Annotated in this window: 46 protein-coding genes (1 of these 46 cut by a window edge); 22 read left to right on the top strand and 24 right to left on the bottom strand. The window is 67.7% G+C overall.

Annotated features, from left to right (window positions below):
- Positions 1–269: the 3' portion of a DedA family protein gene (locus tag ACFVUS_RS23000; protein WP_387769585.1), read on the top strand. Its footprint begins 442 nt before the window's first position; 269 of the gene's 711 nt are visible here — the last part of the coding sequence; the start codon falls outside the window, past its left edge; its stop codon occupies positions 267–269.
- On the opposite strand, the gene ACFVUS_RS22995 is transcribed toward ACFVUS_RS23000, so the two are convergent.
- From ACFVUS_RS22995 to ACFVUS_RS22985, 3 genes are all read right to left on the bottom strand, one after another.
- On the bottom strand, positions 266–1,408 hold the full coding sequence (locus ACFVUS_RS22995; protein WP_387769582.1) for a glycoside hydrolase family 76 protein: 1,143 nt from the start codon (positions 1,406–1,408) through the stop codon (positions 266–268). The genes ACFVUS_RS23000 and ACFVUS_RS22995 overlap by 4 nt on opposite strands.
- Before the next feature lie 77 nt (positions 1,409–1,485).
- A complete protein-coding gene (locus ACFVUS_RS22990) occupies positions 1,486–2,208 on the bottom strand; it encodes a TrmH family RNA methyltransferase (RefSeq protein ID WP_387769579.1) in 723 nt (240 codons plus the stop codon).
- A gap of 49 nt (positions 2,209–2,257) precedes the next feature.
- Positions 2,258–2,581 (bottom strand): DUF4190 domain-containing protein, encoded by a 324-nt coding sequence (locus tag ACFVUS_RS22985; protein ID WP_387769576.1) that lies wholly within the window; start codon positions 2,579–2,581, stop codon positions 2,258–2,260.
- 92 nt (positions 2,582–2,673) lie between these two features.
- On the opposite strand from ACFVUS_RS22985, the gene ACFVUS_RS22980 reads away from it, so the two are divergent.
- From ACFVUS_RS22980 to ACFVUS_RS22955, 6 genes are all read left to right on the top strand, one after another.
- Positions 2,674–4,062, top strand: a complete 1,389-nt coding sequence (locus ACFVUS_RS22980) for a sensor histidine kinase (protein WP_387769573.1) — start codon at positions 2,674–2,676, stop codon at positions 4,060–4,062.
- A 64-nt stretch (positions 4,063–4,126) separates the two neighbouring features.
- Positions 4,127–4,768, top strand: a complete 642-nt coding sequence (locus ACFVUS_RS22975) for a response regulator (protein WP_387770150.1) — start codon at positions 4,127–4,129, stop codon at positions 4,766–4,768.
- 54 nt (positions 4,769–4,822) lie between these two features.
- Complete coding sequence (locus tag ACFVUS_RS22970) at positions 4,823–5,425, top strand: Uma2 family endonuclease (protein ID WP_387769570.1); 603 nt, start codon at positions 4,823–4,825, stop codon at positions 5,423–5,425.
- Between the two features lie 95 nt (positions 5,426–5,520).
- On the top strand, positions 5,521–5,967 hold the full coding sequence (locus tag ACFVUS_RS22965) for a hypothetical protein (RefSeq protein ID WP_375960988.1): 447 nt from the start codon (positions 5,521–5,523) through the stop codon (positions 5,965–5,967).
- A 153-nt stretch (positions 5,968–6,120) separates the two neighbouring features.
- A complete protein-coding gene (locus tag ACFVUS_RS22960; RefSeq protein ID WP_387769566.1) occupies positions 6,121–7,461 on the top strand; it encodes a purine-cytosine permease family protein in 1,341 nt (446 codons plus the stop codon).
- A 4-nt stretch (positions 7,462–7,465) separates the two neighbouring features.
- Complete coding sequence (locus tag ACFVUS_RS22955) at positions 7,466–8,566, top strand: phosphotransferase enzyme family protein (RefSeq protein WP_387769563.1); 1,101 nt, start codon at positions 7,466–7,468, stop codon at positions 8,564–8,566.
- Positions 8,567–8,580: 14 nt separating this feature from the next.
- On the opposite strand, the gene ACFVUS_RS22950 is transcribed toward ACFVUS_RS22955, so the two are convergent.
- The 7 genes from ACFVUS_RS22950 to clpB all read right to left on the bottom strand — a co-directional run bounded on the left by ACFVUS_RS22950 (position 8,581) and on the right by clpB (position 16,733).
- The gene (locus ACFVUS_RS22950; protein WP_387769560.1) at positions 8,581–9,270 is read right to left on the bottom strand and encodes a lysoplasmalogenase family protein; all 690 of its coding nucleotides are present in this window, start codon (positions 9,268–9,270) and stop codon (positions 8,581–8,583) included.
- Positions 9,270–10,328, bottom strand: a complete 1,059-nt coding sequence (locus ACFVUS_RS22945; protein ID WP_387769557.1) for a beta-ketoacyl-ACP synthase III — start codon at positions 10,326–10,328, stop codon at positions 9,270–9,272. Before ACFVUS_RS22945 ends, ACFVUS_RS22950 begins: the two co-directional genes overlap by 1 nt.
- A gap of 85 nt (positions 10,329–10,413) precedes the next feature.
- Positions 10,414–10,959, bottom strand: coding sequence for an orotate phosphoribosyltransferase (pyrE, locus tag ACFVUS_RS22940; RefSeq protein WP_387769553.1), 546 nt, complete (start codon positions 10,957–10,959; stop codon positions 10,414–10,416).
- A gap of 8 nt (positions 10,960–10,967) precedes the next feature.
- Positions 10,968–11,846, bottom strand: coding sequence for an SDR family NAD(P)-dependent oxidoreductase (locus ACFVUS_RS22935; RefSeq protein ID WP_387769550.1), 879 nt, complete (start codon positions 11,844–11,846; stop codon positions 10,968–10,970).
- 154 nt (positions 11,847–12,000) lie between these two features.
- The gene (locus ACFVUS_RS22930; protein WP_387769547.1) at positions 12,001–13,086 is read right to left on the bottom strand and encodes a hypothetical protein; all 1,086 of its coding nucleotides are present in this window, start codon (positions 13,084–13,086) and stop codon (positions 12,001–12,003) included.
- Between the two features lie 50 nt (positions 13,087–13,136).
- Positions 13,137–14,045 (bottom strand): DUF5666 domain-containing protein, encoded by a 909-nt coding sequence (locus ACFVUS_RS22925; RefSeq protein ID WP_387769544.1) that lies wholly within the window; start codon positions 14,043–14,045, stop codon positions 13,137–13,139.
- 132 nt (positions 14,046–14,177) lie between these two features.
- Positions 14,178–16,733 carry an ATP-dependent chaperone ClpB gene (clpB, locus tag ACFVUS_RS22920; RefSeq protein WP_387769541.1) on the bottom strand — a complete coding sequence of 852 codons (2,556 nt, stop codon included), beginning with the start codon at positions 16,731–16,733 and terminating at the stop codon, positions 14,178–14,180.
- A 245-nt stretch (positions 16,734–16,978) separates the two neighbouring features.
- Between clpB and ACFVUS_RS22915 the strand changes: the two genes are divergently transcribed.
- From ACFVUS_RS22915 to ACFVUS_RS22905, 3 genes are all read left to right on the top strand, one after another.
- A complete protein-coding gene (locus ACFVUS_RS22915; protein ID WP_387769538.1) occupies positions 16,979–17,956 on the top strand; it encodes an NADP-dependent oxidoreductase in 978 nt (325 codons plus the stop codon).
- Between the two features lie 134 nt (positions 17,957–18,090).
- A complete protein-coding gene (locus ACFVUS_RS22910) occupies positions 18,091–19,251 on the top strand; it encodes an FAD-binding oxidoreductase (protein ID WP_375961006.1) in 1,161 nt (386 codons plus the stop codon).
- 129 nt (positions 19,252–19,380) lie between these two features.
- A complete protein-coding gene (locus tag ACFVUS_RS22905; RefSeq protein ID WP_387769534.1) occupies positions 19,381–20,166 on the top strand; it encodes an FAD-binding oxidoreductase in 786 nt (261 codons plus the stop codon).
- Between the two features lie 100 nt (positions 20,167–20,266).
- On the opposite strand, the gene ACFVUS_RS22900 is transcribed toward ACFVUS_RS22905, so the two are convergent.
- The 7 genes from ACFVUS_RS22900 to ACFVUS_RS22870 form a co-directional block, all read right to left on the bottom strand.
- Entirely contained in the window at positions 20,267–21,436 is a 1,170-nt protein-coding gene (locus ACFVUS_RS22900) for a globin domain-containing protein (RefSeq protein ID WP_387769531.1), read from the bottom strand.
- A 446-nt stretch (positions 21,437–21,882) separates the two neighbouring features.
- The gene (locus ACFVUS_RS22895; protein ID WP_387769528.1) at positions 21,883–22,275 is read right to left on the bottom strand and encodes a heat shock protein transcriptional repressor HspR; all 393 of its coding nucleotides are present in this window, start codon (positions 22,273–22,275) and stop codon (positions 21,883–21,885) included.
- Positions 22,275–23,450: a molecular chaperone DnaJ gene (gene dnaJ / locus ACFVUS_RS22890; RefSeq protein ID WP_387769525.1), complete on the bottom strand. Its 1,176-nt coding sequence runs from the start codon at positions 23,448–23,450 to the stop codon at positions 22,275–22,277. The genes ACFVUS_RS22895 and dnaJ overlap by 1 nt, the downstream gene beginning before the upstream one ends.
- Before the next feature lie 111 nt (positions 23,451–23,561).
- Entirely contained in the window at positions 23,562–24,158 is a 597-nt protein-coding gene (grpE, locus tag ACFVUS_RS22885; RefSeq protein ID WP_387769522.1) for a nucleotide exchange factor GrpE, read from the bottom strand.
- Positions 24,155–25,993, bottom strand: coding sequence for a molecular chaperone DnaK (dnaK, locus tag ACFVUS_RS22880; RefSeq protein WP_387769519.1), 1,839 nt, complete (start codon positions 25,991–25,993; stop codon positions 24,155–24,157). Before dnaK ends, grpE begins: the two co-directional genes overlap by 4 nt.
- A 230-nt stretch (positions 25,994–26,223) precedes the next feature.
- The gene (locus tag ACFVUS_RS22875) at positions 26,224–26,991 is read right to left on the bottom strand and encodes a DUF1707 domain-containing protein (RefSeq protein ID WP_387769516.1); all 768 of its coding nucleotides are present in this window, start codon (positions 26,989–26,991) and stop codon (positions 26,224–26,226) included.
- Positions 26,992–26,998: 7 nt separating this feature from the next.
- Positions 26,999–28,087: a DUF1707 domain-containing protein gene (locus ACFVUS_RS22870; protein ID WP_387769511.1), complete on the bottom strand. Its 1,089-nt coding sequence runs from the start codon at positions 28,085–28,087 to the stop codon at positions 26,999–27,001.
- 131 nt (positions 28,088–28,218) lie between these two features.
- Between ACFVUS_RS22870 and ACFVUS_RS22865 the strand changes: the two genes are divergently transcribed.
- The gene (locus tag ACFVUS_RS22865) at positions 28,219–29,112 is read left to right on the top strand and encodes an LLM class flavin-dependent oxidoreductase (RefSeq protein ID WP_387769508.1); all 894 of its coding nucleotides are present in this window, start codon (positions 28,219–28,221) and stop codon (positions 29,110–29,112) included.
- A 25-nt stretch (positions 29,113–29,137) separates the two neighbouring features.
- Here the strand turns inward: ACFVUS_RS22865 and ACFVUS_RS22860 are convergent, their stop codons facing one another.
- From ACFVUS_RS22860 to ACFVUS_RS22850, 3 genes are all read right to left on the bottom strand, one after another.
- Entirely contained in the window at positions 29,138–30,190 is a 1,053-nt protein-coding gene (locus tag ACFVUS_RS22860) for an RNA polymerase sigma factor (RefSeq protein ID WP_387769505.1), read from the bottom strand.
- 7 nt (positions 30,191–30,197) lie between these two features.
- Positions 30,198–31,070 carry a haloalkane dehalogenase gene (locus tag ACFVUS_RS22855; protein WP_387769502.1) on the bottom strand — a complete coding sequence of 291 codons (873 nt, stop codon included), beginning with the start codon at positions 31,068–31,070 and terminating at the stop codon, positions 30,198–30,200.
- 63 nt (positions 31,071–31,133) lie between these two features.
- Positions 31,134–31,658: a MarR family winged helix-turn-helix transcriptional regulator gene (locus ACFVUS_RS22850; protein WP_387769499.1), complete on the bottom strand. Its 525-nt coding sequence runs from the start codon at positions 31,656–31,658 to the stop codon at positions 31,134–31,136.
- Positions 31,659–31,767: 109 nt separating this feature from the next.
- Here ACFVUS_RS22850 and ACFVUS_RS22845 point away from each other — a divergent pair, with 109 nt between their 5' ends.
- On the top strand, positions 31,768–33,471 hold the full coding sequence (locus tag ACFVUS_RS22845; RefSeq protein ID WP_387769496.1) for an MFS transporter: 1,704 nt from the start codon (positions 31,768–31,770) through the stop codon (positions 33,469–33,471).
- 123 nt (positions 33,472–33,594) lie between these two features.
- On the top strand, positions 33,595–34,755 hold the full coding sequence (locus tag ACFVUS_RS22840; protein ID WP_387769493.1) for a zinc-binding dehydrogenase: 1,161 nt from the start codon (positions 33,595–33,597) through the stop codon (positions 34,753–34,755).
- A 109-nt stretch (positions 34,756–34,864) separates the two neighbouring features.
- On the opposite strand, the gene ACFVUS_RS22835 is transcribed toward ACFVUS_RS22840, so the two are convergent.
- The 3 genes from ACFVUS_RS22835 to ACFVUS_RS22825 form a co-directional block, all read right to left on the bottom strand.
- On the bottom strand, positions 34,865–36,643 hold the full coding sequence (locus ACFVUS_RS22835; protein ID WP_387770147.1) for a dynamin family protein: 1,779 nt from the start codon (positions 36,641–36,643) through the stop codon (positions 34,865–34,867).
- Positions 36,644–36,839: 196 nt separating this feature from the next.
- Positions 36,840–38,663: a dynamin family protein gene (locus ACFVUS_RS22830; protein WP_387770144.1), complete on the bottom strand. Its 1,824-nt coding sequence runs from the start codon at positions 38,661–38,663 to the stop codon at positions 36,840–36,842.
- 157 nt (positions 38,664–38,820) lie between these two features.
- Positions 38,821–40,872, bottom strand: a complete 2,052-nt coding sequence (locus ACFVUS_RS22825; protein WP_387769490.1) for an IniB N-terminal domain-containing protein — start codon at positions 40,870–40,872, stop codon at positions 38,821–38,823.
- A 318-nt stretch (positions 40,873–41,190) separates the two neighbouring features.
- Between ACFVUS_RS22825 and ACFVUS_RS22820 the strand changes: the two genes are divergently transcribed.
- The 6 genes from ACFVUS_RS22820 to ACFVUS_RS22795 all read left to right on the top strand — a co-directional run bounded on the left by ACFVUS_RS22820 (position 41,191) and on the right by ACFVUS_RS22795 (position 51,044).
- A complete protein-coding gene (locus tag ACFVUS_RS22820; RefSeq protein ID WP_387769487.1) occupies positions 41,191–42,960 on the top strand; it encodes an Hsp70 family protein in 1,770 nt (589 codons plus the stop codon).
- A gap of 23 nt (positions 42,961–42,983) precedes the next feature.
- A complete protein-coding gene (locus ACFVUS_RS22815; RefSeq protein WP_387769484.1) occupies positions 42,984–45,890 on the top strand; it encodes a LuxR C-terminal-related transcriptional regulator in 2,907 nt (968 codons plus the stop codon).
- A gap of 45 nt (positions 45,891–45,935) precedes the next feature.
- On the top strand, positions 45,936–47,066 hold the full coding sequence (locus tag ACFVUS_RS22810) for a hypothetical protein (RefSeq protein WP_387769481.1): 1,131 nt from the start codon (positions 45,936–45,938) through the stop codon (positions 47,064–47,066).
- Positions 47,067–47,170: 104 nt separating this feature from the next.
- Positions 47,171–48,529, top strand: coding sequence for a S1 family peptidase (locus ACFVUS_RS22805; protein WP_387769478.1), 1,359 nt, complete (start codon positions 47,171–47,173; stop codon positions 48,527–48,529).
- A 200-nt stretch (positions 48,530–48,729) separates the two neighbouring features.
- Positions 48,730–50,067 carry a S1 family peptidase gene (locus tag ACFVUS_RS22800; RefSeq protein WP_387769475.1) on the top strand — a complete coding sequence of 446 codons (1,338 nt, stop codon included), beginning with the start codon at positions 48,730–48,732 and terminating at the stop codon, positions 50,065–50,067.
- Between the two features lie 140 nt (positions 50,068–50,207).
- Positions 50,208–51,044, top strand: coding sequence for an NRDE family protein (locus ACFVUS_RS22795; protein WP_387769472.1), 837 nt, complete (start codon positions 50,208–50,210; stop codon positions 51,042–51,044).
- Between the two features lie 97 nt (positions 51,045–51,141).
- On the opposite strand, the gene ACFVUS_RS22790 is transcribed toward ACFVUS_RS22795, so the two are convergent.
- Complete coding sequence (locus tag ACFVUS_RS22790) at positions 51,142–51,948, bottom strand: hypothetical protein (RefSeq protein ID WP_387769469.1); 807 nt, start codon at positions 51,946–51,948, stop codon at positions 51,142–51,144.
- A gap of 378 nt (positions 51,949–52,326) precedes the next feature.
- Here ACFVUS_RS22790 and ACFVUS_RS22785 point away from each other — a divergent pair, with 378 nt between their 5' ends.
- The 3 genes from ACFVUS_RS22785 (at position 52,327) to ACFVUS_RS22775 (ending at position 57,534) form a co-directional block, all read left to right on the top strand.
- A complete protein-coding gene (locus ACFVUS_RS22785; RefSeq protein ID WP_387769466.1) occupies positions 52,327–55,572 on the top strand; it encodes a heterodisulfide reductase-related iron-sulfur binding cluster in 3,246 nt (1,081 codons plus the stop codon).
- Positions 55,573–55,681: 109 nt separating this feature from the next.
- Positions 55,682–56,446, top strand: coding sequence for a copper homeostasis protein CutC (locus tag ACFVUS_RS22780; RefSeq protein ID WP_387769463.1), 765 nt, complete (start codon positions 55,682–55,684; stop codon positions 56,444–56,446).
- A 221-nt stretch (positions 56,447–56,667) separates the two neighbouring features.
- A complete protein-coding gene (locus tag ACFVUS_RS22775; protein ID WP_387769460.1) occupies positions 56,668–57,534 on the top strand; it encodes a lytic polysaccharide monooxygenase in 867 nt (288 codons plus the stop codon).
- Positions 57,535–57,671: the final 137 nt, after the last annotated feature.

Here is a 57,671-nt window from a genome sequence, read left to right as displayed (position 1 = left end):
ATCATCGCAAGTACACGATCGCCTCGACGGTGGGCGCGATCATCTGGGCGCCGGTACTGCTGCTGATCGGGTACTACGCGGGCAGTTTCCTGGAGAACGTGTCCTGGCTGATGCCCGCGGTGATCGGCACGCTGGTGGTCGGATTGATCCTCGGCACGATCGTCGGCGTCCGCCAGTACCGCGCGGAAATGTCACGGCCCGCAGAGGATTTCGAGCTCGACGCGGAGTGCGAGACGGTGCCGATGCATGTGATCAGCCGCAACGACTAGAGGCCCGCGGCGGTGACCGTATGCGCGGCCTCCATCAGTTTCCAGCCCGAAAGCTGAACGGACAGATCGCGTTCCGGAGTGCGCGAGGCCGAGACCGAACCGCCTTCGAAGCGGCCCGCACCCGAAACGCCGGGTAGTCGCGCGGGCAGTCGCCAGTCCGGGCCGAAGAGCGGCTCACCCTCGACTTCCAGACGGTTCTCCCAGGCCGCGGTAGCCGATTCGCGCACGATCGCGGCGGCGGTGCGGCGGGCGTTCACCTGATCGGTCTCGTCGCCGGGCAGCATGACCGCGGCCAGCGCGAGATAGCGGATGAGAATGCCGTTGAACAGGCCGCCGTCCCCGCCACCACCGCCGATGACGACACCGCCGCCGACCATATGCTCCTCGATGGCGGCGATCAGCCGGACCGCGCGATCGACGTGCCGGGGTTCGCCGGTGTGCACGGCCAGTTCGGTTTCCAGGCCGAGTACCACGCCCTGGCAGTAGCTGTAGGTGGGGCGTTCGACCTCACCGGAGGGCAGGTGGATGCCGTCGAAGATGAGCCCGGAGTCCTTGTCACGCAGGTTGTCATCGAGCCAATCGGAGATTTCCTGGGCGCGCGGATAGCGGCCGAGCCGGGCCATCGCAATACCGACCGGACCGTTCGCGGGGGCATTGAAGAAATCCGAGCCCTTACGCCACGGCACCGCGCCGAACTGCGGTTCGAACCCGGTGTACAGCTCATTGCTCAATTGCAGCAGCGCACCGCGCACCTCCTCGACGCCCTGGGTGCGCTCGGCCCGCTCCAAAGAGATTGTCAGCCAGGCCATATCGTCGTAGTAGTTATTGGTCCACCCGGCGATATTGCGTAATCGCATGGCATGCGCGATGGACCAGATCCGCTTCTGCCGCACCGGCGTCGGCGCGCGATTGGCGGCGTCCACCGCGCAATCGATGAGATGCGCCTGCCACCAGTAGTGCCAATTCGCGAACCCGCGCTCCCGCTTGGTCGCGGGCCAGCCGACCACGCCCAGCGCCGTACCCGGCATACCCCACAGCGTCCGCAGGTGCCGAGACACGATCGCGGACTCCGCCAGATCGGCGCGCTCCGCCCAGAGCGCGGCCGTCGGCTCGATATTGCGCCCGGTCCGCGAAGTCATAGGACATATCGTGCCAGGGCCACACCCCACCCCGTGGCTGATTTGTTACCAACCTTGTCCAATTGCCGTGGCGGTTGTCACTTCCAGGCCGTTCCCAGGTCGGCGTGTTGCCGAACCCAGGCGTGCATCGCTATCCCCGCTGCGACTCCCGCATTGATGCTGCGGGTCGAGCCGAATTGCGCGATCGAAACGGTCAGCAGCGCGGCGTCTTTGGCGGCCTCGGTGACGCCCGGACCCTCCTGGCCGAACAGCAGCAGGCAATCGCGCGGCAGGTCGGCGGTCTCCAGCGGAACCGAGCCCGGCACATTGTCCACAGCCACGACCGTCAAGTTGTTGGCGATCGCGAACTTCAGCAGTTCGGCGGTATCGGCGTGATGGTGAATGTGCTGATAGCGGTCGGTGACCATGGCCCCGCGCCGATTCCAGCGCTTACGCCCGACAATGTGCACGGCCGCCGCGCCGAAGGCGTTCGCGGTGCGCACCACCGTGCCGATATTCGCGTCATGCCCGAAGTTCTCGATGGCCACGTGGAAACAATGCCTGCGGCTGTCGATATCGGCGACGATCGCCTCGCGGGTCCAATAGCGGTACGCGTCCACCACATTGCGGCGGTCGCCGTGCGCGAGCAATTCCGGGTCCAGCCGCGGGTCATCCGGCGGTTCGGTGCCGAATTCGTCGCGCCACGGCCCGACGCCGTGCGGGTGCTCACCCCATTCGGTGGGACCGGCCGGATCGCCCTCGGAGCCGGCGGCATCGGGGGCGAGGGGATCGTCGGTACTGGCGGAACTCACCCGCGCCATCGTAATGGCAGGTCAGCACCGGCCTGCCCGCGCTGCCGGGCGGCCGGTCCTAATTCGTCGTACTGCCGACAACACCGATCACGATGCTCAGCACCACGATCACCACGACGAACACCAGCAGACCCGTGGCGATGATGCCGCAGATGTATCCGGCATTGACCATGCCGCGACCGCCGATGGCGCCCCGCGAGGCGTCGATCTCATCGCGGACGCGGCGGCCCATCACCCAGGCCACCGGCCCGATGACCTGGCACAGCACCAGGCTGAGAATGCCGAGCACCAGCACGGTGACGGCCTGTGGATGATCCGGCGGCGGTGCGCCGTAATAGCCGGGCGGGGGCTGATACCCCGGCGGCGGCGGTTGATAGCTCATGCACATGATGCTAGGTCTTCGTGCTGGCCACACCCCGGATTTACGGGCCTGCTCCCTCGTTCCGCAGCGGCCGTCCGACCACGATGAGAGGTATGAACGAGACGGCCGCACTCCCCACTATCGTGCTCGACATGCCCGCCCCCGAACCCGCCCCGCCACCCCGGTCCGATCCCGGCGCGGTGCTGCGCGAGGTGTTACTGGCCCCCTTCCGGGCGCGGGTGTGGAAGGAGTTCGCGTACCTGATCATCGCGTTCGTACTCGGATGTGTCGCGGCCGCATACCTTTTCACCGCGATCGTGGGCGGGGTGTACACGGTCATCGTGCTGATCGGGGTGCCGCTGCTCGGCTGCGCGATTCTCGGCGGGCGGGTGTGGGGTCGCGTCTATCGCGTCCTGAACGCACTGCTGCTGAACAATCCGATGCCCGAACCGCAGCCGTTCACCTACCGGCCTGGGCTGTGGGGCTGGTTGCGCAGCGCCTACACCGATCGGACCTCCTGGCGCGCACTGCTTTTCCTGGTGATCCAGTGCCTGTTCGGCATGATCATCGGCTACGGCGTGCTGATGGTCATCGCGATCGTGGGATTCAGCGCCCTCTCCCCCATTTTCTGGGTGCTGTTCAACCCCACCAATGTGGATGAGAACGGCGTCGAGCATCACTCGCTGTTCCAGTTCAACCAGTATTTCGTCGATACCTGGCCGCGCGTACTGGCTTTCGCCGCGCTGGGCGTGCTCGGCTGCTTCCTGCTGCCGTGGCTGATCCGTTTCGTGTGCTGGCTGCACCGGTTGTTCGCGATCTGGCTGCTCGCGCCGACCGCCGCGGATCAGCGGGTGCTGGAATTGCAGGAGAGCCGCCGGGCGGCCGTCGACGATTCCACCGCGACGCTGCGCCGCCTGGAACGGGATCTGCACGACGGTACGCAGGCACGCCTGGTCAGTATCGCCATGATGCTGGGCCGCGCCGAGGATCGCCTCGCCAATGGCGGTGACGCCGCCGAACTCATCGCGCAGGCGCGCACCGGATCCAAGGAGGCGCTGACCGAATTGCGCGAGTTGGTGCGCGGGATTCACCCGCCCGCTTTGGAATTGGGCCTGGAACCGGCATTGGAGACATTGGCCGCGCGGTGCGCGATTCCGGTGGAGCTGCGGGTGCTGCTGCCGGTCCGGCCCAGCCCGTCCATCGAGGCCATCGCCTATTTCTCGGTCGCGGAACTGCTCACCAATGTGGTGAAACACGCTGGCGCGAACCGCATCTGGGTGGCGGTACTGCCCACCGGCACGGATGCGCTCGCGGTGAGCGTGCGCGACAACGGGCACGGCGGCGCGCTGCAACCGATCGAGGGCCCCGGCGAAACCGCCGTGGCGGGCGGGCTTTCGGGTCTGGCGGCGCGGGCGCGATCGGTCGACGGGTCACTGCTGGTGGACAGCCCGGTGGGCGGACCCACCGTGGTCACCATGGTGCTGCCGGTGGCGGGACCGTAGCCCGCATCGGAAACCGGCTGCCCCGTATGACAATCGAGAGGACACGATGAGCACCCCTGATCGGCTGCGCGTGGTGATCGCGGAGGACAACGCCATTCTGCGGGACGGGCTGACCGCGCTGCTGACCGATCGCGGTTACGCGGTGGTGGCCGCGGTCGGCGAGGCGGACGGCCTGTCCGCCGCGGTGGCCGAGCATCGGCCCGATGTGGCGGTGGTGGATGTGCGCATGCCGCCCAGTTTCACCGACGAGGGGTTGCTGGCGGCGCTGGCATTGCGCCGCAGCCATCCCGAAACCGGGGTGCTGGTGTTCTCGCAGTGGATCGAAACCCGGTATGCCACTGAACTTCTCGCGTCCGGCGCGGGCGGGGTCGGCTATCTGCTCAAGGACCGGGTGGCCGATATCGGGGATTTCGTGGACGCGCTGCAACGGGTCGCGACCGGCGGCACCGCACTCGATCCGGAAGTGGTGAGTCAGCTCATGGGCGCGGCCCGGCAACAGGATTCGCTCGCCCGCCTCACCCCGCGCGAACGCGAGGTACTGGAGTTGATGGCGCAGGGGCTGTCGAATTCGGCGCTGGCGCAGGCGCTCACGGTGACCGAGCGGGCGGTGGAGAAGCACATCGGCAATATCTTCACCAAGCTGGAGTTGCCGCCCTCGGATCTGCATCATCGGCGGGTGCTGGCGGTACTGCGACTCAAGGGTTAGACGGCCCCGGGTGAAACGTCGCTGTACGGTTGCCGACCGTGGAACACTGGTTCCATGGTTCGGTCGAGTTCCGCGGAGACGGTGAAAGTCGTTGCGTCCTGGCCCGATCACCTATTGACGCTGGCGGAGTGGTCGGCGCTACCCAATGAGCGCGGTTCCTGCCGGGAACTGGTGGACGGGGTGCTGCTGATCGCACCGCAGCCGCCGCGGCATCAACTCGCGGTGTGGCGCTTGGCCGCTCAGCTGGAACCGGCGCTGCCGCGGCGGGTGGCGGCGCTGGCCCGGGTGGAATTGGTGATCGAGGAAACCCATCCGTCGACGGTGCGGGTGCCCGATGTGCTGGTGGTGGGCGGTGCGGCGGGGGCGGCGCACGCGACCCGGGTCTTTCCCCCGGATGTGCTGGCGGCCATCGAGATCGTGTCGCCCGGATCGCGGCGCACCGATCGGATCATGAAGTTCACCGAGTACGCCGAGAGCGGTATCGAGCACTACTGGTTGCTGGAGACCGACGGGTCGGTGCGGTTGACCACCTTCGGACTTCGCGAGGGCCGCTACGAAACCACCGGAACGTACACCGGGCAGGTGACCCTCGAATTGGACGGCATGGTGCTGCCGCTCGACCTCGACGCGCTCACCGCGTTGCGCACCACCGCCTGAGTCGGCGCACACCGGCCTGACCTCGCCCGATCCCCCACCCGGACGGAAAATTCGGACTATCCTGGAGTTCCGCAAGCCGTGGTTGGAGGGTCTCGATGGACCACGCGCGTATTTCTCGCACCGTACTCGGCGTCACCGTCGCCTACCTCGTCACGCTCTGCGTCTGGCTGGCCTGGCTGGTACCGCTCACCCCGCCGGGCACCCTGCCACTGCAGATCATCGTGCTGGTCGGCATGTTCGGCACCTTCCTCGGCATCGGAATGCTGCTGGCACAGCGCCCCTCGCACAGCGACCGTCAACTCCGGCGGCACGGCCTCGAGGGCTGGGCCACCATCGAGGGCGTGCACCGGCTCATGCGCACCGATCACTGCACCGAGATCACCGAACTGGATCTGGAATTGGTGGTGCCCGGATCCGAGACGTATCGCGGCAGCATCGTCTTCGACGTGGAACCGGTGATCCGCCCGAGAATCACTGTGGGCGGCATACTTTCGATCCGCGTCGACCCGCGCAACCGCGACCGGATAGTCGTCTGCCTGTAAACGACCCCGTCATCCCGGCATGTTTTTGGCCGGGATCCACCTTCGATATGCGTGGATCCCGGCCAAAAGCGCGCCGGGATGACGGGGGTGGTTCATCTGTCCGCGCAGGCAGCCTGCCCGATTTGCCTGGCCTTCCCCGTAGCATCACCGGTCATGACCACCGCAATACCCGCTGTACCCCCTGACCGCCGTGAAGCGCCGCTGCTGCTCGATACCGAGCCGCCGCGCACGCTGAGCTTCAGTGACCAGGCGGCCTTCTGGCTGAATCTCGGCGTCAGCCTGATCGGGTTCAGCGGTGCGGCCACGGTGCTGCTGCCCAATGGACACCCGCCGCTGTCAATCGCGGGCGCGTTGCTGGCCACCTTCGTCGGCACCGTCGCCGGTATCGCCATGGTCGCCGGAACCGGAGCCGTCGGCACCCGCACGGGCGCGCCCGCCATGGCCGTGCTGCGCGGCCTCTTCGGCACCAAGCTCTCCTATCTGCCCACCGCCGCGAACATCGTGCAGTGCATCGGCTGGGGCGTATTCGAACTGACCGTCATCGCACTCGGTGTCTCCGCACTCACCGATGACCGTGCTCCGCACGCGCTGGTCATCATCGCGGCGGGCATTCTCTGCACCGTCATGGCGATCTGGCCGCTGCGCGTGCTGCACATCCTGCGCAAGTATGTCTCGGTCGCGGTAGGTATCGCCCTGGTGTACTTCACCATTCAGCTACTGCGGCAACCTGTTCCGGAACTTCCGAACACCAGTTGGAGCGGGTTCTTCCCCGCTGTCGACGCGACCCTCGCGGTATCGGTGTCGTTCGTGCCGCTGGCCGCCGACTACACCCGGCATTCGCGTTCGGCGCGCGGTGCGGCGGGCGCGGCGACACTCGGCTATTCCGTCGGGCAGTTCTGGTGCTACCTGCTCGGCATTCTCGCGATCCTCCAGGCGGGCGGCGATGTCGACCACATCTTCGACACCCTGCTGGGCGTGACGGCGGGCTGGGCCTTCTTCGCGGTGTTGGTGCTGCGCGAATCGGATCAATCCTTCGCCAACGTCTACTCCACGGCCATGTCGATCCAGAATCTGCTGCCGCGCGTGGATCGCCGCCTGCTGGCATTGGGTGTCGGCGTGCTGGTCACGCTACTGGCTCTGCCGGTCCGCGATTTCACCGACTATGGCAATTTCCTCTACCTGATCGGCTCGGTGTTCGTGCCGTTGAGTGCCGTGCTGATCATCGACTATTTCTTCGGTAGCAGCAGGCAGGGCTGGAATCTGTCGCAAACCGCGCCCTCTCGCCCATTCATGCTGCTGCCATGGATCATCGGCTTCGTCGTGTACCAGCTGTGCAATCCGGGCTCGGTGCCGTGGTGGGCGAACCTGTGGACAAAGGTGCAGGATGCCATCGGCTTCCACCCGCAATGGTGGTCCTCGGCCTCGCTCTTCTCGTGGCTGGCAGCGGCTTTCGTCACCGCCATCCTGGTGGTCGTGCAGCGCCGGCGGGCCTGACCCGATGACCCGGGACCGCGTCTTCGGCATGGGTTCGGAACAGCTCGTCGCCCCCGACTGGCCGCCCCTGACCCCGCCGGAGATCGCGGCGCTGCTCGGACCCGACGCCGTGATCGAATGGCGCAGTCCCCGGCCGCTTTCCGCGACCGCCCGAGTCCACACCGCGGACGGCACACCGGTAATCGTCAAACGACTCCCCCGCACCCTGCGCGATGCGACGGCCCTCGCCGAAGAGCACGCGTTCATGAATCACTTGCGCGACAGGGGAATTCCCATTCCCGCCATCGTGCTCACCCGCGAAATCGGCGAATTCACCTACGAGGTGCAGGAACTCGGCATCGGCGAGGACCTCTACCGCAGCTCGTTCTCCTGGTCCCCATACCTCTCGACCGACCAGGCCCGCACCTCCGGCCGCATGCTGGCCCGATTGCATCTCGCCGCAAGGGATTACGACGCCCCACCCCGTCCACCCCGCCCTCTACTGGCGAGCTTCTCGATCTTCTCCGCACCCGACCCGATCGCCGCCATCGAGGCCCGCGCCGCCGTTCGCCCGGCCCTGGCTGCCTTCCTCGCCACCAGCGACTGGCGCACCGAGGTGCAACGCCTGCACCTGCCTTTCCACACCCGCCTGTATCGACTGCTCCCCCACCTGGCTCCCCAGTGGACGCACAATGACTGGCACGGCACCAACCTGCTGTGGCAATCCACCGGACCCGGAGTCGAATCCCCTTCCACGGTCATAGATTTCGGTCTCTGCGACCGCACCGTCGCCATCCACGACCTGGCCGTAGCCATCGAACGCTGCGCCGTCGACTGGATCTCCCTGCGCGACGGCGGCCCGGCCCACATCCAATTCGATCAGGTCGAAGCCCTGCTGAACGGTTACCGATCGATCCGCCCGCTCAGTCCCACCGAGACTGCGGCCCTCCCCGAACTGCTCCCGCTGGTGCACGCCGAATACGAGTTGTCCGAGATCGACTACTTCCTCGGCGTAATACCCGGCGGCAACCCCGAGAACGCCGAAATCGCCTACCGCCATTACTTTCTCGGCCACACCGCATGGTGGGCGGCCGCAGGCCGCGCCCTACTGTCCCGGCTCCCCTGACCTCGTACGGTCGATCAGGGGCGGTGGGCGCGGGGGTCTGCCAACAGGTACTGGGCGGCGGCGTAGGTGGTGAGGATGACGCCCTCGGTGATGCGCTGGGAGCGGGTACTGCGGGCGAAGATCTTGCGCAGCACGATGAGTCCGTCGGACACCGTGAACAGCAGTGCGCCCACACCCAGGCGGGTGCGCGGGTCGGAGCCCGGGATATTCAGGCCCGCAATGGCTTTCGCACCCGGAGCGATGCCGGGGTCGGAGGCGAGGGTGGCGGCGGTGCCGAGGGTCGCGCCGTAGGCGGTCAGGGGCAGAGCCACCGCCGGGGCCTTGGCGCGCATCAGGGCGGCCGCACCCAGCCAGGCCACCAGGCGCTGGGCGGCGATCTGGGGTTGCGGACGGCCGCCGCGCCGCCACCAGAGCCGGGAGTAGCCGGTTTGCATAACGGCGAAAGACGATGCGCCCGCGATCAATCGGCGGTCGTCGTCCGGATCGATGAGCAGGATGTCGCCCACCGTGGCGGCCGCGAGCGAGCCGAGCAGCACTGTACGGTCGGAGGATTCGAGACCGTCATCGTTGGTGACGATATCCGCCGCGAGCAGCGGCATGAGCAAAGGCTTTGCGGCCCACTGCAATTTGTGGCGACCGGTGACAGCGCCGAACACTGTCACGGCCGCCGCGCCGACGAAGGCGGCGCGGAACGGCCGGGGCATCAGAAGGAGGGCTCGGCCGGGGCCGGGGGCAGGACCGCGACCTGACCGGCGTAAGACAGGCCCGCGCCGAAACCGAGCAGCAGGGCCAGCTGACCGCCCTTGGCCTTGCCGGTCACCAGCATTTCCTCGATGGCGAGCGGAATCGACGCCGCCGAGGTGTTGCCGGTGTTCTCGATGTCATTGGCCATGGGCAGATCGTCGGCGAGGCCGAGGTTCTTCTTCATGAGCTCGTTGATGCGGGCATTGGCCTGGTGCGGCACGAACACCTCGATGTCCTCCTTGGCCACACCGGAGAGCTCGATCGCGCTGGACAGCGCGCGCGGCAGCGTGACCGCGGCCCAGCGGAAAACCTTGGGGCCCTCCATATGCAGCGACATCCGGCCGACGGGTTCGACCGCCGGATCGGTGCCCTGGAGTTCCTGCGCACGGTTCATGAACGCGAGGAAGTCGATGTCCTGGGCGATGGCTTCGGCGTTCTCGCCGTCGCTGCCCCACACCGTCGGCGAGATGCCGTTCTCCTCGGCGGGTCCGATGACGACCGCGCCCGCGCCGTCACCGAAGATCATGGCGGTGCCGCGATCGGTCGGGTCCAGGCCGACGGTCATCGTTTCCGCGCCGATGACCAGGATGTATTCGGCGGAACCGGCGCGAATCATATCGGTGGCCACACCCAGGCCGTAGCAGAAGCCGCCGCAGCCCGAGACCAGATCGAATGCCGGAATGCCGTTCATGCCGAGGTCCGCGGCAATACTGGGCGCACCGTGCGGGGTGAGCTTGAGCCAGCTGGAGGTGCACAGCACCAGCGCGCCGATCTTGGAGCGATCGATGCCGGTGTTCTTCAGCGCGCGTTCGCCCGCCGCCACCGACATCGATCGGATCGTCTCGTCGCCGCTGATCCAGCGCCGGTTGTGGATACCGGTGCGGTCGAAGATCCACTCGGGGGTGGAGTCGAGTGTCTTGCACACCTCGGCGTTACTGACGATGCGCTCGGGCCGGTAAGCACCGATGCCGAGCATCGCAACATTCTGGGGACCCTTGTTGATTGCAATGCTCACCACAGGTGACTCACACGACCCTTCACAACAGCTGTTCGACAACGTTGTCGGACATAAGACCAACAACAGGCTAACTCAGGGCGACAGTTCAGCCCAGCGCCAGATCCTTCAATCCGAGGATCGAGCGGTACTCCAGACCCTCGGCCGCGATCACACCGTCGGCGCCGGTTTCGCGATCCACCACGGTGGCCACGCCGACCACGATGGCACCGGCGTCACGCAGTGCTCGCACCGCGGTGACCGGCGAGTTTCCGGTCGTGGTGGTGTCTTCCACCACCAGCACGCGCTTGCCCACGATGTCCGGGCCCTCGATCTGCCGCTGCATACCGTGCGTCTTGGCGGCCTTGCGGACCACGAAGGCGTTGATGGGACGGCCGGGCGCGTGCATGACCGCGGCCGCGACCGGGTCCGCGCCCATGGTGAGCCCGCCGACGGAGTCGAAATCCCAGTCCGCGACGAGTTCGCGCAGCAGTTTGCCGATGAGCGGCGCCGCCTCGTGCTGCAGGGTGGCCCGGCGCAGGTCCACGTAGTAGTCGGCTTCCTTGCCCGAGGACAGGGTGACCTTGCCGTGTACGACGGCGAGTTCACGTACCAGTTCGGCCAGTCTGTCCCGGTCGGTCGTCGTTACCTGCATTGCTGTGTCTATGTCCTTCCGCGTGCGTTGAAAAAGGCCCGATTCAGGCGGGTCACCAGGGACCGCGGGATCAGTCCGGCGACCGCGGCGATCGCTTTGTACTGCATGCCGGGCACGCTGAGCACCCGGTTCTTCTCCAGATCCGCCAGTGAGCAGGCGACCACCTGATCCACATCCAGCCAGAGCGGCCGGGGAAACGAATCGGTCGCCAGACCGGCACGTTCGTGGAATTCGGTGTGGACCAATCCCGGGCACAGAGCCTGCACCCGGACGCCGGTCCCGGCCAGCCCGCTCGCCAGCCCTTGCGAGAAGGATACGACGTACGCCTTGGAGGCCGAGTAGGTCGAGCCCCTCGCGGGTATCAACCCGGCCATGCTGGCGACATTCACCACGGTTCCATTGGCCGCGTGCAGCATGGGCGGCACGGCCGCGCGGGTCAGTTCGACCACCGCGCCGACATTCACCTCGAGTTGCGACCGCAGCACGTCCGGTGTGGCTTCCCAGAACTCCCCGGAGAGCCCGAATCCCGCGTTGTTGACCAGGAATTCGACGCCTTCGGCCAGCCGGGCGGCCACCCGGTCCCGGTCGGCGGCCACCGCCAGATCCGCGGGCAGCACCTGCGCCCGCGCCCCGAATCGCACCTCGCAGTCGTGCGCCAGCGCGGCCAGCCGCCGCTCATCGCGCGCCACCAGCACCAGGTCGTAGCCGAGCGCGGCCAGCCGGGTGGCGTACGCCTTACCGATTCCGGAGGTCGGCCCGGTGACCAATGCCACCGGGCGATGCGCGCCGGGCAGCCGCGCGGCGCTCGTCGGCAGCTCAGCGCTCGACGGCCGCTCGGCCGCGGATGCGTGGGCGCTCGGGGACAGCTCGGGAGAACCCTCGGTCATCGGCAACCCATCATTCGCACGACTGGTGAACGGTCGGCGATGACCGGGACGGCGCAACCATTCTGGCCCCTCGCACGCGAGCCCGAGGGCAGTACCCGTGCAATTGGCCGCGTCTCGACGGTTTCGGCGGATCGAACCGATCGACCGCCGCGCATCACCTCGGTGTGGGGCCCTGGTACGGGCGGAAGCCGGGGTGGAAGGGGCCGCCGGGCGGGGCGCTGCGGCCCTGGTCCTTGCGCCAGCCTTCCTCGGGTTCCTCATCGCGGCGCGATTCGGGTTCGTCCTCGGACCAGTCGTCCGCACCGGCGGGGCGGCGCGGGCCGTCCTCGTCGTCGATCCAGTCGTCGCCCTCTTCGGCGGGAGGCCAGTTGCGGCGCGGGCGATTTCGCGGATCCGGCACGACTTTCAGTGCGGGACGCCAGTTTTCGGGCTCGCCCTCACCTTCGCCGCCGGCGATGTCGCCGAGCAGCGGGCTGAGTTCGTCGTCGTCGGCCTCGATCTCGGTGGCGCGGGCCGGGCGACGCCCGGGCTCGAAATCGCCGTCGCGGTCGTAGCCGTCGTAGTCCTCATCCTCCGGAACCGGGTGCGAGCGACCGGGTTCGGGCAGTTCGTCGCGACCGCGTTCGGAGTTGATCACCGGCGGCAGCACGTGCAGCAGCCCGGACAGGCGCAGCACGGCGTCGATCGCCATCTCCCAATCCTTGGCGACCGAACTCACGTGCAGCATGCCGAGGGTCCAGTTGCCCTCACTCCACAGCTGCTGCACGGTGTCGGGCAGCGATTCGATGAACGCCACCATGCGCTGATCCACCGCGTGCCGGGCGATATCGGGATTGGTCGCGAAGACCACCCGATCACCAATGGCGCCAAGCATTTCCAGATCATGGTCCTTGGGCGGGGCGGCGGTCTTCATGCGCAGGTCGATATCGATGTCCGAACCGATCTGGCGGCGCACCGCGACCAGGGTGGCGGCGTCCTCCAGATCGAAGAGTACGAACTTCTCGCCCTTGCGATTTCCGGACACCACATCCACCGCGGACAGGTATCCGAGTTTGGCCAGCGCGCCGCGCCGCCAGGTGGAGGCCAGCGCCGGTTCCACCGAAACATAGGTGTACCCCTGGGATTTCGCCCAGACCTGGCGCACATGCCCGGTGCGCTGCCGTTGCAGCCGATCGAAATAGAGCAGCACGATCGCACCCACCAGCGCGATCGCCGCCAACCCGAACCATATAGCCGTCATCGCCGCCTACCCTATCCAGCCGGGCGGGGGTATGCCCGGTATGCCTGCATTCATCGGGTTCCGCCGGGCAATGACGTGCTGATGATGAGCTTGGCCTGGATCGCTCCGTCGGCGGCCTTATCGCCCTGCACCATCACCATTTCACCCACCGGTATGTCCGCCACCTTCGTACTGCCGAGCGAAATGACCTGCGTCCGTTCGTCGGTGTGCACGGTCACCGTAGTGCCGGACAGTGTGGTCATGGTGAGGGTGGTGCCGTCATTGCTCGCGACGGTGCCCATATTCGCACCGAGCGAGTCGATATCACCGAGGCCCGGAATCTGCGGGATACCACTGGGCAGCGGCTGCGACGAGGTGTTCCCGGGCAGGTTCGGCATCGGGAAACCGCTGGTGCGGGTGGTGGTGGAGGCGGCGGTATCGGATGAATCCTTGTTCGCGAGAAGCGCTCCCAGCAGCACACCGGCGATGGCGACGAGTACGAACGCCGCGATGCCCACACCTATCCACAGGCCGGTCTTGCGCGGCGGTTCCGGCGGCGCGGGCTGCTGCGGGAATCCGGCGGGCTGATAGCCGCCGGGTCCGCCCGGATAACCTCCGGCCTGCCCGTAGCTCAGTCCACCGTCGCCGGGGGGCAGCTGGCCGTATCCGGCCGCGCCGCTCGGGTCGTAACCGGACGGGTTCGGGGTGTAGCCCGGTGGATAGGTGGCCGTCGGCGGGGCGTAGCCCGCGCCGCTGTCGTAACCGCCCCAGCTGGCGTCGTACGGCGGCAGCACCCGGGTGGCTTCCGGTCCCTGTTGCTGCCCGAAGTACTCGGTGGGCGAGATGTGCTCGCCCGCCCCGTGGTGTGCGACTTCCGAGGTGTGCCCGACCTGCTCGGTGGGACGCTCGACCTTTTGGGTCGGTTCCTCCCCCGGGCCAGGTTCAGGCCGCCGCGACCACGGATCGCTCGGAGTTGTCATGGCCTCCAGCCTAAGCTGCCGGACTCCCACGGGGCTTGAACTCGACCGAGCGGTTCCGAATCGGCCATCTACCGGCAAATGAAAATGCCGCACCTTTCCTGTCGAAAGGTGCGGCATTCCCGTTTTTCCGGACTACCGGCCGACGATCAGACTGTCCCCGTCGGGGGTGACATTGACCTTCACCGTGTCGCCGTCCTGCACTTCACCGGCCAACAGCTCTTTGGCGAGAGTGTCGCCGATGGACTGCTGGATCAGCCTGCGCAGCGGACGCGCACCGTAAGCCGGATCGTAGCCACGCACCGCGAGCCAGAACCGGGCCGAATCCGAGACGTCCAGCTTCAGACGACGCTGCGCGAGCCGCTTCTGCAACTGGTTCAGTTGGATGTCGACGATCGACTCCAACTGCTCCTCATCGAGCGGATGGAACATGACCACATCGTCGAGGCGGTTCAGGAACTCGGGCTTGAAGGCCACCCGCACCGCGTTCATGACCATCTCGTTGGAGCCGCCCGCACCCAGATTCGAGGTGAGAATCAGGATGGTGTTGCGGAAGTCGACGGTGCGGCCCTGACTGTCGGTGAGCCGTCCCTCGTCGAGCACCTGCAACAGGATGTCGAACACATCCGGATGCGCCTTCTCGATCTCGTCGAACAGCACCACCGAATACGGCCGCCTGCGCACCGCCTCGGTGAGCTGGCCGCCCTGGTCGTACCCGACGTAGCCCGGGGGCGCACCGACCAGGCGAGCCACCGAATGCTTCTCGCTGTACTCGCTCATATCGATGCGGATCATGGCGCGCTCATCGTCGAACAGGAAGTCCGCCAGCGCTTTCGCGAGTTCGGTCTTACCGACGCCGGTGGGTCCGACGAACATGAAGGAACCGGTCGGCCGATTCGGATCTGCCACGCCCGCGCGAGCCCGGCGCACCGCATCGGAAACCGCTTGGACGGCGGCCTTTTGACCGATGACGCGATTGCCCAGCTCATCCTCCATGCGGAGCAGTTTCTGGGTTTCGCCCTCCATCATGCGGCCGACGGGGACACCGGTCCACGCCGAGACCACCTCGGCGATATCGTCCGGGCCGACCTCCTCCTTGAGCATGACGTCGCCGTCGGACGCGCCCTTGGCCTTGGCCTCGGCTTCGGCGAATTCCTTCTCCAGCTTGGGGATTCGGCCGTACCGGAGTTCGGCGGCCTTACCGAGATCGCCATCGCGCTCGGCGCGCTCGGATTCCCCGCGCAGCGCCTCGAGCTGTTCCTTGAGCGCGCTCACCGAATCGATGGCCTGCTTCTCGTTCTGCCAGCGGGTCATCAATTGATTGAGCTTCTCGCGGTCGTCGGCGAGTTCGGAGCGCAACTTCTCCAGGCGCTGCTTGGACGCGTCGTCGGTCTCCTTGGCGAGCGCGACCTCTTCGATCTCGAGGCGGCGCACGGCGCGTTCGACCTGATCGATTTCCACGGGGCGGGAATCGATTTCCATGCGCAGCCGGGACGAGGCCTCATCGACCAGGTCGATGGCCTTGTCCGGCAGGAACCGCGAGGTGATGTACCGATCGGACAGGGTCGCCGCGGCCACCAGCGCGGAGTCGGTGATGCGCACGTGGTGGTGCACCTCGTACCGCTCCTTGAGCCCGCGCAGGATGCCGACGGTGTCCGCCACCGAGGGCTCGCCGACCAGCACCTGCTGGAAGCGGCGCTCCAGGGCCGGATCCTTCTCGATGTGCTGGCGGTATTCGTCCAGGGTGGTCGCGCCGACCAGGCGCAGTTCACCGCGCGCCAGCATGGGCTTGATCATGTTTCCGGCGTCCATGGCGGATTCGCCGGTCGCGCCCGCGCCGACAATGGTGTGCAGTTCGTCGATGAACGTGATGATCTGTCCCGCACTGGATTTGATCTCCTCGAGCACGGCCTTGAGCCGCTCCTCGAATTCACCGCGGTACTTGGCTCCGGCGACCATCGCGCCCAGATCGAGCGAGACGAGTTTCTTGCCGCGCAACGATTCCGGGACATCGCCCGCGATGATGCGCTGGGCCAGCCCCTCGACGATGGCGGTCTTGCCGACGCCGGGTTCGCCGATGAGGACCGGATTGTTCTTGGTGCGCCGGGACAGCACCTGCACCACGCGCCGAATCTCGGTGTCGCGCCCGATGACCGGGTCCAGTTTGCCGTCGCGGGCGGCGGCGGTCAGATCGGTGGAGTACTTCTCCAGCGCCTGATAGCTGCCCTCGGGATCGGCATTGGTGACGCGGGTATTGCCGCGCACGGCGGTGAACGCCTCGCGCAAGGCGTCCGCGGTCGCGCCGTACTTCAGCAGCAGTTGCGAGACATCGGAATCCCCGGCGGCCAGGCCGACCATGAGGTGTTCGGTGGAGACGTATTCGTCGCCCATCTCGGTGGCCAGTCGCTGCGAGGCGGTGATGGCGGCGAGCGCCTCGCGCCCGAGCTGCGGTTGAGTGGTGGCGCCGCTGGCGCGCGGCAGCCGGTCGACAATGTCCTGCGCTTCGCGCCGGACCGTTGCCGAATCCACGGCGACGGCCTTCAACAGGGGTGCGGCGATGCCGTCGGTCTGATCCAGCAACGCCACCAGCAAGTGCGCCGGACGGATTTCCGGGTTGCCCGCGGCGGAGGCCGCCTGCAGGGCGGCGGTCAGGGCCGCCTGGGTCTTGGTGGTGGGATTGAACGAGTCCACGTTCACCTTCCTACTAGTCGCTTACTCGAACCAACGCGACAGGAGTTGAGTCTGTTCCGCTCAAGTCTGACGAATTTCCGGTGCGACCACCAGTGCCGAAGGTCCTCGTAAGGCTACTCGCCACGAACAAAACCGAATGGCCTGAATCACACCGGTTCCACGGTGTCCCTGCCTACGATGAACCGGGTTCGTTGACGCATCACCCGCTCATCCCAAGCTCGGACATCCGGACGAATGGAGCAGCAATGCGCGCGATCGTGGTTCGTGAATTCGGCGGCCGCCCCGAGACCGCCGATATGCCCGTCCCCGAGGCCGGACCGGGCGAGCTCAAGATCGAAATCGAAGCCGCGGGCGTCAACCCCTTCGATCAGCGCATCATCGACGGCTTCCTGGATGGCAAACTGCCGCACGATTTTCCGCTCATTCCCGGCGTGGACGGCGCGGGCCGGGTGGTCGGCATCGGCGCGGATGTCACCGATGTCGAGATCGGCGAACGCGTGGTCGGCAAATGGCTCAACCCGCCGCTCGGGCACGGCACCTTCGCCGAATACATCGTGGTGCCCTCCACCTCGATCATCGCCCGGATACCGGACGAGGTGACCTCGCTACAGGCCGCGGCCCTGCCCACCGCGGGCATCACCGCACTCGATCTGATCCACGCCGCGAAGGTGGCCGCCGGGCAGAGCGTGCTGATCGTCGGCGCGTCCGGCGGCGTCGGCTCCTATCTGGTGCAGCTCGCGGCGCTGGCGGGCGCGCACGTCATCGCGACCGCGCGGCCGAACGATACCGATCGGATGATCCGGCTGGGCGCGACCGAGGTGGTCAACTACGGGCGGATCACCGTCACCGATTCGCCAACGCACGCCGAGAGCTCACCGCTCTCGGTCGCGGATTCGGTGCGGATCACATTGCCCGCGGGCGTCGATGTGCTCTTCGATCTGGTGAGCCCGCCGCCGCTGTTCGCCGACAACGCGAGCGTGGTGAAGTCCGGCGGTGCGGCGTACACCACCGTCTGGTCCGCCGACGAGGAAGCGCTCAAGGCTCGCGGCATCACCGGTGGAAACTTCGAATCCAGCGGCGGCGCACCGGAATTGCGGGAACTGCTGCGCGATGTCGGCAACGGCGATCTGGTGGTGCCGATCGATAACACCCCGCCGCTGGACGCGGCCCCGGATGTTATCGGCGCCTCCGGCGCGCGTGGCAAGACCGTGCTGGTTATCTGAACGCCGAGTTACGTAAATTCACAACCCTCCGCTATATCCGTGCGACCACCGTTTTTTCAGGGATACTTGACGCGGAGGACCGCCTGGAACCAGGCGCGTCCGGGGTAGTAGCAAGGAAAGGAAAGCTCGACGTCGTGGATGCGCGTTCAGCAGCGCTGGTCCGCGCAAACTTCCGGACAGTCGTCGAAGCCCCGCACGGGCCCGAACGACTGATCAGCGCGTTCTACGGTCACCTATTCGCGGAGATCCCCGCCCTGCGGGAACTCTTCCCCTCCGCCATGGATATGCAGCCCAAGCGGCTGGTGACGGCCGTGCAGTTCGTGCTCGACAATCTGGAGGATTGGGACCGGGCGCAGCGATTCCTGGAGCAGCTCGCGCGCGATCACCGCAAGTACGGTGTGGAGGCGGCGCACTACGACATTGCCGGTCGTGCGCTGCTCGCCGCGTTCCGCTCCTATAACGGGGTCGGAAATTGGAGCAGGCAGCTGGAGTCCGGATGGCGCGATATCACCATCCTGATTTCGGCGTCGATGGCCATCGGCGCGAATTCCGATACGTCACAACCGTATTGGGAGGCGACCGTGGTCGGGCACCGGCGGGTGGTCGACGATCTGGCCATCGTGCGGCTGCAATCGGATACGCCGATCCCCTATCAGGCGGGACAGTATGTGCCGGTGGCGATTCCGCAGCGGCCCAAGATGTGGCGGTATCTCTCGCCCGCGATTCCCGCCAATCAGTACGGCGAGATCGAATTCCATGTCCGCAAGGTGCGCACCGGCTGGGTGAGCCCGGCCATCATCAATGAGACCAAGGTCGGCGACCGCTGGATGATCGCGTCCCCGCTGGGCGGGCTGCACGTGGATCTGCGCAGCCGCCGCGATGTGCTCATGATCAGCTCCGGCACCGGTATCGCGCCGATCCGGGCGCAGCTGATCGAGATGGGGCGGCGCGGTATCAATCCGCGCGTGCACCTGTTCATGGGCGGGCGCTACCCCTGCGATCTGTACGACGTGGAGAACATGTGGCAGCTCTCGCAGAGCAATCCGTGGCTCACGGTGATCCCGGTGTGCGAGAACGAAACCAACCCGTGGTGGCATCCGTATCCGCCCGCCGATCCGCCTTTCGGCATGCACCGGCGGTTGATCGGTAACCTGGGCGCGGTGGTGGCCAGCTTCGGCGCGTGGGCGGATCGGCAGATCCAGATCGCCGGTTCGGCGCGCATGATCGCGGACACCAAACGGGCATTGCTCGCGGTGGGCACGCCCGAGTCGGCGATCAACTCCGACCCGGTGTGAGACAACCCTCGTCATCCCGGCATGCTTTTGGCCGGGATCCACACGGGGACAGGGGATCCCGGCCAAGAAGCGCGCCGGGATGACGAGCAGGCATAGTGTGCAAGGTTTTTCGATGAGCAGGAGTGTGCGGTGACCCTCGACCCCGATCAGACCGGCCCGATTCGGATCGACGGCCCGACCGAGTGGCCCGCCACCGTGGTCGGCGCGCACCGCCTGCGCGAGGACCTCACCGTGGTCCGGCTGATCGGCGAGTTCGTGCCGTTCGCGCCGGGCCAGTCGGTGGAGGTGCGCACCCCGCAGCATCCGAATATGGTGCGGCGCTTGTACCCGGCGCTGCCGCCGTCGCTGGACGGCAAGCTGGAATTCCACATCCGCACCGTGCCCGGCGGCTGGTGCAGCGGTTCCATGGTGGCCGACACCCGCACCGGCGACGAGTGGAAGATCCGCAATCCGGCGGGCTGGCTGGCGGTGGCCGATAACGCCACCGATCTGATCATGATCGCCGACGGTGTCGGCCTGGCCCCGTTCCGCGCGCTGCTGCTGGATATCTCACGCCGCGAACAGCCGCCGCGCACCCACCTGTTCGTCGGCGGCCGCTTCCCGCGCGATCTCTACGCCGCCGATATGCTGGCCCTGCTGGCGAACGAATTGCCCTGGCTGACAATCATTCCCGTGGTCCTGGACGAGCAGGATCCGGACTGGATCGACGACTGGTACGAATCCTGTCGCGTCGACATCGGCTTCCAGCCCGAGGAACTGATCCCCGGCACCCTCGCCGAGGTGGTCCACCGCTTCGGCCCGCTGGACCTGCAGCAGATCCTGGTCTGCGGCGGCGCGGCCATGGTGCAGTCCACGGTGGAGATGCTCATCGCCACCGGCACCCCGCGCGAACTCATTCGCTACGAGGGATTCTGAGCACTATCGCTCCGAAATGCGCTGCCCCGCACCGTACATAGGTGGTGCCCCGCACCGCTGCCGAGCGACAGGCAGCGGCGCGGGGGTCTTTGGGGGCGGGTCAGAAGAGCGGATCGTGGCGGATGTTCTTGGTGGAGGTGCCCGCCGCCATCAGCCGGAACTTGGTGGTCTGCACCATCGAGGGCGAGCCGACGATCTGCACATCGCGATCGTCCCAGGCGCCGAAACTCGCGACCACCTTGCCGATTTGGCCGACGACGCGGGGTTGCAGGCCCGGATGTTCCTTGGGCTCACTGGAATTGGAGAGCTGCCACCACGGATCCTCATCGCTCTCGGTGACCGGGGTGACGGTGAGCCATTTATTGGCCTGCGCGAGCTGGCCGAGGATTTCCAGATCGTAGAGGTCGCACGGGTAGTGCCCGCCGACGAAGAGATCGACCTTGGGGTTGGAGCGGCGCTGGGTCATGGCCATGAGTTGTGCTCGCAGCGGGGCGATTCCGGTGCCGCAGCCGATCATGAGCATCTTGCGCCGGGTATTGCGGGGCACGCCGAGACCGCCGAGCGGTGAGCCGATCAGCCACTTCTCGCCGACCTTGGTGTGCCCGACCATGGCCGGGCTGACCCAGCCGCCGGTGACGCCGCGAATGTGGAATTCGATCTCGCCGCTGGGATTCGCGGGAATCGCCGGCGACAGGTACCGCCACATGCGCGGGCGGGACGGGATCTGCACGCTCATGTACTGACCGGCCGCGTATTGGATGGGCTGATCCAGTTTGAGCCGCACGATCGCGAGATTGCGCAGTACCTCACGATGTTCGATGACGGTGCCGGTCCAGACCGGTGGCGTGGTCTCCCGGTCCGCGGCCTCCATCATGGTGGTCGCGATGACGTTCAGGCCCTCGTCCCACGCCCGCCCGATCTCATCGGTCCACAGTTCGGTCCCGGCGTAGGACTCGAGTGCGGCCTTGAGCGACTTCCCCACGGCCACATAGTGTTCCCCGACCACACCGTATTTGCGGTGGTCGCGCCCGAGCTGGGCGAGGAAGGGCAGCAGCTGCTCGGGTTCCTCCAGCCGGTCCACCACGTACGCGATGGCTTTCACCAGCCGATCGCGCTGGGCGTCCAGCGCGGCGGGGAAGAAGTCCCGCACCTGGGGGTACTCCGTGAAGAGGATGGCGTAGAACGAACGAGCGAGTTTTTCGGGGCCACCATCCTCCGCAGCTACCGCCTTGAACGTCGTTCTTATCAATGCGACGGTCCGCGAATCCATTTGTGTCACAACCCCATTTCGCACTCGAACACAAGCCAGGGCCGGTGAGTGCAGTGCTGCGGGACACTCGACAGCAGCCGTTGCTGAGCAACTATAGGCGAGGTTTGCCAGCAACGGAATGAGTCGTTTCAACAACATGCCTGTAATTCCCCGAAAACGAGCCTGTTGCAACTAAACCTGCACGAAAACAGACTGTTCAACTGGGAAACGCCGGTGGACACCAGCTTTCGGCTACCGATCTTGGGGGATTCGTTTTGCAATCTTCAGTAAGGGAGCGATCCTGCCGCAACCATGACAGGCGATGAATTCCCATGCCACAGCAGGACAAAACATACAATTAGCAAACAATACAACCGGGCGGTCTGTATTAATTTCCGAGCCCGCCTACGCGATAAAAAAGCAGCGCCCCGATATTCGGAGCGCTGCTTCCCGTTTCCGGCTGGCTACTACGTTCTGCGATGCCGCGGCTGCCACACCACGAGCGCCGTACTGCGCTGCGGCGGAGTCAGATCCGGGCGGTACCCCGCACGGAGCCGATCCACCTCACCGCTCAGTTCGGCCACTCGCTGCTGGAGTTCCTCGACCTGATTGGTGAGTTCGATGATCCGTTTGACACCCGCCAGGTTCACGCCCTCGTCCTGGGACAGCCGCTGCACCTCGCGTAGCAGCTGCACATCCCGATCGGAGTAGCGCCGCCCGCCGCCCGAAGTACGTTGCGGCGAAACCAAACCCAGCCGGTCATAGGTGCGCAGCGTCTGGGCGTGCATGCCCGCCAGCTGCGCCGCCACCGAGATCAGGAAGTACTGTGCCTCGGCGGCTTTCTTCGGATCGGAACTCATCACGCACCTGCCCATCCAGCACGCGGATCGAAACCACTGGTCTTCTCCGCCTCCGCATAGCGCCGGAGCGCTTCGGCGGCATTGTCATCCAGCTTCTGCGGGATCGCGACCTTGACGGTGACGAGCAGATCGCCCGCACCACCGTCCCGCTTGGGCACACCCCGCCCGCGTACGCGCAGGGTGCGACCGTCGGCGGTACCCGGGGGCACCTTGACGCCGACGCGTCCCTCCAGTGTGGGCACGGAAACCGTTGTACCCAAAACCAGTTCGCTGTAACTGACCGGCAGCACCAGGGTCAGATCGTCGGCATTGCGGCCGAAGACCTTGTCCTGGCTGACGTGCACGGTGACGAACAGATCGCCGGGCGGTGCGCCCCGCAGACCCGCTTCGCCCTGACCCGCGAGCCGAATCCGCTGACCATCGCGCACCCCCGGGGGAATGCGCACGGTGATGGTGCGGGTCCGATTCTGGATACCGGTGCCGTGGCAGTCGACGCACGGATCATCGATGATCGATCCGGTGCCCCGGCAGTCCTCGCACGGTTCGCTGAATCCGAAGGCGCCCTGATTGCGGCTGACCACACCCGCGCCATTGCAGTGCGGGCACACGCGCGGGCTGGTGCCCGGCTTGGCGCCGCTGCCGTGGCAGGTGGTGCAGGCGGCCGGACTGGTCATACGCAGCGGAACCGTCACGCCCTGGGCGGCCTCGCGGAAGCCCAGTGTCGTCTCGGTTTCCACATCGCTGCCGCGCCGCGGCCGCGACGAGGTGCGGGTGCCGCCCCGGTTGAACAGTCCGCCGAGCAGATCGCCCAGGCCGCCGTCACCGGCGCCCGCCTGCTGCCCGCCGAAGATGTCACCCAGGTTGAAATCCTGCGAGAAGCCGCCGCCGGGCTGGCCGTAGCCCGCTCCGGGGGTGAAGCCGCCGCGGCCGAAACCGCCGCCCGCGAAGAGCTTTCGCGCTTCGTCGTACTCCTTGCGCTTCTCCGGATCGGACAGCACGGCGTGCGCCTCGCTGACCAGCTTGAACCGCTCCTCGGCCTTGGCGTCACCCGGGTTCTTGTCCGGATGCAGGTCGCGGGCGAGTTTGCGGTACGCCTTCTTGATCTCGTCCTGGCTGGCGCCGGAGGCGATACCCAGCTCCTTGTAGAAGTCCTTCTCGAGCCACTCCCGGTTCACCGGGCATCTCCTCCTCTCGAATTCCTCGGCGCCGCGGTCCCGTTCGGGACCACCGGCTTCGCGGTCTCGCGGGAGACCGCCCGAACGGCCCCGGCCGGGGCCATCGGTGTGTTACTCGGTACCAGCGGCATCGGGGCCGGCGTTCGTCGTATCCGATGCGGCCGGGCCGTTCAGATCCTCGGGCGCGTCGGTGACCCCGACCATCGCGTGCCGCAGCACCCGATCGCCGAAGCGGTAACCCTTGCGCATGACCATGCCGATCACCGGCTCATGACCGGAGCCCTCGTGCTGGACGGCCTCGTGCAGGGTCGGGTCGAAAGGATCGCCCGCCGTGCCGAATTCCTCCAGGCCCTGCTTCTGCAGGGCGGTGGCGAGCTTGTCGGCGACCGCCTTGAGCGGTCCCTCCAGATCGCCGTGCGCACGCGCGCGGTCCAGATCGTCCAGCACACCGAGCAATTCGCTGACGACCGTGGCCTTGGCATTGTCGATGGTGGCCTTGCGGTCCCGTTCGACACGGCGGCGGTAGTTGGCGTATTCGGCGGTGAGCCGCTGCAGATCCGAGGTGCGCTCGGCGAGTTCGGCGCTGATGGCGTCGGCGAGGGAATCCTCGCTCAGCGCGTCAGCGGCCGAAGCCGCGGCGAAATCCTCCGCCGCGACATCGCCTACCTCACCCGTGACCGGTTCCTGTTCCGGGTTCGGGTTCGTCACTTCTTCTCCGGCTCCTCGACGACCTCGGCGTCGACGACGGTGTCATCGGCATCGGGCGCGGCCTGACCGTTGCCCGAGGCGGCCTGATCCGCGGCGCTCGCGTCGTAGATGGCCTGACCCAGCGCCTGCGATTCGGTCGCGAGCTTCTCCACCGCGGTCTTGATTACCGCGATATCGGTGCCCTTGAGCGCCTCGTTCGCCTCGGCGATCGCGGCCTCGACCTTTTCCTTGATGTCGCCGGGGACCTTGTCCTCGTTGTCCTTGATGAACTTCTCGGTCTGGTGCACGAGAGATTCGGCCTGGTTACGGGTCTCGGCCTCTTCGCGACGGGCCTTGTCCTCCGAAGCGTGCGCTTCGGCGTCCTTGACCATGCGATCGATCTCCTCCTTGGACAGGCCGGAGCCGTCCTGGATCTTGATCGTGTTCTCCTTGCCGGTGCCCTTGTCCTTCGCGGTCACGTGCACGATGCCGTTGGCGTCGATGTCGAAGGTGACCTCGATCTGCGGCACGCCGCGCGGGGCCGGCGGGATGCCGGTCAGCTCGAAGGAGCCGAGCAGCTTGTTGTGCGAAGCGATTTCGCGCTCACCCTGGAAGACCTGGATCTGCACGGACGGCTGATTGTCATCGGCCGTGGTGAAGGTCTCGGACCGCTTGGTGGGGATGGTGGTGTTGCGCTCGATGAGCTTGGTCATCACGCCGCCCTTGGTCTCGATACCCAGCGACAGCGGGGTGACATCGAGCAGCAGGACGTCCTTGACCTCACCCTTGAGCACACCGGCCTGCAGGGCGGCGCCGACGGCGACGACCTCGTCCGGGTTCACGCCCTTGTTGGGCTCACGGCCACCGGTCAGTTCCTTGACCAGTTCCGAGACGGCGGGCATACGGGTCGAACCACCAACGAGGACAACGTGATCGATGTCGCCGACGGCGATGCCCGCGTCCTTGATGACGGACTGGAAGGGCGTGCGGGTGCGGTCCAGCAGATCGGAGGTGATCTTCTGGAACTCGGCGCGGGTGAGCTGCTCATCGAGGAAGAGCGGGTTCTTGTCCGCGTCGACGGTGATGTAGGGCAGGTTGATCGAGGTCGACTGCGAGGACGACAGTTCGATCTTGGCCTTCTCGGCGGCCTCGCGCAGGCGCTGCAGGGCCATCTTGTCCTTGGTCAGGTCGATGCCCGAGGACGCCTTGAACTTGTCGACCAGCCAGGACACCACGCGCTCGTCCCAGTCGTCGCCACCGAGGTGGTTGTCACCGGAGGTCGCGCGGACCTCGACGACGCCCTCGCCGATCTCCAGCAGGGATACGTCGAAGGTGCCGCCGCCGAGGTCGAAGACCAGGATGGTCTGTTCCTTGTCGCCCTTGTCCAGGCCGTACGCCAGCGCGGCCGCGGTGGGCTCGTTGACGATGCGGAGCACGTTCAGGCCCGCGATCTGCCCGGCCTCCTTGGTGGCCTGGCGCTGCGCGTCCTCGAAGTAGGCGGGGACGGTGATGACCGCGTCGGTGATCTCCTCACCGAGGTACGCCTCGGCGTCGCGCTTCAGCTTCATCAGCGTGCGCGCGGAAATCTCCTGCGGGGTGTACTTCTTGCCGTCGATCTCCACCGACCAGTCCTCGCCCATGTGGCGCTTGACGGACCGAATCGTGCGATCGACGTTGGTGACGGCCTGGTTCTTCGCGGGCTGACCCACGAGTACCTCGCCGTTCTTCGCGAAAGCGACGATGGACGGGGTGGTGCGCGACCCTTCCGAGTTGGCGACGACTACCGGCTCACCGCCTTCGAGAACGGCGATGACCGAGTTGGTGGTCCCGAGGTCGATACCGACCGCACGAGCCATGGTGATTCCTCCTGGTTGACGTACCTATGTGTCTTAGCGGCGAGATCCCTGCCCGTCCGGCGGGCAGGAATCTTCAGCAACACTGAGCGTGGTCGGCTCAATCCTGCACCCGTTATCCGATCGGTGCAAGTTGAACTTGAGTCCGTCGCGCTCAACCTTGTCTGAACAGCACCAACTGGTGACTCACGACATCTATTCCCGGGGAGCGGAGAAATCTCCCGAAAGCGAGGTTACTTCGGGACGTTGACCATGAGCGGCTCGCCCTGCATGGAAACCACCAGGTAGCCGGTGCGCGAACCCTGCGTCGTATAGATGGAGATGGCCGGATCCTCACCGCTCCTGCGCTCGACGCTGATGTGCGAGATCGGAGCGCCGGGCAATCCGGCCGAGGCGGGCCCGCCCGCGATCAGACCGGCCAGCTTCGGGAGATCGATGGTGGACAGATCCAGGGATTCGGCACCGGAAGTGCGCGCGGTATCACTGCTGCTTTGGAAAGTGCCGTCGTAGCGGTAGTAATCCTCACGACCGTCCTTTGCCGAGGGGCGCTGAATCGACACATAGCCGGGGTAGAGCACCACCCGATCGACCGTGGTGTCACCGAAGTGATCCCGGTATGCCGCAACGAAACTCGCGAGACCCGCACCGGTGGTGGCATCCGGCATATCCGGTTTGGAGACGGTATTGCGGGCAATGCAGCCGCCCAGCGCGCCGACCACGGTGGCGACGCAGACCGCGGCTATCGCGATCTTCCAGCGCCGCAGGTCATCTCGGCGCTGCGGCCGAAGCAGTGCGGTACCAACCAGATTCGCCGGAATCTGGAGATCGTCGATGAGCTTGTCGAGGTCGCCGAAGGTGCGCGCTTCCAGTGCGGATGCGGTGCGTGACGCGTGCTCGGCCTCGGTCAATTCGCCTTCGGCCTTGGCGTTGTCGAGTAACGCACAGGCGTCCACACGGTCGGCGTCGCGGACTCGCATGCTCTGATTCCGGTAGTCGGCCATTTCCGCCCTATCCCTTGAACGGCGACGTGCGGGTGACCGCACCCGCCGGGGTGGCTTCCAGGAAGCCGCTCTCACTGGCCTTGTTACCCACGTAGATTCGGATGATCGGGGCCGGTGGCACTCCGCGCGGCGAGGAGATCGAATTGATTTCGAACCCGATATAGCTGATCGTCCCCTGGGCGACATTCAGGTCGGTGAGCGCGCGCGCCGCCAGGTTCCCGATGGCCGTCGTATCGACGGTGCCCAGATCGAAGACCGGGGCATCGGATTTGCGGGTGGTCGGCGTCGAGCGCTGCTGGAAGCCGCCCCGATAGTCGTACTCCGCCTGGCGATTCGACTGCCCCGGCACCATGCGCTTCAGGATCGCGTAGTCGGGATACAGGTTCAGCTCGTCGACGGACAGATCGCCGAACTTGGCTTTGTACAGCGCGAAGAACGCCGCGATCCCTTCTCCCGTATGGAGATTCGGAATCTTCACCACCACCGGCTCGATCACGCCGAGGTTCACCCCGGGCGGCGCGACCGGAATCGGTGCGGGCCGATTCACCGCCGCGAACCCCGCGACGAACAGGGCCGCACAGGTGACGAGCACACCCACCCCGAACAGCTGCCCCCGATACGACCGCGGCGGCTGCGCGACGCCGGGCGCGTCGGCGGACCGTTGCAGATCGGCGGTGAGGTCGGCCAGCTCCCCCAGTGTCCTTGCCTCCCCTGCCAATTCGGTCAGAGCCTGGTGATCCTTCGCGCTCAACTGTCCGTCCGCGAGTCCGGCGTCCAGGATGAGGCAGGTCGCCGCGCGATCGCTGTCGCGCGCCCGGGTGCGCGCCGGATAGCGGCTCGCCTCCGCCGGTTTGGTGGGCGGCGCGGCGACCGGGGTCTCTTTACCGGGTTGCAGATCCGCCGTCAGCCGCGCCAGCTGCTCCAGGGTCTGCGCCGCCTGCGCCCGCTGCGACCGCTGGTCGTACTCGTCCGCGCCCAGCTGCCCTTCCTCATAGGCGGCATCGAGCCGGGCCCGGGCGTTCACCCGGTCGATATCACGCGCCCGCAGTCGCCCGGCGCTGGCGGAACCCGACGCATCGGACGATCTCGCACTCACACGCGGATCGTATCCGCCCCGGCAACGGATAGGGCGGCAACCTGGACACGCGCTATGTCCGAAATACCCGGTTTTCGCAGGTTGGCGGGCAAGATCTAGACGTTTGGACCGCTGCGACCGGAGGAGGCCCGATGGATGTGCGTTTCGGCATTTCGATCCCGCCCACCGCGGCGGCCCTGGAAGACGTGCTGGATATGACCAGGGCCGCCGAGGACGAGGGGCTGGATCTGGTCGGCATCCAGGACCATCCGTACGCACCGGAATTCGGCGACACCTTCGCGGTGGTCGGGGCCTGTCTGAGCGCGACCAGCCGGATCACCGTCTATCCGGGCGTGGCGAATATGCCGCTGCGGCGGCCGTCCATGATCGCCAAACAGGCCGCCACCTTCGATCTGCTCAGCGGCGGGCGCTTCGAATTGGGTGTCGGCGCGGGCGCTTTCGAGGACGGCATCGTCGCCATGGGCGGTCCGGCGTTCAAGGGCCGCGCCGCGCTGCGCGCCCTCGAAGAGGGCATCGAGATCATTCGCGCCGAATGGCGACCCGGCCGGCTGGTCGCCGTCCAAGGTGACGAGTACACCGTCCAGGGCATAGCGGGCGGACCGGCTCCCGCGCACGATATCGGCGTCTGGATCGGCGCGATGGGGCCGCACGCCCTCGACCTGATCGGCCGCAGCGGCGACGGATGGGTTGCGCCGCTGCCCAATTGGCTACCGTGGGAACACTGGCGCTCCGCTCAGGACCGCATCGACGCCGCCGCCCGCGCCGAAGGTCGTGACCCGGCCGCCATCACCCGCATGGCGGCCCTGCCGGGGGTCATCAGCGACCGCTCGCTCGACCCGCACCCGCGCGGCAAGGACCCCATCCAGGGCTCCGCCCGCGAATGGGCCGAAATCATTGCGGCCCTGCACAAGAACGCCCGCTTCGACACCTTCATCTACTGGCCCCCGGGCTTCGACGTGGACCAGATCCACCGCTTCGCCCGCCAGGTGGTCCCCGCCGCTCGAGAGCTGCTGTCCCAGCACTGACCCGCCCTCGGTTCCGGACAACCCGTCAGCTCAGCAGCGGGAAGCGTCCGGAGTCGATGAGGCCGGTGATGGCGTCCATCTTCGCCTGTGGCGCGGCGTAATCCGGATGTGCGCCCAGAATCGCGGCGGCATCGCGGAGGGTGGACATCTGCTGGGCGGCGGCGGCCACACCGCGACCGCCGGGTGTGACCGGGTGCGCGGCGAACGCGGGGCGGCGGGGATCTATCCGGTTCAGTTCCAGGGCCCTGTCGACCCGACGCGAACAACGGCACGGCGCTTGGGGATTGGCCAGGCCGCAGCTGTCGGTGAGGAAATTGCCGATGCGTTTCTTGGCTCGCTCCAGGCGCTTTCGATAGGCGGCCGGCGTCGAATCGGTGATCCAGGCCGCCTCGGCGGAGGACAGCGCGAAGATATCGGAGAGCACGAAGGCGATCCGTTCTTCGCGCGCGAGGCATTGCAGCATGGCCTGGGTGCAGTTCAGGCGCACCTCGTGGGTGAGCAGTTCGCCCTCGGGGCCGCGATGATCCACTTCGGCCAGGCCATCTCGCAGATCCTCGCCGAACGCGTCCAGACTGACCTGCCGCTCCTCCTGCGCCGTCTTGCGCTTGAGATTCAGCAGGTAGTTCACGCCGATCCGATACGCCCAGGTGAGCAGCTTCGCCTCGCCCCGCCAACTGCCGAGGTGCCCGACCGCGCGCAGCAGGATCTCCTGCGTGGCGTCCTCGGCGTCGGCGGGCCGCCACACCATGCGCAGCGCCAGCCGGTAGATCGGATCCTGCAGCAGCAGTACCACTTCCCCGACGGCGGTCCGATCACCCGCGACGGCCCGCGCGACCAGTGCGGTTTCGGCCGCGGCCGGCCCGTACCCGGATTCGTGCTCGGGATCGGCGAATTCGTGGATACCTCGTTCGCCCGCAGCCGCCCGAGCCTCCGGAACCTGCGGCCGTGCCGGGCGGCCATACCCTGCGGGGTGCTCATCCATGACCGCCAGCCTGGAACGCGCGGCGGTGCGGCGCAAGCGTTGCGGGCGGGGATCACGGGGCGTGCCGAGTGCGCGCCCCGCGATCAGCACTGCCACGGCGGATTCAGGCCACCGCCGGGGTGGTGGTGAGGGCGTGCCGCCGGATCCATTCGGCGACGGCGGTGCCGATGGCGTCGGGCTGGTCCTCGGGGCAGTGGTGTCCGGCGGGGCCGATGTTCGCCACCTCGGCGGCGGCGAATGTGGTTGCGGCCCAATCGATGATCTCGGGCGATCCGAGGCCGACGCCGTCCTGGACGGCCATGATCAGTTTGGGGATCTCCGGCGTCTCGGCCATCCAGCGGTCGTAGTTCTCGACGGTGGCGACGACATCGGCGGGTTCGCCGTCGAGCGGGAATTCGCGCGGCCACACCAGCATCGGCTTACGGGATTCGGGCGTCGGGTAGGGGGCACGGTAGGCCTGCAGCGCTTCGAGGGTCAGGGTGCGGGTGGAGGCGGGGAGGTTGAATTCGATGAACATATTGCGTTCCAGCACCATCTCCTCGCCTTCGGGCGAGCGGAGGCGGCGGAACAGTTCCGCACCCGCGGGCGGCATCTCCGACCACAGCATGGGCCGCAGGAAGGTCTCGACCACGGCGATTCCGCGCACCCGCCCGGGATGCCGTGCCGCCCAATCCATTCCGAGCGAGCCGCCCCAGTCGTGCCCGACGATGACGACCTGATCCAGGCCGAGCGCATCGAACCAGGCGTCGAGGTAGCGCGCGTGATCGGCGAAGCGGTAGTCGCTGTCCGGTTTCCCGGAGGCACCCATACCGATGAGATCCGGGGCCAGCGCCCGATTTTCGCCGCTGACATGCGGAATCACATTGCGCCAGATGTAGTTCGAGGTGGGGTTGCCGTGCAGGAACACCACGGGGATGTCCCCGCTGCCGGTGTCGGTGTAGTTGATGAACGAGTCGAGCACGTCGACGGTGGCCATGAGGGTTGTCCTTCCGGGTGTTTTGCCTTCACCCGGTTGGACACACACGGCAGCCGCCTGTGACTACCGAGCCGAGTGATCCACCTCACAAGCCGCGGCCGTACCGGGTGCGGCGGTGAGACCGGGGTGGATACCCGGGGTCAGCCCATTGCCGACGGCCGCGCGCTGCAACAGCTTCACCATGACCGCCCGCTCGTCATCGTCGAGCACCGACAGGACTTCCGCGTCCAGCCCGCGCGCCAGCGCGGTGGCCTCGGCGAGCAGTTCCCGGGCCGCCGGGAGCAGGTGCACCGCGTGCGCGCGCCGATCGGCGGGATGCCTGCGCCGTTCGACGAGCCCGCGTTTCTCCAGGTCGTCGACGAGTCCGACCATCACATTGCGATGGATGCCGAGCGCCTCGCACAGCTGCTGCTGCGATCGCCCGTCATTGGCCTCGAGGATCCGCAGGGTGCCGAACTGCGGGGGTTTGATGCCGAGCGGGGTCAGCAGTTCGGCGAAGCGGTACGCGGAGTGGGAGCCCAACTGCCCCAACAGGAATGCCGGGGAGTCGAACAGCCGCGGGTACTGGAGTTCGGCGTCATCGCTCACCTCGCCAGAATACAGCAATGCACAAACTATGAATGCCCTCTTGATTGATAATCACTTCATGTGCATAGTTTGAAGGGTCGCACCACCCACCAATCGAAGAGAGCTCGCCGTGGCTTCCGACACCCCCACCCCGGAAAATCCCCCAAGCACCCTCGACCCGCGCCGCTGGATCGCCTTCGCCGTCATCCTGGCCGCCGGATTCATGGACCTGCTCGACGTGACGATCGTGAACGTCGCCGTCCCGAGCATTCAGAAAGACCTCGAAGCCGAGTACTCGCAGATCGAATGGATCATCGCCGCCTACGTGCTGTCCTTCGCCGCGGTGCTCATCACCGGCGGCCGGCTCGGCGATATCTACGGCCGCAAACGCCTGTTCCTGATCGGCATGGCCGGTTTCACCCTGGCGTCGGCCGCCTGCGGACTGGCCTCGGACCCCACCCTGCTCATCGGCTCGCGCTTCGTACAGGGCGCGATGGCCGGACTCATGGTGCCGCAGATCCTGGCCATCATTCGCGTCACCTTCCCGAAGCATGAGCGCGCCAAGGCGATTGCCATCTACAGCGGTGTCGGCGGTTCCGCCTCGGCGGTCGGGCTGTCGCTGGGCGGGCTGCTGGTGCAGTGGAATCTGTTCGATCTGGGCTGGCGGCCGATCTTCCTGGTGAATATCCCGGTCGGCATCGCGGCGCTGATCGCGGCGAGCATCGTGATGCGGGATTCGCGGTCCGCGCACGCGCCGCGGCTGGATATCGTCGGCATGACGCTCGCCATCGGCGCGGTGGTACTGCTGGTCTACCCGCTCACCGAGGGACGCCAAAAGGATTGGCCCGCCTGGACATTCATCATGATCGGCGCTGCCGTCGTGACGTTCGCGGCCTTCATCGGCTACGAGCGCAGGCGGGCGCGCACGGTCGGTTCACCGCTGATCGACCTCGACCTGTTCCGGTCCCGCCCGTTCACCGTTGGCCTGTCCAGCTGGCTGCTGTTCTGGATCGGCATGGGCGGCTTCTTCCTCATCTGGACCCTGTTCATGCAGGCCGGACTGGGCTGGTCGCCGATGCGGGCCGGACTGACCTCGGTGTTCTTCGCGGTCGGCGCGGGTATCGGCGCGGGCACCTCGGTGAGCGTGCTTGCCCCGAAGTTCGGGCGCTGGGTGCTGCTGGCGGGCGGGCTGATCACCGCGGGCGGGTTCGGCCTGTACGGCTGGCTGGCCACGCACTACGGCAGCGATTTCGCGTCCTGGCAGATGGTGTTGCCGCTCATCGTGACCGGCACCGGCTTCGGCATGGTGGTCGCGCCGACCATCGACATGCTGCTCGGCCAGATCCCGGAGAAGGAGGCGGGCGCGGCATCGGGGCTGCTCAATACGGGCCAGCAGTTGGGGTTGGCGCTGGGTGTGGCGCTGGTCGGCATCATCTTCTTCGGGCAGCTGGATCATGATTCGGCGCGCGGGGTGGATGCGGTGACCGCGCAGACCCGCACCGAATTGAGCACCGCCGGACTGCCCGGACCGGCGCAGGAGCAGATTCTCGCGAATTTCCGTGCCTGCGTGCGGGATCGGTCCGCGGCCGTGGATCCCTCGGCGGTGCCGGACAGCTGCCGCAGCACCGGTGGTGACGCGCGCATCGCGACCACGCTCGCGGATGCGGGCGCGGCGGCCAACGCGGTCAATTTCTCGCACACCTTCCGCTACACCCTGGCCTGGGGCATGGGATTGATGGCGCTGGTCTGCCTCGGTTTCGCGGCGCTGCCCAGGGACGTGAAACTGGAACAGCACGAGATCATCGACCTGGATGACGAGTTGGTCGGGGTCTGATCGATCCGATCCCGCGGCCCGCGGATCCGGTGGAAACGCCGGATTCGCGGGCCGTTCCCTTTCCGCCGCCGCCTTCGACGGGAAGAATTCAGCACTGACAACGTCTTTCGACAGGAGTGCACCATGCGGGCGGTCACGGTAACCAAGGGCGAATTCCGAGTCGAGGAGCTGCCGGAACCCATTCCGGGACCGGGACAGCTGGTGATCGATGTACTGCGCTGCGGTATCTGCGGATCCGATCTGCACGCGCGCACGCACTGCGACGAACTCGCGGATATGGCGGCGGCCACCGGATATCAGCACTTCATGCGCTCGGATCAGAAGGTGGTGCTCGGGCACGAATTCTCCGGCGAGGTGGTCGATTACGGGGCGGGCACCCGGCGGCGCTGGAAGCCGGGGACGCCGGTGGTGGCGCTGCCGATCCTGCGCGGCGGGCGGGTACCGCATCTGACCGGACTGTCGGCGTCCGCACCGGGCGGGTACGCGGAGCAGACGGTGGTGCAGGAATCGATGACCTTCGCCATCCCCAACGGTTTGTCCGCGGAGCACGCCGCACTGACCGAACCCATGGCGGTGGGTTGGCACGCGGTGCGCAAGGGTCGCGTCGGCAAGGGGCAGACGGCGTTCGTAATCGGTTGCGGGCCCATCGGTTTGGCCGTCATCACCATGCTGAAGGCATCCGGGGTGCGACTGGTGATCGCCAGCGACTTCTCGCCGCGACGCCGCGAACTCGCCGCGGCCTGCGGCGCGGATGTGGTGGTGGATCCCGGCGTGGATTCGCCGTGGACGGCCTCACCGAAGAAGGCGCGCATCACCGGGGCGTCCGACATCCTGAACCTCGGCTTCGACGCCATGGAAAAGCTGCGCCGCATCCCGAATATCCCCTGGTGGTACGTGTTTCGTGCCGCGCACAGCTTCAATCAGGGCCCGGCCGGACCGGTCATCTTCGAATGTGTCGGCGTCCCGGGCATTCTCGATCAACTGCTGACGGCGGCCCCGCCCATGTCCCGCATCGTGGTGGTCGGCGTCTGTATGGAATCGGACCGCATCCACCCCGCCACCGCCATCAACAAGGAGATCGAACTCCGCTTCGTACTCGGCTACGACCCGGGCGAATTCCGCGACACCCTGCACATGATCGCCGACGGCAAGGTCGACCCGACACCGCTGATCACCGGCACCGTCGGCCTGGACGGCGTGGACGCCGCCTACACCACCCTCGCCTCCCCCGACCACCACGCCAAAATCCTCATCGACCCGCGCAGCGCCAGCACAACCCCGTGATTCGACGCTCCCCCCGTCATTCCGGCGCGCTCTTGGCCGGAATCCACCCTCGCAGAGGGAGACCCCGGCCGGACGCGCCAGGCTGACGACGTGCGGCAATACCGCGTTATCAGTTGCGGGGCAGGGTGATTCGAGCGAAGGGGGTGGTCGGGGGCTCACGCAGGATGTCCAGCAGGCCCTCGGCGCTGCGGGCGGCGGTCAGGCAGGCGTTCGCCATGAATTGATCGGCCAGCGGGTGGCGCGAGCGGGTGCGCCACTTCTGGACGGCGGCCAGCGCCAGCTCGCGCTGGGTGGCGACCTCGGTGTGCGCGGGCACGCCGAGACGGCGGTGCGTGGCCACCCCCGCACCACCGATCAGCCGATGCAGTTCGGCGAGATCGGCCGGGGAGAACGGGAGTTCCTCGGCGCGCAGGTGACCGAGCAAACGCAGCTCGGTGAATCCATGCACATCCGCTAACAGGGTCCGCACGCGCGGCAGCAGCGCATCGGCCTCGGTTCCGGGATTGGCGACCAGAATGCGTGCGAGGGCGGTGAGCGCGGAGTGCGCCTTCAATTCCTCGGCGCGCTGGGCGAATTGCACGTCCAGCACGGTGCGGAGTTCGTCGAGTCCACTGCGGCGGGTGAGTTCGGCAGCGAGCGTTGCCGAGTCGCGCACGCCCAGTCGAATCAGCGTGACCGCCAGGCGGATTCCGAACAGGCCGAAGCGGGCCGTCAGATGGGCGCGCAACTCGGGCGGCAACGGCAACGGCAGATCCGGGCGCGCGAACCGATCCGCGGACAGCAGGGCGGCGGCGAGCGTATCGGTCGGCACCCCGGCGAGCGCCTCGAAGGCCTGGTACTCGCGCTGCCGCAGGGTGGCCGCCGCGAACGCCAGCAGTCCCGCCACCGGAATCACCGACTGGCACAACCCCGTTCGCTCCAACTCGGTGGCGAATCGCGACGCCACATCCCGCGCCGAATTCAGCGCGTCGATGCGTCCCGCGCCGATCTCATCCGCCCGCGAGACGACCCCGATCACCCCGAGCGGACTACTGTTCCCGCTCGCGCCGGAATACCCTGCCCCCGAACCGGTCTCGTGCGCACCCGAATACCCGGACCCCGAACCGGATCCGTGTGCGTCCGAAGCAGCGCCGATCCGCTCGAGGAATTCCACATCCGAGTTGTCCAGTCGGCGCAGCAGATACACCACCGCGTCCGCATTGGGCAGCTCCACGCTGTTCCCGCCGGGCGCGAGCAGATGCGAGGTCCGCGCCGACACATCCCGCGACAGCGACGAGATGCCCGGCGTATCGATAATCGTGGTCTGCGCCAATTCCTCCGACGGCCACTCCACCGCGAGATGCTCGACCTCCCGGCCTGCGCCCGGATTCGGCCGATGCTCGACATCACCGCTCACGCCCGGGGTCGTGTAGTGCTCGACATCGCGGCCCACACCCGGGTTCGGGTGGTGCCCGGACTCCCGTGGCCAGCCCGGATTCGCGCGAAAGTCGACCGCACGGGACAGGCTCGAATTTGTGTGGTGCCCAGCCTCACCGGATCGACCCGGGTTCGAGGCGTGCTCGGCGGCACGGGACGGACCCGGATTCCAGCGCAGCGCCGACAGGTCGAACGTCAGGCCGTGCGCGCCGGGCAGGCCCTCCGCGCCGCGCCCGCGCCGCACCACCACGTCGGCTCGCGCGCCGTCGGTCGCGTGGGCGGTCACGCGGGGAGAGGGGCCGTTGCGGTACCAGGTGACCAGGCGAGTGCATTCGGTGGCGTCGGTGGGAGCGATGTCCTGTCCGACCAGGGCGTTCAGCAGTGTCGATTTGCCTGCTTTGAGCTGGCCCGCCAGGGCGACCCGCAGCGGTTCATCGAGTCGCCGCACGCACTCCTCGAGCTGGGCGCGCACCCGCCCGTGCTGCACGAAGGCGCGCCGCGCGGCGGCCAGCAGCCCGCGGGTCTCGGCACCGACCCCGTATCCGGCCGTGCCCACCTCGTATCTCACCGGCTCGTGTTCTCGAACCACTTCGCACCTCCACGCATCGCCAGCCTTTCGGCGGAACCGGGCTCGGCGTTAGCACCGAGTCCGGGTACACGAATTGTGGTCAGGAACCCTGGGGAAGTGCTGTGGGGGTGGGTGCCGGGTCGAGGATCAGGTTCGCGCGGCCGCGGAGATCGGCGAGGATGTGCAGGCGGCGTTCCAGCAGGGTGATGCGATCGGTGCGGCGGGTGGATTCGAGCGTGGCGGCTTCCTGGGCGGCGCGCAGGGATTCATCCAGCGAACGCAGTGTGCGATCGGCGATATCGGTGAAGTGATCGCGCAGCAGGCGGTGGATGCGATGCAGGCGATCCTTGGTCTCCTTGCCGGTGTGGAAGGCGATGTCATCGAGGTAGCGGCGCACCGCCACCTTCGCGTCGGCACGGCGTTTGGCCAGGCGGGCCTGCTTGTCATCGCGGAAAGCCTTGCCACCCAGCAGCACTCCCGCGCCGAGCGAGAGCGGGTTGATGAGCGCGAGTCCGGCCATGGTGCCCACCATGCCCGCCATGATCACGCCGCCGTAGGAGCCGCGCACACCCACCAGGAGTTTGTGGCCGAGGCCCAGATCGGGTTCCAGATCCGACAGCGTGCAGGATCCGGCGCGAGAGGCGTTGCCGTCCAAGGTTTCCCGCACGTCGGGCAGATCCACCGCGCCGAGTTCGGTGAAATGCGCGCCGACCTTTTCCGCGAGTTTCACCGCGCGGGTGCGGGTCCACAGCAGATTGTCGCCGACCGCGGTGCCGACGGTGCCGGTCAGCCACTCCTCCATGCGTTCCCAGTGGCGGCCGGGATCGTTGTCGTCGATCCACTCCTCGGCGGTGCGGGAGATATCCCGCAGTCGATCGCGCAGATCGTGATCGACATCGCCGACCAGATCGGTGATGCCGTCGGACAGCGTCAACTGCCAGACCGAGGTGCGTTTGTGCAATTGCTCGGTGGCCGTTCTGGCGGAACGTAATTCGCGGACCGCGGCAGCACCGCGCTCCGGGTCGCGCAGGGCCACCAGTTCACTGCCCAGCGCCAGCGCCAAATGCTCTGCGGCGGAGCCGATATCGGTGGCGATGGTCTGGCGCAACGCGGCCTGGTCCCGGGCTACGACATGATCACGCAGGAACCCGAAGACCGCGCCGAAGCCGGACTCCTGTCCGAGTTGGGCGTCCTGCAACCGCAGGGCGTGCGTGCGCAATACCGAGGAGACCGCGAGCATGGGAACCTCGAGGCCCGCCCGCCGCAGATGTTCCGCATTGGCCTCGAACACCTGTCGCCAGTGCGGGTACAGGTCGATCTTGCCGACCAATACCGCTACGGCCGGGCACAATTCGCGCACCTGGCGCAGGAATTCGACTTCGGGATCGGTCAATTCGGTGGAGGCGTCGGTGATCATCAGCACCGCGTCCGCGGTCGGGGCGGCCCCCAGCGCCGCCCCGCTGCCGCCGTGCACGCCCATGCCCGGGGTGTCGACGACCACGATCCCATCGGCCAGTAGCTGATTGGGCGCTTCGATCTCCACCCGCAGCACCGTCCGCCCCTCGGCGTATTGCGATCGCGTCACCCCCGCCCCGATGGCCTCGATCGGCACCGGGACCCGGGTCGTCTCGCCGTCGGCGGTGGTCACCACCAGCGCGGCATTCGCCTCGGCGGCATGGGCGAGCGTGGTGGTGACCATGGTGGTCGCGTCATCGCCGACGGCGCAGATCTCCAGGTTGATCAGGGCGTTGACGAACTGGCTCTTGCCCTGATTCCCCAACCCGCACACCACGATCCGCCGCCGCGGATCCCGCACCCGCCCCGCGACGCGCTCCAGCCGCTCGGCCAGATCCCCCCGCTCGGCCTCCCGGGCCACCGAGATCGTGTCTCCCAGCATCGCCAACAGCGGCTGCACCGCCACCATCCCAGCCACCGCAGTCCTCGGTTTCTCGATCTACGCGCCTCACGAAAGACGCGGTCCGCCAACATATTGCCGTCCGCCCGGGGCATGGCCGGTTACCCGCCGCCCGCCGGAACGAGGGACCGGTGCGCCGCCGACAGCGGATCGCACCGGCCACCGGTCACGAATGCAGCATGTCCCCGATGATGTCCCCCATCGGATGCGTCCCCAGCTCCATCCCCGCATTCACCCCGCCATCCCCGTACAGCCCGGCATCCACACCCCCGGCATGCACGCCCTCCCCGAACGCCTGCGAAACATCCACCCCCGCCCAAGGATTGCCACCACCCCCGATCCCCACATCCCCCGCCCCATGCACCCCGGCATCCAGCCCACTCCCCACCTGAGCACCGAGATCTCCAACGGTCCCCACACCGCTGGAGAATCCCGCGCCCACACCATTGGTCACCCCCGCCGCGAGGTCACCCCCGCCATGCACACCGGCACCTACGGCGGAGTCGACGCCACTGCTCAACCCGGCCCCCAACTGCGCCCCACCACCGGTAGCCCCATTCAGTGCCCCGGAAAGCCCTGTCTCCAAACCACTTCCGAGCTGTGCACCGGCATTCAACCCGCCATCCACAGCACCATTGAGCCCGGTCTCGAGTCCCGCACCCGCGCCGACAGCGTTATGCACAGCCCCTGACAGATCGCCACCGAGGTTCGTGCCCGCCTGCGCACTGGCACCGATCGCGGAGTCCAACCCGCCGGAAAGTCCTGCGCCGAGCCCACTTCCGAGCTGCCCGCCCAGGTCCGCCGCACCGTTCAGTCCGGTCTCCAACCCCGCGCCCGCGCCGACGGCGTTGTGCACAGCGCCCGACAGGTCGGTGCCGAGGTTCGCGCCCGCCTGTGCGCCCGCACCGATCGCGGTATCGACGCCGCTGGAAAGGCCTGTGCCGAGCTGACTTCCGAGCTGTGCGCCGAGATTCGCACCGCCGCCGACCGCGCCGTTCAAGCCGGTCTCCAGGCCCGCGCCCAGTTGGGCACCGGCATTTGCCGCCGCGCCGAGGTCGGTCGACAGGCCCGCGCCGAGGTCGCCGCCGACCTGTGCACCCACGTTGGTGGCCGCGCCGATTGCGGAGTTGATGCCGCCGGAAAGGCCTGCGCCCAGGTCGGTTCCGAGCTGGGCGCCGCCGCCGACCGCGCCGTTCAGGCCGGTCTCCAGGCCCGCGCCCAGTTGGGCACCAGCATTTGCCGCCGCGCCGAGGTCGGTCGACAGGCCCGCGCCGAGGTCGCCGCCGACCTGTGCACCCACGTTGGTGGCCGCGCCGATCGCGGAGTTGATGCCGCCGGAAAGGCCTGCGCCCAGGTCGGTTCCGAGCTGTGCGCCGCCGCCGACCGCGCCGTTCAGGCCGGTTTCCAGGCCCGCGCCCAGCTGTGCGCCCGCGCCGAGGGCGCTGGTGATGGCGGCGTCGACGCCGGTGGTGAGGCCGGTTTCGAGGTTCGCGCCCGCGCCGATCGCGCCGTTGACGGCTCCGTTGAGGGCCGCGCCCGCCTGGGTGGCGGCGGAGACGGCGGATTGGATGCCGAGTTCGAGGTTCGCGCCGGTGCCGATCGCGCCGTTCAGGGCGCCGGAGAGGTCGGCGGCGGCTTGGGTGCCGATGACGCCGGAGAGGTTGGCTTCCAGGCCGGTGGCGGCCGAGGCCGCCGAGGAGAGGGCGCCGCCGATGCCTGCCGAGAGGCCGGTGCCGAGGTTGGCGGCGGCGTCGACGGCCGCGTCGATGCCGGTGGAGAGGCCCAGTTCCAGGCCCGATCCGGCCTCGCCGGTGAGGCAGATATCGGTGGCGGCGACGGTGCCGAGATTCACGGCGGTGCCGGTGGCGGCCGAACCGTTCACACCCGCGGCGCCATTCACACCGGCACCTGTATTCACTGTGGCCCCACCGTTCAATACGGTCGAACCGTTCAGAGCGGACGAACCATTCAGCCCGCCCGCACCGGTTCCGCCGGCCTCGCCGCCGCAGCCCGCGGCGATGATGGCGGACAGCTGCGAACCTCCGGCTACCAGCGCGGATTCGGCGACCATGGGTGCGACGGCGGTGATGTCCTCGGGGGTGACGTTTTCCAGTCCGGCGTTGGCGAGGGCCTGGGCCGGGTTGGCGCAATAACCGACGGCGGCTTCGTGATCCCGCAGCAGGTTGAGGATGAACTCGAGAATTGCGTTGGGGCTCATGGCGAATCGTCTCCTGGGTGCGGCGGGCCCGGTTGGCCCGCCCTGCTCGACTTGCCTTTCACGCTAGGAACGCCACCCGTTACGCCGAAACGGGGAGTCGCCCCCCACTTGGGCGTGTTGCCCCAATAGGGGGTTTCCGGCCATTAGGGGTATTTCCCCACACCTGGGTGGGAATCGGTAACGACGATCCCCCAGCAACCGACAGCACCCATGGGTCAACCGGCCCGGCACCACCGTTTTCGTACAAATAGGACTGAACAGCTTTCGAGCAGCACGCGATTCACCCGTCGCGTGTTTCGAATCGACAGGGGATCTCGAATGAGTCAGGGGTTGGCGCTCGGCATTACCGTCGGGTCGTCGAATACGGTCGCCGTGACGTCTTCCGGGGGACAACGCAAACTACACGTCCGGCCGAGTCGCCTCGGTGCGGAAAATGAGGTTCCGGAGAGTCTGCTGGCCCGGGTGGGGGACCCGGTGGACATTCGGATGCGAGACGGATCCGCTGTGCGCGCAGCGGATCTCGTGGCCGCGGCGGTCGGCCGAGCCGTGGACGACTCCGGCCCCGCCGCGGCCATGGTTTGCTGCTATCCGGCCTGGTGGACCCAGCACACGGTGGAGGTGCAGCGCAGCGCGCTGCAGGCCGCCGGATTGGATGGCGTGGCCCTGGTGCCCGAACCCGCCGCCGCCATGCGCTGGCTGCAGGATGTGCACGAGTCCAACCATGACGGCGCGATGATCGTGTACGACTTGGGCGCAACGGGTTTGACGGTTTCGCTGGCTCGTACCGGCGCACTGTCCGGCATGCTCGGTGAACCGGTGCGTTCGACGGCGGTGGCGGGCGCGGAATTCGATCTGCTGCTGACCCGCTATGTGCTGGCTTTCGCGGTGGGGGAAAAGGATTTCGATCCTTTCGACCCGGCCGTGGAACGAGAATTGTCCGGTTTGCGCGGTCGTTGCGGAATTGCGAAGGAAACGCTCTCCAAAAATACCGCGACCATGGTTCCGGTGCGGCTGCCCGGAATCGGAGCGATCGATGTCCGCCTGGTCCGCGATGAGGTGGAGGATCTGTTCCGCGGCCCGCTGCTGGCCTCCACCGATCTGGTCCGCGAGGCCGTGCGCCGCGCCGGACTCACCATCGGCGAGGTGGACGGCATCCTGCTCACCGGCGGCTGCGCGGCGATCCCCCTGGTCACCGAGGTGCTCTCCACCGAATTCGGCATCCCCGTCGCCGCCGCCACCGATCCGGCGCACCTGAGCGCGCACGGCGCGGCCCTGCTCGCCGCCGATCTGCTCGCCGATACCACCGCGACCGAGGCCCAGCCCGCCATCGCCGAACTGCTCACCCGCCCCGGCACCGGCCACCCGAGCGCCCCCGCGCCGCGCTCCGGCGGCACTCCGGCCCCGCGACCCCTGGACGCGCACCCGTCGCGACCCGCGCTCCGATCCGATGGCGGTCCCGCCCGCCCGGAGGGTATCGCCGCGGTGCGACCGGACCGATTCACCGACAGCGCGACACCGCTCGGCGGTTCCGGTCGCGTGAACCCGCCGTCGGATCGAGCGGATGCGGCGGACAGTGTTGCGGCCGAACGGGTTCCGCTACTACCGCCCCTTCCGGTCACCGAACCGCGCACCGGTTTCGCGCACTGGCGGCGGGTGGCGGTGATCGGTGCGGCCGCGATCGCGGTCGCGGCGCTCGCGACGGGCACGCTCGCCATGGGAACCGGTGCGCAGTCCGCGCCTTCGGAATCGACTGTGCCGCAGGCACCCCCGACATCGGCGGCCGCGCTGGAAGCGCCCGGCACGGTGGTGAATACCGGCGGACAGGCGGTTCCCGCGCTGCACCCGGGCACCACGCAGGCGCGTGCCAACACACCGGGCAGCACCGTCCCCGGCGCACCGGCGCCGACGTCCGACGCGCCCGCACCGGCCGCACCCGCACCGGCGCAGCAGAATTCGCCCGCGCCGCAGCCCGCTCCCGCTGTGCCCCAGCAGCTTCCGACGATTCCGGCGATCGCACCGCCGTCGATCTCGCTCCCGGATCCGGGCCAGCTCACCGTCCCGTCCGTGCCCAAGATCCTGCCCAACTGACGGCGGATGAGAGTTGGTACCCCGTGATAGGCAATCCCCCGGTCGCATTCGATTCCCTGCCCTGCGCGCGCGAGATCTTCCGCGAACTCGATTCCGCTGATGCCGCGCCGCGCAGCTATCTGATCCGCGGCCGTTCCGGCACCGGCAAATCCACCCTGCTGACCGCCATTCGGGCGCGACTGCGCGGCCGCGGTGTCACCGTGTCCGACAGTCCGGCCGACGCGCTGTCCGATCGCGAGGACCGGGGCCCGGTCGCGCTGGTGCTGGACGACGCACTCGGGCTGAGCCCGGCGGAGTACGAACAACTCTGCGCCGTCATCGAATCCGGCTCCCGCACGGTGGTGCTCGCCACCCGCGCGAGACCGCACGATCCCCAGCTGCGCGCACTGGCCGATCTGATCGCGCGGCGCGGCCGCGTGGTCGATCTGCGTGCCCTGGGTGTCACCGAAATCGCGCCGTTCGCACGGGAATTAGGCATGATGGTGCCGCGCGGCCTGGCACAGCACATCCACCGCCAGACCGCAGGTATCCACGGCGGCGTGGTGGCCGCCCTCACCGCGGCCTGCGCCACCCGCCTGGACGCCGGCATCAACGCCGTCGACGATGCGGTGGCGGCCTGGGCGCGCACCCGTCTCGACGATGCCGACCCCGAACTGCTGGATGCCTTCGTGGTGGCGGCCATCGGCGCGGGCCTGGACACCGGTGAACTCACCGAGGTGCTGGACCTGACCCCGGCGGCCGCACAGGATCTGGTCGATCGCGCTCGCGCCAGCGCCCTGATCACCGACGCGGATCTGCTGCTGGCCCCCGCGATCGCGCCGCTGCGCACCCTGGTCGGTGATCGCCGCCTGCTCGCGGTGCAGCGCCGCCTGTTGCAGGCCCGGCTGGACGCGGGCCTGCTCCGCGATCACACCGCCCTGCAAATGGCCGAAGCCGGTGTCCGCGATCCCCGCCTGGCCGAATTCCTCTGTGCCACAGCCGAGAAGGCGGGCGACGACGCCGTCCGCCACTACGCGGCCGCCGCGGCCGCGGGCGCGAACCCCGAGGCCATCGCGCTGCGCTGGGCCGATGCCGCCGCTCGCACCGGTGACTGCGATACCGCCCTGCGCCTGGCCGAACCCGTGCTGGCCCGCAACTCCTCCCCCGCCGATCTGGCCGCCGCCGTGCGCATCTGCGCGGGCGTCTGGACCCGCCGCGGCCTGGCCGCCCGTGCCGCCCAGCTCTACACCTGGCTCGGCCCCGACCGCGTCGGCCCGGACTGGGCCGTCGCCGCCACGGTCCTGCACCTGGCCGGTGACGCCCCCGCCGCCCGCGCCCTGTCCGCCTCCGCCGCCAACTGGCCGCCCACCGGGGCGACCGCCCGCGCCGCCCTCATCGCACACGCCCTCGCCGGTTCGACCGAATCCCCCAAACCCCCACCCGCACCGCCGCTTCCCGCCCTCCGGCCCGACCCCGCGGTGACCGCGGCCTTCGCCGCCCGCACCGGCGCGGCCACCGCATCCGGCCCGGTCGCATCCACGGCCCGGCCCAGCGGCGGCGCTCCCCGTCCGGCCGCCGACTTCCCGGTCGACGCCGACCGTCGACCGCCCATCACCCCCGATCAGCGAGATGCCCAGCACCCCGGCGACATTCCGCAGCGCATGACCGGATATCTGCCCGCCACACCGCATCCCGGCTGGTCCGATTCGAATGGATCGCGGTCGGCTGTTCCGCCGCGGGCGATCGATACCGCCGGGTTCGCGGCGTTGAGCGCGACTGCGCCGGTGCGGCGGGCCGCGGTGCGCGGGACCGAACCGGCGCGGAGTGCGGCGGTGGCCGCGGCTTCGGCGTTGATCCACGCCGCGCATTCCGGGGTGACTCCGGGTGAGAGCGATAGATTCCTGCCGTGTTCAGCGGTGTCCATCGCGGTGCTGCTGAGTTCGAGCATGGGTGAACCGCGCCGGGCGGCAGACGCTTTGCGCGGGTCGGTCCGGAGCCCGCAGGGTGCGGTACTGGCCGCGTGGGTGGCGATGCTGGGCGGGGATGAGCAGTCCGCCGCCACCGCGTTGGACGGTCTCGATATGACGCGGCTCGATCCGCGGGACCGGCTGCTCGCACACGGTGTGATCGTCGGATTGGCCAGGCGCGCCGGGGATCACGCCGCACTGACCGTGGCGTGGCGGGCCGCCCATCCGCTGTTCGATCAGGTGGGCGCGGATCTGCTGGCGCTGCTGCCGATCGGCGAATTATGGCTCGCCGGAATCAGATTGCGCGATGAGGCCCGGATCGCCACGCTGGTGGCCGCTGCCGGGGAATTGCTGCGCGGGCTTGGCGATCCACCCGCCTGGTCGAATGCGTTCCACTGGTACGGGATTCAAGCCGCCCTCGCGCACGAGAGCCCCAATGAGCTGCTGCCGCACGCACATCGGCTCAAGATCGCGGCCGAGGCGGGCGATCCGCACGCGGCCGCCCTGGCGGACGCGGGCCGCACCTGGGTGCTGGTGCTGCGCGGTCAGGTCGAGCGCGAACCGGTGCAGGCCGCCGTCGCCCGGCTGGCGGGACTGGGCCTGCGCTGGGACGCGGCGCGACTGGCGAGCGAGGCGGCCCTGGCGGCCGCCGACGCGGCCACCGCGACCGCCCTGTTGAAGCTCGCGCGCACGGTGCGCGCGCAGTCCCGGCCGCCGGAGGCGCCGGTGCGCACACCCGTTCCGACCGCCCCGGCGGCGCGCCCGGAACCGCGCACCGATACCGTCCTGAGTGAACGGGAGCGGGAGGTCGCCGAGCTTGTACTTCTGGGCTTGACCTACCGGGAAATCGGGGCTCGCCTCTATATCTCCGCGAAAACGGTGGAGCACCATGTGGCCCGGATACGGCGTCGGATCGGTGCGAGCTCGCGTTCGGAGTTATTGTCAATGCTCCGCGCCATGGGTCACGGTTCCCTCCTGGTATGACCGCGGCGCGGAGCAGACTCGGACGCACCTAGTGAGGTAACGGACATGGCCACTGGGGTGGGCCTGCGGATAGCAGACGACGAATCGGTCGTCGCTGTCGTGACCGGCGATGACGCCGCACTCCCGGTGAACTACATCGTCCGTGAGTCGGTCCTGCACATGTCCGATGACGGCGATGCGGTGCTCGGTGGCGATTCGATACCGGAGAATTCGCACGCGATCAGCGGTTTCGTGGCGGCCGTCGGCGATCCGGCGGGTATGCCGGTGGATGAGGGCGAGGCGTATCGCGCCGAGGACCTGATGGCCACCGCCGCCTTCTGCCTGATCAATCTGGCCGCCGATCAACTGAACGGCCCGGCCGAGTTCTACGCCACCCACCCCACGGGCTGGCCGGACGCGAATGTGCAGGCGCTGCGCGAGGCCCTGGATTACCTGGGCCTGAAGTCGGTGGTGCTGGTCAGCGAGCGCGATCTGCCACAGCCCGAGGGCGATACCGGAAAATCCTTCGCACACAACGCGGCTCGCGCGGCACTGGCGGCGGTGCTGGCCACCCCCGCCGGGCTGACCCCGCCGGATCCGGACGCGGGCACCCAGAACGCCGCCGATGTCACCGATATCCTCCCGGCCGTGCCGAACGCGCTGCCGCTGCTGCAGGCGTATTCGGCGGCGATGCCCGCGGCCACGTCCGTGGAACAGTCGGTCGGCCCGATCACCGCCGAGCAGCCGGTGGTCCAGCTGCCCCGCCGCAGCGCCAGTCGCGGTCCGTACATCATCGCCGCGGCCTGTGCCGTGGTCGGTTTGCTGCTCGGTGGCCTGGGGGTCGCCGCGGTGCTGCGGCAGGACGATTCCGCGCCCGGACCGCCGCGCGGCGAGGTGGCGAATCAACCGGCCGCCACGGCCGGTGCGATCCCGCCGCTGCTACCGGGACCGCCCGCATCGGAAGCGCCTCCGCCGCCTGCGGATTCGGTCGATTCGCAGACCACGAGCGCACCGCCGCCGACCACGACGCCGCCGCCGGCCACCACCCCGGAACCGACGCCGACCACCACGCGACCCACGACGCCGCCGCCGACGACCACCACGAAACCGCCGTACTACCAGTACCCGCCGGTGCCCACGTGGTCGTTCCCGACGCCGCCGGTGTTCGAGGATCCGTGGCCGCAGGTTCCGGGATGATTTCGTAACCCCCTTTTGTGATTTGTGCCCTAAAGTGGTGCGCTGACCGATGTTCCGTCAAGTAACGGGACCGTCGGTCTGCTGGTGCACTACGAAGGGACTCCATGCGCAAGTTCATGGCGCGCCGCGCCGCGGTCCGAGCAGCAACCGTCGCGTTCGCCTCGACCGTCCTAGTCGGCCCCTTGTTCGCAGCGATTCCCGCGAGTGCGGAACCTGCCGATCAGCTTGCCGCGGACAAACTTCCGGCCGAACTGGTGCAGGCCATTCAGCGCGATCTGAAGATGTCGCCCGCCGAATACCTGGACCGCGCCGCGAAGGCACAGCAATTACGTAACTACGCAAGGGATTTCCGCGCCGAGCGCCCGGACGATTTCGCCGGCGCCTGGATGGGGACCGACGGTAAGCCGGTGCTCGCGGTGACCTCCCTCGATGCCGCCCAGATCGTCGCGGCCGACGGCTACCAGACCCGGCTGGCTCCGATCAGCGCCGACAATCTGGAAGGTTCGGTGGATCAGCTGAACGGCTGGATCACCAGCCTGCCGCGCGAGATCTCCGGCGCCATCAATTCGGTCGCGATCGATTTCCTGAACAGCCAGCTGGTGCTCAGCGTGGCCAACACCCCGGCCGGGCATCTGCTGAATCTGCCCACCCTGATCGCGAATATCAAGGTGGTGCTCTCGCCGGACAGCGGTGGCCCGGTGGAACGCCGGCCGATGGGTGGCGACACCTATATCAGCGCGCCCACCTCGCTCAATGATTCGTCATTGCAGAGCGTCGATGTCTGCTCGTTCGGATTCAACAGTGTCGATGCCGCCGGTAACGCGCTGAACATCAGTGCCGGGCACTGCAATCCGAATATCGGCAAGTCGAATCAGGCGGCCGATGTCTATCTGCCCAATATTCGCAATCTGACCGCCTCCCCACCGCTGGGGAGTTTCGTGCGCTCGCAACTCGGCGGCGGCAATGCGCTGGACTACTCGGTAATCAAGCTGAATGACACCGCGGTGCGCGCGGGCATGGATCAGCCCTCGGTGCGCGGCGCCAACGGCACCACGCTCACCATCACCGGCACCGCCGATCCGATCACCGGCGCGCCGATCTGCAAGTCGGGTCAGTCATCCACGTTCACCTGCGGTTTCGTGGTTGCCGACCGGGTGGAGACGCAGCTGTTCACCTCCGAGGGCCAGTCCAAGACGGTCCGCGGTTTCGCCAGCAGCGCCTGCACCCTGGGCGGTGACAGCGGCGGCGCGATCGTGTCCGGCACGCTCGCGCTCGGCATCACCAGCGGGTCGAATGCGGCCGACGCGCCGAATTGCAACGAGGCCAATACCCAGCTCGCGCAGTACGGTGGAACCGCGACACTCGGCATTCCGGTCCGCGCCATCCTGGCGGATATCGACGCGAATTCCGGTGGCGCACTGGGCAGTGGCATTCAGGTGCGCACCCGCCCGAAGACGAACTGAAGCTGAACACTCGACGAACTCGGACCGGGCCGCGACACGCAGCTGTTCGACGGCCCGGCGAGTCTCGAGAGCGAGTGGCCCGGACAGGGCGTTAGCGCGCATGCGAAGTCGCGAACCCGCCGGAGTGAAACACCCGAGAATTCCGCACAACCACGCGGCAATAAGTAGGCATAACGGTCCCGACACCATATAGTCGGCTCATGCTCCTGCCACGTATGCGCAATTCCTCGCCGCCCGTGAGCCGCAGGCCACGGTCCCTTGTCCGTTCAGCAGCGATCGCGGCCAGTGCGCTGCTGATCGCCGGACCGGTGGCGGTAAGCGCACACGCGGAACCCGCGACTCCCGATCTGCCCGCGGAACTGGTCGCCGCCATCACCCGCGACCTCAAGATCTCCCCGCAGGACTACCTGAACCGGGCCACCCTCGCCCAGCAGGTGGCCGCCTTCTCCACCACCGCGCAGCGCCAGTTCCCGCAGGTTTTCGCGGGTTCCTGGCTGGACGAGGCCGGGAAGGCCGTCGTCGCACTGGCCGACGGCCCGGGTATCGACGCCGCCCGCAAGGCCGCCGCCGACGCCGGATTCACCGTCAAGGACGTCGCCAAGAGCGAATCCACCCTGCGCGGTGAGAAGAACGCCTTCCAGAAGTGGCTCGAGGGCCAGCCCGACGCGGTCTCCAAGGCCGTGCGCGGCGTGGCGGTCGACACCATGAACAACAGCATCGCGGTGCGGGTGGATCAGCCCGGCCTGGCGCTGCCCAGCTTCGTCGACCCGGCGCGCGTCATCGTGATGGCGGTGCCGCCGACCGGTGGCGAGGACGCCAACCTGCCGCAGGCGAGCGCCATCGCCGGTAACGGCAACGGCCCGCTGGCCGCCGGTGAGGCCTACGCCTCGGTGGCCGGTCGCATGTCGCTGCGCTGCTCGCTCGGCTTCAACGGCCTGGATCGCAACGACAATGTCGTGAATATCTCTGCCGGACACTGCAACCCGAACATTCCGGCCACCGGCGGGGCGAACTCGCCGGGCGTGTTCGAGATGGTCGGCAGCGATCACATCGGCACCCAGCTCGGCAGCTTCCAGAAGTCGGTGCTCGGCGCACAGGACTACTCGATCATCTCGGTCGCCGACGGTGCGCGGGATCGCCTGTCCAACAACCTGGTTCGGGTGCCGAACGCGGCGCCGGTGGCCATCACCGGTGTGGCCGTGCCGGTCGTCGGCGCGCCGGTCTGCAAGTCGGGTTCGCGCACCGGCTTCAGCTGCGGTGTGGTGAACGCGGTGGATCAGACCGTGCAGGTCGGCGATCACCAGCTCACCCAGAGCTTCTCCGCCAATATCTGCGCCCTGCCCGGCGACAGCGGCGGCCCGATCGTGACCGGCACCCTGGCCCTGGGCATCTCCAGCGCCTCCTCGGTCGCCGACTACCCGATCTGCGAGATCCCCAACCTGATCGGCCTGATCACCGGCAACGCCCCCCAGCTGTTCGCCCAGCCGATCAGCACGGTCCTGTCGGACAACCCGGGACTGCGCGTCCGCACCAACTGAGCATGAGCAACTGAAAGGGCCGGTAGCCATTGGGCTACCGGCCCTTTCGCATGCCATGGCGGTACACGGGGGTGGCTCTGGCAGCGCTGGGGCACCCGAAGGCGGGCGTGCCGCGAGCGATCTTCCGGCATGCTGGAGATATGTGTTTGGTGTTGCTGGGCTGGCGGGCGCATCCGGAGTATCGGTTGATCGTCGCCGCCAACCGCGACGAGTTCTTCTCGCGCCCAACCGAATCGCTGCGGTGGTGGGATGAGGTGCCCGGCCTGCTGGCCGGGCGCGATCTCGGCGCGGCCGGGCCGGTGCCGGGCACCTGGCTCGGATTGTCACGGGAAGCACCCCGATTCGCCGCGGTCACCAATGTGCGCGGACCGAATGAGGCCCGCGCCGATGCCCGCTCGCGCGGGGCCCTGCTGATGGATTTCCTGCGCGGCGCCGCCGATTCGGAAAAGTTCGTGCGCGATATCGCCGCCGCCCCGGACGATTACAACGGCTACAACCTGGTGGTCTCGGATCTGGAAACCCTGTGGTGGCACGGCAATCGCAGCGGATTGGGCCCGCGTGAACTCGGTCCCGGCTTCCACGGACTGTCCAATGGCGCACTCGCGGCGTCCCTGCAGCCCGGTGGCGAGCTGAGCACCGGAACCGATACTCCGCCCTGGCCGAAGGTGCGCGAGGGCGTCCAGGAGCTACGCAGGGTGGTGGAATCGAATCCCGATGACGCGGCCGGTTATCTCGCGGTGCTCGCGGATCAGCATCGCGCCGCGACCGCCGAGCTACCCGACACCGGTTTGGGCACCTTCGCCGAGCGGGTTTCCTCGGCCCGCTTCGTCAATCATCCGCTGCACGGAACCCGGTGCAGCACGGTGCTATTGGTGCGCGAGGACGGCCGCTTCGAAATGACCGAGCGCACCTTCGGCCGCTTCGCCCGGCGCAAGGGCACGGTGTCCTTCCACGGCCGCCTCGAACTCCCCGCCTGAAACCGGGCCGCACGGGCTCGACGCGCCCGGCCGCGAAAACACGAACGGCCCGCCCCCAACGAGTGGGCGGGCCGTTCGCGTCGACTGGACGTGAAGGCTACTTCGGGCCGTTCATGTTCGCGTCGCTCCACTTGGAGGTGCCCGGGGTGGCCTGGAAGGTGTTGATCAGGTCCATACCGGCAACACCCAGCGCGGGCGCGCCGAAGGCGATGGTGCCGAGGATGCCGCCGATACCGGCCAGCGCGACGAAGGTCGGGATGGCGGTGAGGCACAGCACGATGGTCATGCACTGGATCGCGCCCAGGGCGATGCCGATCGCGCCGCCGATGACGACACCGACCGCGGTGCCGACGAAGCCGCCGATGGCGGTGGCGAGACCGAACTGGGTGGTGAAGTTGTTCATCGCGCGCTGGTCCTCGACCGGCGACGCGATTTCCTGAGCCGCCGCGATCGGCTTCTCCTGTGCGACAGCGACAGTCGGCGTGTTGAACACCGGCAGCGCCGCGGCGTCGAAGCCCGCGGGCTTCTCGGGCACCAGTTCGAGCACCTTGTTGTCGTTCTTCAACGCGGCCGCGACCGGGATCTTGGTTCCGGCGACGGAGTAGTTGAGCGGGAACGAGACGGCGGTGACGCCATCCGGGCCCTTGACGTTGACGATCGTCTGCTTCGGGTCTTCCTTGGTCGCCCCGTCGACCTGGGCGAGCTCGAAGGTGCCGTTCTTCAGCGTCGAGACGATGGTCTTGACGTCCTTGTCGCCGACCTTCTGGTCGACCAGCTTGGACGAGTACTGGATACCCGTCGGCTCTGCGGGGGCGGGAGCGTTATCGGCATGGGCAGAAGTCGTCCCGATGGTCATTGCGCCGATGACCATGGCAGCCGCCGCAGTGGTGCTGCGAAACTTCATTCGGTTTTTTCCAATCCATCATCAGGTAGATCCGCTGTCCGCATCTTCGCCACGCGAGGCCCTGGCTTCCCTCGGGCCCTGCCTACGCGCTAACGGCGAACTCTCCCCGAGCATGTGAAGATGCGCACAGACTTCGGACGACGTGAGCTTAATCGAACAGTGACCGATTAGCGACATTCGTAACGCCCCGAATTAGCGGGGCTTTCAAAGTAAGCCTGCCCTTTGTTACGCGCGTGATTTGCCGGGATTTACGGTGTGGGAAAACCCTGGACAGCTAAGTTACCGGCGGGTAACTTACTGTCCGTTAGGATACGAGCCAGCCAAGGCGGACCAGGCCGTCCTCGGAGAGCTTGTTGAACCGGTCAGAAAGGTCGCGACATGAATGCCCTGACAGTGACACTGGGCACGATTGGAGCGGTGTTCACAGTCTTCTGTTGGGCATCGTTCATCGGAGGCGTGCGCAACATAACGCGCACCATCATGGTCGGGCAGTCCGCGCCCGATCGGTGGCGGCCGTTCCTCCCCCGCTTCAAGACCATGTTCGTGGAGTTCCTCGCGCATACGCGCATGAACAAGTTCCGCACGGTCGGCTGGGCGCACTGGCTGGTCATGATCGGCTTCCTCGCCGGATTCATTCTCTGGTTCGAGGCGTACGGCCAGATCTTCAACCCCGAGTTCCACTGGCCGATCATCGGCTCCTGGGGCATCTACCACCTCGTGGACGAGCTCCTGGGCATCGGCACCGTGGTCGGCATCGTGGCGTTGATCATCATTCGCCAGCTGAATCATCCCCGTGTGCCGGAACGCCTTTCGCGCTTCAGCGGCTCGAAGTTCGCACCCGCCTACGTGATCGAGAGCATCGTGCTCGTCGAGGGCCTGGGCATGATCTTCGTGAAGGCCGGCAAGATCGCCACCTACGGCGAATCGCACACCTGGAGCGACTTCTTCACCGAGCAGGTCGCCAAGCTGCTGCCCGAGTCGATCGCCATGGTGTCGATCTTCGCGTTCATCAAGCTCTGCTCCGGCGCGCTGTTCCTGCTGCTGGTCGGTCGCAATGTCACCTGGGGTGTGGCGTGGCACCGGTTCGCCGCGTTCCCGAACATCTACTTCAAGCGTGAGGACGACGGCACCGTCGCCCTGGGCGCGCTCAAGCCGATGATGTCGCAGGGCAAGCCGATCGATATGGAGACCGCGGACCCGGACAACGACACCTTCGGTGTCGGCAAGTTCGAGGATTTCTCCTGGAAGGACATCCTCGACGTCACCACCTGCACCGAATGCGGCCGCTGCCAATCCCAGTGCCCCGCATGGAATACCGGTAAGCCGCTCTCGCCCAAGCTGCTGATCATGTCGCTGCGCGACCACGGTTACGCCAAGGCCCCGTACCTGCTGGCCGGTGGCCGCAAGGATATGGGCGGCGACGAGATCGGCCTGGTCGACGCCGAGGGCAAGCCGAATGAGCGTGCGCTGGCGCAGATTCCGGAGGCCGCGCGCGCCGAGGCCGAGCGCCCGCTGGTCGGCGGCGAAGATGTCAGCGGCATCATCGATCCCGAGGTGCTGTGGTCCTGCACCACCTGTGGTGCGTGTGTGGAGCAGTGCCCGGTCGATATCGAGCATGTGGATCACATCATCGATATGCGCCGCTACCAGGTGCTGATCGAGTCGGAGTTCCCGTCCGAGCTCGCGGGTCTGTTCAAGAACCTGGAGAACAAGGGCAATCCGTGGGGTCAGAACGCCAAGGACCGGTTGAACTGGATCAGCGAGATCGATTTCGAGGTCCCGGTTTTCGGTAAGGACGCCGATAGCTTCGACGGGTACGAGTACCTGTTCTGGGTCGGTTGCGCCGGTGCGTACGAAGACCGCGCGAAGAAGACCACCAAGGCCGTGGCCGAGTTGCTGGCCACCGCGGGTGTGAAGTTCATGGTGCTGGGTCAGGAGGAGACCTGCACCGGTGACTCGGCGCGTCGTGCGGGTAACGAGTTCCTGTTCCAGCAGTTGGCGATGCAGAACATCGCGGTGCTGGATTCGGTGTTCGAGGGTGTCGAGGCGTCCAAGAAGAAGATCGTGGTCACCTGTGCGCATTGCTTCAACGCGTTGAACAATGAGTACCCGCAGGTGGGCGGCACCTACGAGGTCGTGCACCACACCCAGCTGCTGAACCGTCTGGTGCGGTCCAAGAACCTGGTCCCGGTGTCCCCGGTCGCACAGAACGTCACCTACCACGACCCCTGCTACCTGGGCCGGCACAACAAGATCTACGACGCGCCGCGTGAGCTGATGGAGGCTTCGGGCTCCAAGCTGATCGAAATGCCCCGTCACGGTGAACGTTCCATGTGCTGTGGCGCCGGTGGCGCGCGCATGTGGATGGAGGAGCAGCTCGGCAAGCGCATCAATGTCGACCGCGTCGACGAGGCCCTGGACACGCTCAACGGCGGCAATGAGCCGTCCATGATCGCGACCGGCTGCCCGTTCTGCCGCGTCATGCTCACCGACGGCGTCACCGCCCGCAAGGACAGCGGTGAGGTCGGCCAGGGCGTCGAGGTCGTCGATGTCGCGCAGCTCATGCTGCAGTCGATCAACCGCGTCGAGTCCGGGGTGCTGACCGAGAACCTGAAGGTCATTCAGGAGCCGAAGGTCGAAGAGCCCGAACCCGTTTCGGAGCCCGAGCCGGTCGAGGCCGAGGCCGCCGTGGCGGAGGCGGCACCCGCCGAGGCCAAGGCCGCTCCGGCGGGCAAGGGACTCGGAATGAAGGGTCCGGCCAAGGCTCCGGGCGGTAAGGGACTGGGCATGAAGGGCGGCCTCAAGGCCCCCGGCGCCAAGCCCGCCGCTGCCGCCGAGGCGACCGCCGACGCCGCTCCGGCCGAGGCCACCGAGGCGGCGGCTCCGGCCGCACCCGCCAAGGGATTGGGTATGAAGGGCGCCGCCAAGGCTCCCGGCGGTAAGGGTCTGGCCATGAAGGGCGGGCTCAAGGCTCCGGGCGCGAAGGCCGCCCCGGCCGAAACCGCGGCTCCCGCAGCCGCTTCCGCCCCGGCGGAGACCGAGGCGACTCCGGCCCCGGCCGCACCCGTCAAGGGTCTGGCCATGAAGGGTCCGGCGAAGGCTCCGGGTAAGGGTCTGGCCATGAAGGGCGCCGCCAAGGCTCCGGGCGCCAAGCCCGCCGCCGAGTCCGCGGCCGCACCGGCCGAGGCGACCGCGACGCCCGCGGAAGCACCTGCCGCACCGGCTGATTCGGCTCCGGCCAGCGCGGCCCCGGCCGAGGCGACCGAGGCCAAGCCGTCCATCGCGCCCAAGGGTCTGGCCATGAAGTCCGGCCTCAAGCGCCCCGGGCCGAAGGCTCCCGGCGCGGCGGCCACCGCCGCTCCGGCCGCCCCGACTCCGGCCGCCGAAGCTGCTGCGGCTCCGGCTGATTCGGCACCGGCTGATTCGGCACCCGAGGCTCCGGCCCCGGCTCCCGCCGAATCCGCCCCCGCCGAAGCGAACGGCACCGCGGCGAACGGCACCACCGCCGAGTCCACCGAGGCGGCCCCGGCGACCGAGGGCAATGGCGCGGCCAAGCCCCCGGCTTCCAAGCCCGGCGGTCTCGGCTTCAAGTCCGGTATGAAGGCGCCGGGCAAGAAGAACTGACACCGGAACAAGACCCGCGAGGGCGCGCTACCAGGCCGGTAGCGCGCCCTCGCGCTTTTCGCTAACGCCCGGCAAACATTGTCGGTGATCTTCGACCATAATTCGAGGTATGACGGATGCGGGAGCGGTTCGGGTCGAGATAGGAGTCGAGTCGCTCGAGGGGGTGCGGATCGCGGACGCGGCGGGGGCCACGCGGGTGGAATTGTGTACCGGGCTGTCGGTGGGCGGGCTGACTCCGAATCTGGCGCTGATCGAGGCGGCTGTGGCGGCCGCGTCGAAGGTGCAGGTGCATGTGCTGATTCGGCCGCGCCCCGGCGATTTCCGATACTCCACCGACGAGGTGGCGATCATGCGCGCCGATGTGGCGCGGGCGCGGCAGGCCGGGGCGCACGGGGTGGTGATCGGGGTGCTGGACGAACATGGGCATGTGGCGGCGGACGCCAATGCCGAATTGATCGCGGCGGCGGAGGGCATGGAGGTGACCTGCCATCGCGCCTTCGATGTCTGCGCGGATCCCTATGAGGGCTTCGATCAACTGCTGGAGTCGGGGTTCACCCGATTGCTCACCTCGGGACGGCAGGTATCGGTGCTCGACGGCGCATCGCTGATCACACGACTGGTCACCTTGGCGGACGGGCGAATTCAGGTGATGGCCTGCGGCGGCCTGCGCGCCGACAACGCACGGCGGGTGATCGAATTGACCGGGGTGCGGGATCTGCATGCGGCGGTGCGCGTTCCGGTGCCCGCGCTGACGCAGCCGGACGGTACCGACGTCTCCTTCGCGGAGATCGGCGCGCCGAGCGGGTACGACCATTTCGTCACCGATGCCGATGGCGTGGCCGCGCTCTGCGAGGCGGCGCGACTTTCGGTGTAGGTAATTATCCGATCTGGATGCAGAGTTTGCTGGAGCACAGTCGAAGTTTGCTGTGCTCCATTATTTTTGACTTTCTCGAGCTAGATCGCTTGACCAAAACGTTGCTGCCACATATCTTTTAGAGCACGATTCTGCTTCAAAGTGATTCGGATCACGTCACGGATCCATCACGGGACAGCATGCCGGCCCCCGCTGCCCCCTTGTCTCGCAAGGAGTTTCAGGTGGTTAGCAGTAGAAGACTGTCCATTGTCGCGGCCTCGATCGGCCTCACACCTTTTCTGGTGGCGATCCTGCCCACGGCGGTGGCGAACGCACACGGTTATGTCTCATCCCCGCTGAGCAGGCAGGCGCAATGCGCGAAGAGCATCGTGTCCTGCGGGGATATCAAATATGAGCCGCAGAGCGTGGAAGGCGTGAAGGGCCTGCGCAATTGCAGCGCCAATATCGCCAGGTTCGCCGACCTCGACGATGACAGCAAGCCCTGGCAGGTTCAATCCGTGGGCAGCACAGCGACTTTCAGCTGGACCTTCACCGCCCTGCATCGCACCCTGAATTGGGAGTACTACATCGGCGGCACCCGGGTCAGCCTGGTCGACGGCAACAATCAGCCCCCGCCGTCCGGCGGCGTCACCCACACCATCGACCTGAGCGGCTACAGCGGCAGGCAGAAACTGCTGGCCATCTGGAATATCGGCGATACCGCCAACGCCTTCTACTCCTGCCTCGATCTACAGATCGGCGGCGGATCCCCCACCACCACAACGCCTTCCACCACCGTGCCGCCGACGACCACCAAACCTCCGGTCACCACCACGGCACCGCCCGCGACCACTACCACCACCAAGCCCCCGGTCACCACGACGGTTCCGCCGACCACGGCGCCCACCACCGCACCGCCGACCACCACCCATCAGCACCCCACCACCACCGATCAACCCGCGGGCAACGCCTGGACGGTGGGCGCGCGCTACGAGATCGGCGATGTCGTCACCTATCAGGGCCGCCGCTACCGCTGCTTACAGGCGCACACCGTCTACGACCCGAACTGGATGCCATCGGCGACACCCGCACTGTGGCAACGCCTCTGACCGCACCGACCCTCCGACCCGGTGCTCACACCGCGCCTTGACACCGGATCGGAGTCAGAGGGTGGCGCGCTCCGCCGAGCGCGTCACCCTCGCCCGAACACCTCGTCATCCCGGCATGCTTTTGGCCGGGATCCACA

Origin of the sequence: Nocardia sp. NPDC058058, assembly GCF_042885355.1 — a bacterium.
Lineage (GTDB): Bacteria > Actinomycetota > Actinomycetes > Mycobacteriales > Mycobacteriaceae > Nocardia.
This window is presented reverse-complemented; position numbering and strand designations above follow the sequence as displayed.

Coding starts and splice junctions, on each gene's coding strand:
- ACFVUS_RS22995 (WP_387769582.1), bottom strand. CDS start 1,408: ATGACTTCGCGGACCGGGCGCAATATCGAGCCGACGGCCGCGCTCTGG.
- ACFVUS_RS22990 (WP_387769579.1), bottom strand. CDS start 2,208: ATGGCGCGGGTGAGTTCCGCCAGTACCGACGATCCCCTCGCCCCCGAT.
- ACFVUS_RS22985 (WP_387769576.1), bottom strand. CDS start 2,581: ATGAGCTATCAACCGCCGCCGCCGGGGTATCAGCCCCCGCCCGGCTAT.
- ACFVUS_RS22980 (WP_387769573.1), top strand. CDS start 2,674: ATGAACGAGACGGCCGCACTCCCCACTATCGTGCTCGACATGCCCGCC.
- ACFVUS_RS22970 (WP_387769570.1), top strand. CDS start 4,823: ATGGTTCGGTCGAGTTCCGCGGAGACGGTGAAAGTCGTTGCGTCCTGG.
- ACFVUS_RS22965 (WP_375960988.1), top strand. CDS start 5,521: ATGGACCACGCGCGTATTTCTCGCACCGTACTCGGCGTCACCGTCGCC.
- ACFVUS_RS22960 (WP_387769566.1), top strand. CDS start 6,121: ATGACCACCGCAATACCCGCTGTACCCCCTGACCGCCGTGAAGCGCCG.
- ACFVUS_RS22955 (WP_387769563.1), top strand. CDS start 7,466: ATGACCCGGGACCGCGTCTTCGGCATGGGTTCGGAACAGCTCGTCGCC.
- ACFVUS_RS22950 (WP_387769560.1), bottom strand. CDS start 9,270: ATGCCCCGGCCGTTCCGCGCCGCCTTCGTCGGCGCGGCGGCCGTGACA.
- pyrE (WP_387769553.1), bottom strand. CDS start 10,959: ATGCAGGTAACGACGACCGACCGGGACAGACTGGCCGAACTGGTACGT.
- ACFVUS_RS22935 (WP_387769550.1), bottom strand. CDS start 11,846: ATGACCGAGGGTTCTCCCGAGCTGTCCCCGAGCGCCCACGCATCCGCG.
- ACFVUS_RS22930 (WP_387769547.1), bottom strand. CDS start 13,086: ATGACGGCTATATGGTTCGGGTTGGCGGCGATCGCGCTGGTGGGTGCG.
- ACFVUS_RS22925 (WP_387769544.1), bottom strand. CDS start 14,045: ATGACAACTCCGAGCGATCCGTGGTCGCGGCGGCCTGAACCTGGCCCG.
- ACFVUS_RS22915 (WP_387769538.1), top strand. CDS start 16,979: ATGCGCGCGATCGTGGTTCGTGAATTCGGCGGCCGCCCCGAGACCGCC.
- ACFVUS_RS22900 (WP_387769531.1), bottom strand. CDS start 21,436: ATGGATTCGCGGACCGTCGCATTGATAAGAACGACGTTCAAGGCGGTA.
- ACFVUS_RS22895 (WP_387769528.1), bottom strand. CDS start 22,275: ATGAGTTCCGATCCGAAGAAAGCCGCCGAGGCACAGTACTTCCTGATC.
- dnaK (WP_387769519.1), bottom strand. CDS start 25,993: ATGGCTCGTGCGGTCGGTATCGACCTCGGGACCACCAACTCGGTCATC.
- ACFVUS_RS22875 (WP_387769516.1), bottom strand. CDS start 26,991: ATGGCCGACTACCGGAATCAGAGCATGCGAGTCCGCGACGCCGACCGT.
- ACFVUS_RS22865 (WP_387769508.1), top strand. CDS start 28,219: ATGGATGTGCGTTTCGGCATTTCGATCCCGCCCACCGCGGCGGCCCTG.
- ACFVUS_RS22855 (WP_387769502.1), bottom strand. CDS start 31,070: ATGGCCACCGTCGACGTGCTCGACTCGTTCATCAACTACACCGACACC.
- ACFVUS_RS22840 (WP_387769493.1), top strand. CDS start 33,595: ATGCGGGCGGTCACGGTAACCAAGGGCGAATTCCGAGTCGAGGAGCTG.
- ACFVUS_RS22830 (WP_387770144.1), bottom strand. CDS start 38,663: ATGGTGGCGGTGCAGCCGCTGTTGGCGATGCTGGGAGACACGATCTCG.
- ACFVUS_RS22825 (WP_387769490.1), bottom strand. CDS start 40,872: ATGAGCCCCAACGCAATTCTCGAGTTCATCCTCAACCTGCTGCGGGAT.
- ACFVUS_RS22820 (WP_387769487.1), top strand. CDS start 41,191: ATGAGTCAGGGGTTGGCGCTCGGCATTACCGTCGGGTCGTCGAATACG.
- ACFVUS_RS22810 (WP_387769481.1), top strand. CDS start 45,936: ATGGCCACTGGGGTGGGCCTGCGGATAGCAGACGACGAATCGGTCGTC.
- ACFVUS_RS22805 (WP_387769478.1), top strand. CDS start 47,171: ATGCGCAAGTTCATGGCGCGCCGCGCCGCGGTCCGAGCAGCAACCGTC.
- ACFVUS_RS22800 (WP_387769475.1), top strand. CDS start 48,730: ATGCTCCTGCCACGTATGCGCAATTCCTCGCCGCCCGTGAGCCGCAGG.
- ACFVUS_RS22795 (WP_387769472.1), top strand. CDS start 50,208: ATGTGTTTGGTGTTGCTGGGCTGGCGGGCGCATCCGGAGTATCGGTTG.
- ACFVUS_RS22790 (WP_387769469.1), bottom strand. CDS start 51,948: ATGAAGTTTCGCAGCACCACTGCGGCGGCTGCCATGGTCATCGGCGCA.
- ACFVUS_RS22785 (WP_387769466.1), top strand. CDS start 52,327: ATGAATGCCCTGACAGTGACACTGGGCACGATTGGAGCGGTGTTCACA.
- ACFVUS_RS22780 (WP_387769463.1), top strand. CDS start 55,682: ATGACGGATGCGGGAGCGGTTCGGGTCGAGATAGGAGTCGAGTCGCTC.